Raw genomic sequence first — 57,671 nt, forward strand, 5'->3', positions numbered from 1 at the left:
ATCCTCCCGGATGCACCATCCCTTCTGTTATTCCCTTCGATGTTTAGTTCTTAATCACTCTCGTAGTTATCACTTCTCAATCAGCGACAAAAACCCCCTTTTACGATAAAGTAATGCTTTGTTAATCGTTTAGCGAGAGCACGATGTACGCACAGTATGACGGTTTGATCTTCGACATGGATGGCACCATCCTGGATACTGAACCCACGCATCGTCAAGCCTGGACCGAGGTCCTTGGCCGCTACGGCATGCGTTTCGACCTTCAGGCGATGATTGCCCTCAACGGATCCCCAACCTGGCGTATTGCGCAGGCCGTGATTGAACTGAATCAGGCCGATCTCGACCCACACCTTCTCGCGCGTGAAAAAACCGATGCGGTAAAAGCCATGCTTTTAGATACCGTACGCCCTCTGCCACTGATTGATGTGGTAAAAGAGTGGCACGGGCGTCGCCCGATGTCTGTCGGGACGGGCAGCGAGAGCGCGATAGCAGAAGCGTTGCTCAACCATCTTGGCCTGCGCCACTATTTTTCTGCCGTGGTGGCCGCCGATCATGTTAAAAATCACAAGCCCGCGCCGGACACCTTCCTGCTTTGCGCAGAATTAATGGGCGTACCGGCGGCAAAATGCGTCGTGTTTGAAGATGCCGACTTCGGTATTCAGGCCGCGCGTGATGCCGGAATGGCGGCGGTGGATGTGCGCTTACTGTGAGTGACGCGCTGTCACTTGCCTCATTATTCGCCAGCAGTTTTCTAAGCGCCACGCTGTTACCGGGAAATTCGGAAGTGGTACTGGTGGCGATGCTGTTGTCCGGCGTGAGTCAGCCCTGGCTGCTTGTATTAATAGCAACAATGGGTAATAGCCTTGGAGGGCTGACTAACGTTATTCTTGGGCGTTTCTTTCCGCTGCGCGAAAAATCGCGCTGGCAGGAAAAGGCAGTCGGCTGGCTAAAACGCTATGGCGCTGCCACGCTGTTATTAAGCTGGATGCCTGTAATAGGCGATTTACTGTGTCTGCTGGCGGGATGGATGCGCATCTCCTGGGGACCGGTGCTCTTTTTTTTGTGCCTTGGCAAGGCGTTGCGCTATGTTCTCGTGGCGTGGGCAACACTACAGGGTATGACGTGGTGGCACTAATTGGTGGAATGAATACGCGACCTTCAATCGTCAACCATTACAATTATGCTGAGTAACATTACTTTGACAGGCGGGAGGTCAATTTGATCCCGGACGTATCTCAGGCGCTGGCCTGGCTGGAAAACCACCCTCAGGCTCTGAAGGGTATTCAGCGTGGTCTTGAGCGTGAAACGCTGCGCGTTAACGCGGACGGTAGCTTAGCGACGACGGGTCACCCGAAGGCGTTAGGCTCGGCGCTGACACATAAATGGATCACAACCGATTTCGCTGAAGCGCTGCTGGAGTTCATTACGCCGGTGGACGGCGATATTGATCATATGCTGACGATCCTGCGCGACATCCATCGCTACACCGCGCGCAATCTCGGCGATGAGCGTATGTGGCCGCTCAGCATGCCGTGCTATATCGAGCAGGGCCAGGAGATTGAGCTGGCGCAGTACGGCACGTCAAACATTGGTCGGCTGAAAACGCTCTATCGCGAAGGTCTTAAAAATCGCTACGGCGCGCTGATGCAGACGATCTCTGGCGTGCACTACAATTTCTCTTTGCCGATGGCGTTCTGGCAGGCGAAGGGGGGAGAAACGGATAAAGAAGCGATCTCCGCCGGTTATTTCCGTCTGATCCGCAACTATTACCGTTTTGGCTGGGTGATTCCGTATCTGTTTGGCGCGTCGCCTGCCATTTGTTCATCGTTCCTGCAGGGGAAACCGACCACGCTGCCGTTCGAAAAAACCGAGTGCGGCATGTACTATCTCCCGTACGCGACTTCTCTGCGCATGAGCGATCTGGGCTATACCAATAAATCGCAAAGCAATCTCGGTATTACGTTTAACGAATTGCACGAATATGTGGCAGGATTGAAGCGGGCGATTAAAACTCCGTCGGAAGAGTACGCGAAAATCGGCCTTGAAAAAGACGGAAAGCGCCTGCAAATCAACAGTAACGTATTGCAGATTGAAAACGAACTGTATGCGCCAATTCGTCCGAAGCGCGTGACGCGCAGCGGTGAAACGCCGTCGGATGCGCTGCAGCGCGGCGGCATTGAATACATTGAAGTGCGCTCGCTGGACATCAACCCGTTCTCACCGATTGGCGTTGACGAGCAGCAGGTTCGCTTCCTGGATCTGTTTATGGTCTGGTGCGCGCTGGCGGATGCGCCGGAAATGAGTTCAGACGAACTGCTTTGTACGCGCACGAACTGGAACCGCGTGATTCTGGAAGGCCGTAAACCGGGTCTGACGCTGGGTATTGGCTGCGAAACAGCGCAGTTCCCGCTGGCTAAGGTTGGTAAGGATCTGTTCCGTGACCTGAAGCGTGTTGCCCGCACCCTGGACAGCATCGACGGCGGCGACGCGTATCAACAGATTTGCGACCAGCTGGTGGAATGCTTTGATAACCCGGAACTGACGTTCTCTGCGCGCATATTGCGCACCATGATCGAGCAGGGGATTGGCGGCACGGGGCGTTCACTCTCAGCGGAGTACCGTGAGATGCTGATGCAGGAGCCGTTAGAGATCCTGAGCGAAGCGGATTTTGTCGCGGAGCGCGACGCGTCCCTGGTGCGTCAGAAAGAGGTTGAAGCGGCGGATACGGAGTCGTTTGAGGCGTTTCTGGCGAAGCAGGCTTAAGCAGAAAAGAAAAAGGCCACATCGCTGTGGCCAAAATATACATCTCTGAATTCAGGGATGATGATAACAAATGCGCGTCTTTCATATACTCAGACGTGCATTCTGTAGAAGAGTTCAGTTTATTTTAAAAAAAATCACTATCGGAGGTGACGTATGCCGTTATTAGATAGCTTTACTGTCGACCATACCCGTATGGAAGCACCTGCAGTCCGCGTGGCGAAGACCATGCACACCCCGCACGGCGACACGATCACCGTCTTCGATCTGCGCTTCTGCGTGCCGAATAAAGAAGTGATGCCGGAGAAAGGCATTCACACCCTGGAACACCTGTTCGCCGGTTTCATGCGTGACCACCTGAACGGCAACGGCGTTGAGATCATCGACATCTCTCCGATGGGTTGCCGTACCGGCTTCTACATGAGCCTGATTGGTCAGCCTGAAGAGAAACGCGTCGCCGATGCGTGGAAAGCGGCGATGGAAGACGTGCTGAAAGTGAAAGAGCAGAACCAGATCCCTGAGCTGAACGTTTACCAGTGCGGCACTTACCAGATGCACTCTCTGGAAGAAGCCCAGGAAATTGCCCGTCACATCATCGAGCGTGACGTTCGCGTAAACAGCAATGAAGAGCTGGCCCTGCCAAAAGAAAAACTGCAGGAGCTGCACATCTAGTATTGTGCCTGTGGATGCCCGGTGGCGCTTCGCTGGCCGGGCCTAAAATCCTCATGACGACAACCACCACCTTCTCCTTTACCCATCGCCCGCTTGTGCCGTTTTCGCATGATTATGCTCATGGCGATAGCGAGCCGTGGCATGAACACGACTGCGCGCAGCTGCTGCACAGCCTGACGGGCGTCGTGCGGGTCGATACCGCATCCGGCTGCTGGGTAGTGCCGCCCGGGCGCGGCGTCTGGCTACCGGCGGGGACACAGCACTCGCTTCGCATCACCGGCAACGTTGCAGCCCGCACGCTGTTTATCGATCCGCTGGCGCGAGCCGATCTCCCGGCGACCTGTCAGATCGTGCAGATCTCCCCGCTGCTGCGCGAGCTGATCCTCACCTCCCTGACGCTACCGGAGTCGTACTCGCCGGGAAGCCGTGACGAGCGCGTGTATGAGCTCATTCTGGATGAAATTCGCATCATGCCGGTGCTGCCGTTTCACCTGCCGGAACCGGAAAGTGAAGCGTTACGCCAGCTGTGTCGGCAGGTCCGTCAGTTACCAGGTGAAAGCTGGAGCGGTCAACAGAGCGCGAGCTTGCTCGGCATGAGCGAGCGTACGCTGAACCGCCATTTTCAGCAGCAGACCGGGCTAAGCTACGGCGAGTGGGTGAGAAGGGCGCGCCTGCTGGAAGCCTTAGTGCGGCTGGCGCAGGGCCAGCCGGTGCTGCGCGTGGCGCTGGATCTGGGATACGGCAGCCACAGCGCCTTTACGGCGATGTTCCGCCGGACGATGGGTATCTCACCCAGCGATTACTTTAAGAACGACTGACCGCGTTAAACAGCGCCTGAAGCGACGCGCGCGCCACGTCGCTGTCAATGCCCACGCCCCAGCTGCTGGTGCCGTCCTGGAACAGGCAGCGGATATAGGCCACCGAACGGCTGTCGCTGCGTTCGCCCAGCGTATGTTCGTGATAATCCTTAATCACAAACGGCGCGTTGACCCAGCGGCTCAGGCCCTGCGCGGCAGCGGAGAGCAGACCATTGCCCTGACCCTCCAGCTGGCGCGTTCCCCCCTGCGTGACGACGCTTGCCGTCAGCCGCAGCTGGCCGTCCTGCTGGCCGTCGCTGCGGTAGGATTGCAGCGCCAGCTGCGGCGTCGTTACCAGCCCGTAGCGGGTGCGGAAAAGCTGCCACAGCGCGTTCTGCGTCATTTCTTTCCCGTGGCGATCCGTTTCCTGCTGCACGTGCTGGCTAAAATCCTGCTGCAGGGCGCGGGGCAGCTTCAGGCCGTGGTTTTGCTCAATAAGCCAGGCGCTGCCGCTTTTTCCTGACTGGCTGTTCACGCGGATCACCGCTTCGTAGGTGCGGCCGATGTCCTGCGGATCGACGGGCAGATAGGGCATCTCCCAGCGATCGCCAGGCCTGCGGGTATCAAAGCCTTTCTTGATGGCGTCCTGATGCGAGCCGGAGAAGGCGGTATAGGCCAGCCGTCCTGCCCACGGATGGCGCGGATGGACAGGCAACTGGTTGCAGGTCTCTACCGTTTCGACCACCCGATTCATATCGCTAAAGTCCAGATTGGGACTAATGCCCTGGCTGTAGAGGTTCATCGCCAGCGTTACCAGGCAAACGTTGCCCGTGCGTTCGCCGTTGCCAAAAAGGCAGCCCTCTACGCGGTCGGCCCCGGCCATCACCGCCAGCTCCGCGCTGGCGACGCCCGTTCCGCGGTCGTTATGCGGATGCACGCTGATGCACACGTCGCGGCGGCGGCTGAAGTGGCGGCAGAAATACTCGATCTGATCGGCATAGACGTTCGGCGTACTGACCTCGACGGTAGCGGGTAAGTTGATCACCATTGGCCGTTCATCGCACGGCTGCCAGATCTCCGCCACGGCTTCACAAATCTCCAGCGCAAACTCCGGCTCGGTAAAGCAGAAGGTTTCCGGGGAGTACTCGTACTGCCAGCGGGTTTCAGGGTTCTCTTCACAAAGCTGGCGGATAAGCCGCGTGGCGCGGGTGGCCAGCTCGACGATCTGCGCTTTCTCCATACCGAACACCAGGCGGCGGAACAGCGGGGCGGTGGCGTTATACAGGTGGACGGTGGCCTGCTTCGCGCCGCGCAGGGATTCAAAAGTACGATGGATGAGATCTTCCCGCGCCTGTGTTACCACCTGAATCGTGACGTCATCCGGAATGCGGTTCTCTTCGATAAGCTGGCGGACAAAGTTGAAGTCGGTCTGCGAGGCGGACGGGAAGGCGACCTCAATCTCTTTAAATCCGCAGCCCAGCAGCAAATCCCAGAACTGCAGCTTGCGCGCGCTGTCCATCGGCTCGGCAAGCGCCTGGTTGCCGTCGCGTAAGTCTGTCGAGAGCCAGCGCGGCGCGCGGGTGATGGTCTGCTCCGGCCAGCGGCGGTCGGGCAATGAAACGGTGGGATAAGGCTGGTATTTGTCGGCGGGTGTGTTCAGCATGATGCGCTCCTGTTGTCTTTTCACTATCGTGAATTGATTTCAGGAGCGCTGCTTTATCGAAACTGACAATCGCTGTCGCGTTCTGGACAACGCGAATTAGTGCGCCCCTCCGCCGCCGCCACCGGCGCCAAACGGCGGTCTGGCAAACCACACCAGCCCCAGCAGGACGATGAAGATCCCCGCCGATATCCAGAAAATCTCGTTTGCCGAGATAATCAGCCCCTGGTTGGTGATCTGCTGGGCAATCCAGCCGGATGCCTGCTGCTCCGTCATCCCCATGCCCTGAAGCTGACTGTACATCTGCTGGGCATTCGGATTGTACGGGTTCACCGCTTCGGTCAGCTGGGCGTGGTGCATCGATTCACGGTTGGTCCACAGGGTGGTGGTGATCGACGTCCCGATGGAACCCGCTAGCGTACGGGTGAAGTTCGACAGGCTTGATGCCGCCGCCAGACGCTCAGGCGGCAGGCCAGAGAGCGTAATGGTGGTCAGCGGCATAAAGAAGCACGCCACCGCAAAGCCCTGAATGAACTGCGGCCACGCCGAGGCGCCAAAGTCCATTCCCGGCTCAAAGGTATACGCGCGCCAGTAGAAGCACACGGCGTACATAATGAAGCTGAACGTCACCAGCCGACGCATGTCGAGCTTGTGGGCGAAGCGGCCAATAATCGGCGACAGCAGAACCGGGATCACCCCAACGGGCGCTGAGGCCAGCCCCGCCCAGGTCGCGGTATAGCCATACACCTCCTGCAACAGCTGCGGCAGCAGAACAATCGCGCCGAAGTAGAGCATATAGGCGAGGCTGATACACAGGCAGCCGATGGTGAAGTTTCGCGATTTGAAGAGCGAGAGATCGACAATTGGGTTGTCGTCCGTCAGCTCCCAGACAATCAGGAAGCTTATCGACACCACCGCGACAATGGTCAGGATGATGATCTCCTGCGAGTTGAACCAGTCGAGCTCTTTACCGCGGTCGAGCATGATCTGCAGACTGCCGATACCCAGGATCAGCAGCGCCAGCCCGATGCTGTCGATACGGCGCTGTTCGGTACGCGTCTCTCGTCCCCGCAGCGACTGCAGCGTCATCAATACCACGACGGCGCCAATCGGTACGTTGATAAAGAAGATCCAGCCCCAGTGGTAGTTATCGCTGATGTACCCGCCCAGAATCGGTCCGCAGATAGGCGCGACGATAACGGTCATTGACCACAGCGCCAGCGCGACCGAACGTTTTGCTGGGGGGTAGTTGCTCAGCAACAAACTCTGCGACAGCGGGATCAGCGGCCCGGCGACAATCCCCTGAATGACGCGGAAGAAAATCAACATCGTCAGGCTGCTGGACATGCCGCACGCCCAGGAGGCAAGAACAAACGCTACCGTGGACCAGAGGAACAGCTTCACCTCACCGACGCGCTTCGCCAGCCAGCCGGTGATAGGGATGGAGATGGCGTTTGCCACCCCAAACGAAGTAATGACCCAGGTCCCCTGGCTCAGCGACGAGCCAAGGTTGCCGGCGATGGTTGGGATCGCCACGTTTGCGATGGTGGAGTCCAGCACCTGCATGAATGTCGCCAGCGACAGCGCAATGGTCATAATGACCAGCTGCGCGCCTTCCAGCGGTTTTTGCGGCTTTTGCTGTTGCATAACGCTCACCTTCGGATTAACCGGCGTTTGCCTTCACGATGTCATCGATCAGTTTGTTGACCGGATCGAGGCTAATTTCACGGGCGTTACTTTCATAAACCGGGCTGCTACGCACCTGGCTTGCCAGGATCTGACCGTCGCGGTTGGCGGTATCGACCGTCACAAGCGTTGAGAGGCCGATACGCAGCGGGTGATCCGCCAGCTGTTTGGCATCCAGCTCGATACGCACGGGCAGACGCTGAACCACTTTGATCCAGTTGCCGGTGGCGTTTTGCGCAGGCAGCAGGGAGAAAGCGCTGCCGGTCCCCATATCCAGACCCACCACTTTCCCGGTGTACTTCACGTCATCGCCATAGATATCGCTGACCACGGTTGCGGTCTGGCCGATACGCATATGGGCGAGCTGCGTCTCTTTAAAGTTGGCGTCTACCCACAGGTTGTCTGCCGGCACGACCGCCATCAGCGGCGTGGTCGGGCTAATCTGCGCCCCTGGCTGGACGGAACGGCGGGAGACATAGCCGGTCATCGGGCTGACGATTTTGGTACGCTGCAGGGCAAGCCATGCGTTGCGTACTTCAGTCGCCGCCTGTTGTACGGCGGGCTGGTTTTCGAGGCTGGTGCCGAGCACCATCGCCTGGTTGGCGTTGTACTGTTGAATCGCCACGTCCAGCTGTGCCTGGGCACTGGCAACCGCGTCGCGCGCGTGCTGCAGCTCTTCACGGCCAATCAGGTTAGCGGTGCCGAGCGGTACACGGCGGTTCAGGTCGCTCTGCGCCTGCGCGAGTGCGGTTTTCTGCACGTCGATATTGGCCTGCAGCTGTTTACTGTTGATCATCAGCTGGCGGGTCTGACGGACGCTGGAGGCCAGCGCGGTCTGGGCTTTCTCAAAGGCCTGCTGGGCGTCGGTTGGATCGAGGGTCACCAACACATCGCCTTTTTGCACAAAGTCGGTATTGTCAGCCCAGACTTTCGTCACGCTGCCCGACACCTGCGCCATAATCTGTACCTGGTTCCCTGCCACGTATGCGTCGTCAGTCTCTTCTGCATGACGCAATACTAAAAACCAATAGATCCCATATGCCACGGCAATAATAATAAAGAGCAAGGTCAACAGAAGAAGGGCACTTTTACGTTTGCCTTTCTTATTGGCCGGTTGCTGCGGGGTAGTGCTCTCCGCATTTGCGCTCATTGTTGTTCTCCACGATCTTCTTATTTTCACATCGGCTGAGCCGACCTGTTGTCAGAAAGGCCAGCAGTGTGACGTGCTGGCCTGTCGGTTTTCTTATATAAATCTGGATTGTTGAGCGTGTCGTCGCGTTAGCGCAGCGCCTCAAGAACAGCGCCTTCTTCATCCATCTGGTCCAGACGGGTGAGCAGCTTGCGAGTGATATGCTCAAGCTGGTCGCGCTCGGAAGTACTGAGGGCAGACCAGAGTTTGTGCAGGCAATTGTGCTGAGGTGGCAGCACCTCACGCAGGAACTGGTGACCTTTATCGGTCAATTGCAGATGCAGGCAGCGGCGATCGTTATCGCTTTCACGGCGCTCAATCCAGCCGCGCTTTTCCAGCTCATCGGCAATACGGGTCGCATTGGTACGGGACGATCCCAGCGCGCAGCTCAGCTCAGAAGGCTGAATGCTATGGTTTTCCTGAGACTCCAGCGTAATCAACGCCATAAACAACGTCTCGTTAATCCCTTGAGCTTTCAGCATTTTATTACGATTTTCCAGCAGTTTACCCTGCATGTGCATGCACAGGCGGGTCAGCAGGATTTCCTGATACGGGAAGTCCTCATGACGACTGGCGCGGAATTTAAGCATTTGTTCAATGGGCGTAAACGAACTATCCATTTTGGGCATAACCTCATTAATTACAGCCGATATAGTAACGATGGTGACAAATAATGTAAATGAATTATTTGTGCGGTTATATCCGCCAAACGAATGCCACCATCAAAGAGCGCCGGGTAAGTCCGTGACCCGGTGAGCACAGAAAGCGTAGGGTATAAACCCGCTGAAGAGAGGATGTGGGGACGGGGGTCTGAACTATTCATGCCAATTGTAGATATGTCACCCACATTAAAATTTCTGGGATAAATGATTACGTTTACATTAACAGACTGCCGGGCCCCTTTACACCCTAAGAGGCCCAAAGCAATGTAAAACTTAATGAATTGCTTCCTGACGATGATAGCCGCGCCACCATACAACCAGGTTAAGTGCGGCGACGAGTGCCCCTATCCCGCACACACCTGACCAGCCGGCATGCTGCCACGCCGACGCTGATATTAACGAACCCGCCGCACCACCAATGAAGTAGCTGGTCATGTATCCGGCCGTGAGGCGGTTACGCGCCTCGGGCTTCACGCGGTAAATCACGGTCTGGTTGGTGATGTGAACACCCTGTACGGTGAGATCGAGCACCAGAATACCGACGATCAGCGCCAGCACCGAGACGTGCCCATACCAGATGGCCGCCCAGGAGAGCAGGAGCAAAATCAGTCCGGCTGTCGTGGTCATGTGCGATTTGCCTTTATCAGCCAGCCCGCCTGCCGGGCGAGCGCCCAATGCACCGGCGGCACCGGCCAGACCGAACAGACCAATCACCCCTTCGGAATAATTGAACGGCGGTGCTGCCAGCAGAAACGCCATTGACGTCCAGAGAATGCTGAAGTTGGCGAAGGTTAAACACCCCAGCAGAGCGCGGGTGCGCAGCAGTTTATCCTGCGTGAACAGGCTAAACACGGAGGCCAGAAGCTGCGGGTAATTCAGGTGGTTCTCCTGCTTCACCTTCGGCAGCCCGCGCCACAGCGCCAGCGCCATCACCACCATCAATACGCTCGCCACCCAGTAGACGGTGCGCCAGCCGCCGAGGCTTGCCAGCAGCCCGGCAACGGTTCGCGCCAGCAGAATGCCCAGCAGCAGGCCGCTCATGATAGTGCCGACCACTTTGCCGCGTTTTTCCGGCGAGGCGAGCGTTGCGGCGAGAGGCACCAGGATTTGCGCGACGACGGAGAAAAGCCCCGTTAGCGCGGTACCGACGATCATCATCGTCAGCGACTGGCTGCTGGCGGTGATCAGCATGCCGCCTGCCGCCAGAAGCGTCATAGAGACGATAAGCATCCGGCGCTCAAACATATCGCCCAATGGCACCAGGAACAGCAGCCCTGCCGCATAGCCGAGCTGCGCAGCGGTGACGATAAAGCCGGCGGAGCTGGCTGAAAGATCGAAGGCGCGCGCGATAGTATCAAGCAGAGGTTGTGCGTAATAGTTGCTGGCGACTGCCAGACCCGTTGCCACGGACATTAAAAGGATGAGTGCGGGGCTAAGCCCCTGAGATGTTTTTGTCATTAGTTTCAGGAATCGTGAGTTAAGTGATTAGTTTCCGGAAACATAATAACCAATGATTGTGAATGTTGGGGAATTGTTATGTGTGTGTTTGTGCGGTTAATCCCCTCACCCTAACCCTCTCCCCAGAGGGGGGGACGGGCTGGGGGGAGGGGTAAGGTTGTGTTGTGTTTTTACTTCTGCGCCGCAAGCGCTTCTTTCACCCAGCCATCAAACTGCTGCTGGTGGGCTTTGATCCAGCCATCCACGTGGCCCTTAACATCCGCCTCAGAGGATTTGCCCGCGTGCATCATCGCATTCTGGGCGTTGATGTCCGCCAGCGGCAGCTTCATCACCGAGAACAGCTTCGCCGCAGCCGGGTTTTTCTCCGCCCAGGCTTTGTTCGCCACGATGTGCATAGTGTTCACCGGGAAGCCATAGTTCATGCCGTTCGGCAGTTTGGTGTCGATATCTTTCTGCTCGCCCGGCAGGGAGGAGAAGGGCACCTGTAACCACACCACGTCTTTGCCCGGCTTCAGCACGTCGCTCACCCAGTACGGCGTCCAGGTGTAGTAGATCACCGGCTTGCCTTCCTTAAAGCGGGCAATGGTGTCGGCCATCATCGCGGAGTAGTTGCCGTGGCTCACGTCGACGGTTTTCGCCAGATCGAACGCTTTGTTCTGGTGGTTAATCACCGCTTCGCAGCCCCAGCCCGGCGAGCAGCCCATCATGTCGGCCTTTCCGTCACCGTTGGTGTCGAACAGTCTGGCGATCTTCGGATCTTTCAGCTGCTCAATATTGGTGATGTGGTACTTATCAGCGGTTTTCTTGTCGATCAGATAACCCTGCGCCGCGCCGGTCACGAAGGTACCTTCGCGATAGAATTTCTTATCGCCACCTGCGGCGGCATACATGTCGTCGTGCAGCGGCTGCCAGTTCACGGCGGTAAAGGTGGCATCACCGGAAGCAATCGAGGTGTAGCCCACGTTGTAATCCACTTCGCTCGGCGTGTTGACCGTATAGCCCAGCTTCTCCAGCGCGCGGCTGACGATCAGGGTCTGGAAGCTCTCTTCCGAAATGGTGCTCTGCACCGGCTGCACGGTAATGCCTTTGCCCGGCAGGTCAGCGGCAAACGCGCTGGTGGAGACAAGGGTGGCAAACGCTGTGGCAAAAAGTACGTTATGTCGCATCGTTGTTCCTTATTTTGTAAATGGGCGGGTCAGTAACCCGACAGGGCCGGTGGTGTACCAGCGACGGTTGCCGCGACTGCGTGAATCACGACCGACAGCCTGGGTCAGGCGGTCAAGGATAATGGCGAGGATCACAATCCCGACGCCGCCGACGGTCGCCAGCCCCATATCAAGACGGCCAATACCGCGCAGCACCATCTGGCCGAGACCGCCAACGGCGATCATCGAGGCGATCACCACCATGGACAGCGCCAGCATCAGCGTCTGGTTAACGCCCGCCATAATGGTCGGCATCGCCAGCGGAAGCTGAACCTTAAACAGCATCTGACGCGGGCTGGCGCCGAACGAGCGCGAGGCCTCAATCAGATCCGCCGGCACCTGGTTAATGCCCAGGATCGTCAGGCGAATAATCGGCGGCAGGGCGAAGATAATGGTCACCACCACGCCCGGCACGTTACCGATGCCGAACAGCATCACGATAGGCACCAGATAGACGAACGCCGGGGTGGTCTGCATCGCATCCAGCAGGGGACGAATAATCTTCGCCGCCCGCGGGCTGCGCGCCAGCCAGATCCCCATCGGCAGGCCGATGACAATGCAGAAGAGCAGGGCGGTCAGCACCAGCGCCAGGGTAATCATCGCCTGAGACCACGCGCCAATCGCGCCGATGGCGATCAGGGAGATCAGCGTGGCGACGCCCATACCCGCGCTACCGAACTGCCATGCGATCAGCGAGAACAGGATTATCGCCACGGGCGCCGGCATGCCCAGCATCAGCTGCTGGAAGCCGTTCAGGATGTAATCCACCGGGATGCGGATCCCCTGGAACACCGGGCGGAAATGGGTAACGACCCAGTCGATCCCCTCTGTCACCCAGCTGTCCAGCGGGATCAGCGTCTTGTGGAACGGATCCATAATATTGAAATGCTCTGGCGCAGGTGCGGGTGCGCTGTTGAGCCAGTCCGCCGCGCCGCCGCCGTCGGCAGGTGCGGGCGTGGAACCCCACGCATCGGCAGATTGCGCCGCGCTGTCCGCAGCTTCAGTGGTACCCCATGGGTTTGATTGATCAGCCATTGTTTGCCCCCTCGCGATCTAAAGCCTGTAGCAGCATCCGTTTTGAGATGATGCCAACGTACTGTTGTTCTTCACCGACAACCGGCACGGCGCAAGGCGCCTGACCCACGTGAGAGAGCAACTCGCTAAGCGGCGTTTCGGCATCCACGGCAAGTGGAGCATCAATCAACGCCGCATCGATTCCCTGGTTTTCGCTCAGGGCGTTTTTCAGAGAGTCGATGGAGACAACGCCGACAAATTTATTGCCGCGTTCAACCAGATAACCGTATTCACGGTCTTCATCCTGCAACAGCTTCAGCGCGGAGCGCGGGCCGAAGCCTGGCGTTTTTCGAATAATGCCGTTTGGCGTTCGGCGGGCAATATCTTTCGCGCTAAATACCTGGCTAATATCCACGCCGCGGAAGAAGGTGCGCACGTAATCATTCGCCGGATTATTCAGAATTTCATCCGGCGTACCGACCTGCACCACTTCGCCATTTTGCATAATGGCAATGCGGTCGCCAATACGCATGGCTTCATCGAGATCGTGAGAAATAAAGACAATGGTGCGCTGGTGTTTGGCCTGTAATTTTACCAGCTCATCCTGCATCTCGGTGCGAATTAAAGGATCGAGAGCGGAGAAGGCTTCATCCATTAATAATATGTCTGGATTAATGGCTAACGCGCGGGCTAATCCGACGCGCTGACGCATCCCGCCCGAAAGCTCGTCCGGGTAGGCATGAGCGTAATTTTCCAGCCCAACCTGACGCAAAGCATCCAGGGCTTTTTCCTGACGTTCCTGAGCAGGCGTGCCGGCTAATTCCATACCGAAGGCGGTATTATCGAGCACCGTCATATGCGGCATCAGCGCGAATGACTGAAACACCATTGCGATCTTCTTTCTGCGCACCTCGCGGAGTTCTGCGTCTGAGATTCTGGCGATATCCACGCCGTCAATCAGCACCTGTCCGCGGGTGGGTTCAATCAGGCGATTGAGAAGGCGAACCATAGTGGATTTACCCGAACCGGATAACCCCATGATGACAAAAATCTCGCCTTCTTCAATGGCCAGACTGGCGTCTTTAACGCCAAGCGACAGCCCGGTTTTTTCCAGAATTTGCTCTTTCGAAAGGCCTTTCTCAATATATTTGAATGCGCGCTGCGGGTGCTCGCCAAATATTTTATAAAGATTTTTCACTTCTAATTTAATTGCCATGCAATAGAGAGTGTCCTGTTATTTGTTTATGTCGATATGATTACCATGGTAAATTGTTAACGGGCATAACCCTAACATACTGAGAATCTGAGACAACCCTGAGTTGGCCTGACGCCGGAATTTTGCTGCAAGCGAAACGGCTGAATTTCCCATGAATAAAGGGCTGAGGGCGGTTTGAATTTTTCTCAATTTTTTGCTGCTGCGTCGGGAAATTCGCCTGAATCGGTGTGAATCAGGCGAATATGACGGGGAAATTACAGTGTAGTGCCTGGTGAAATAGTGGTGTGGAAATAATGAGATTTATATTTAATTAATGAACGTTAATTCATACATTAAAAATCCCAGTCCTCATCTTCTGTCTCCACCGCTTTACCCATCACGTACGACGATCCGGACCCGGAGAAGAAATCGTGGTTTTCGTCCGCATTGGGCGACAGCGCCGCGAGGATCGCCGGGTTTACCTCCGCCATCTCCGGCGGGAAAAGCGCGTCGTAGCCCAGGTTCATCAGCGCTTTGTTCGCGTTGTAGCAGAGAAACGCCTTCACGTCCTCTTCCCAGCCCGTTCCGGCGTACAGCTCTTCGGTATAGCTCAACTCATTGTCATACAGATCCATCAGCAAATCGAGGGCGAACCCTTTGAGTTCCTCGCGTTTTTCCGGGCTGACATTCTCAAGCCCTTTCTGATACTTATAGCCGATGTAATACCCGTGCACCGCCTCGTCACGGATAATGAGGCGAATCAAATCGGCGGTGTTGGTGAGCTTGCCCCGGCTCGACCAGTACATGGGCAGCCAGAAGCCGGAATAGAAGAGGAAGGATTCCAGGAACACGCTGGCGATCTTCTTCTTCAGCGGCTCGTCGGCGCGGTAATACTCCAGCACCAGTTCAGCCTTGCGCTGCAATGACGCGCTCTCTTCACTCCAGGCGTAGGCCGCGTCCACGTCTTTGGTCTGGCACAGCGTCGAGAAAATCGAGCTGTAGGAGCGGGCATGTACCGCCTCCATAAAGCTGATGTTCGACATCACCGCCTCTTCGTGCGGCGTCAGCGCGTCGCTCATCAGCGCGGGCGCACCGACGGTATTCTGAATGGTGTCCAGCAGCGTCAGGCCGGTAAAGACGCGGATTGTCAGCTGCTGTTCGGCGTGGCTCAGCGTCTGCCAGGCTGGAATATCATTGGAGAGCGGCACCTTTTCCGGCAGCCAGAAGTTGCTGGTCAGGCGGTTCCACACCTCCAGGTCTTTATCGTCCTGAATCTTGTTCCAGTTAACGGCACTCACGCGTGACAGTTTCATCCTTTCTCCTTACAGCGCGCAGGATACGCAGCCTTCGATTTCGGTGCCTTCCAGCGCAAGCTGGCGCAGGCGAATGTAGTACAGCGTTTTGATGCCTTTCTTCCAGGCGTAAATCTGCGCTTTGTTGATATCCCGCGTGGTGGCGGTGTCCGGGAAGAAGAGCGTCAGCGACAACCCCTGGTCCACGTGCTTCGTGGCCTCGGCGTAGGTATCAATGATTTTTTCCGGGCCGATCTCGTACGCGTCCTGGTACAGCGCCAGGTTCTCATTGGTCATAAACGGGGCAGGGTAGTAGACGCGTCCGGTTTTGCCTTCCTTACGAATCTCAATCTTCGACACGATCGGGTGAATGCTCGACGTGGCGTGGTTGATGTAGGAAATCGAACCGGTCGGCGGTACCGCCTGCAGGTTCTGGTTATAAATGCCGTAGCGCATCACGTCGTCGCGCAGCTGCTGCCACATCTCGCGCGTCGGCAGGGTAATGCCGGCGCGGTCAAACAGCGCGCGCACTTTTTCGGTTTTCGGCTGCCAGTCGCCTTCCAGATACTGGCTGAAATACGCCCCGCTGGCGTAGCGCGACTGCTCAAAGCCTGCGAACCGCTGGTTGCGCTCGCGCGCCAGCATCATTGAGGTATGCAGCGCATGCCAGGTGACGGTGTAGAAATAGAGATTCGTGAAATCCAGCCCTTCCGGGCTGCCGTAGGCGATGCCTTCCCGTGCCAGATAGCCGTGCAGGTTCATCTGTCCCAGGCCGATGGCGTGCGACGCGGCGTTGCCCGCCTCGATGGACGGCACGCTGCGGATGTGGCTCATGTCCGATACCGCCGTCAGCCCGCGAACGGCGGTCTCCACCGTGCGGCCAAAATCCGGCGAATCCATGGTGTGGGCAATATTCAGCGACCCGAGGTTGCAGGAGATATCTTTGCCGATCTCCGCGTAGTCCAGGTTTTCGTCGTAAGCGGAGGCGCTGTTGACCTGCAAAATTTCCGAGCACAGGTTGCTCATGTTAATGCGCCCGGCAATCGGATTGGCGCGGTTTACCGTATCCTCGTACATGATGTACGGATAGCCGGATTCAAACTGAATTTCCGCAAGCGTCTGGAAGAAATCGCGGGCGTTGATGTATTTCTTGCGGATGCGATCGTCTGCAACCAGCTCGTCATAAAGCTCGCTTATCGCCACGTCGCCAAACGCTTTGCCGTAGATACGCTCCACGTCATACGGCGAGAAGAGCGCCATGTCGGCATTCTCTTTGGCCAGCTTAAACGTGATATCCGGGATCGTCACGCCGAGCGACAGGGTTTTGATGCGGATTTTTTCGTCGGCGTTTTCGCGCTTGGTATCGAGAAAACGCAGGATGTCCGGGTGGTGCGCGTGCAGGTAAACCGCCCCCGCCCCCTGGCGTGCGCCAAGCTGGTTGGCGTAGGAGAAGGCATCTTCCAGCATCTTCATCACCGGGATCACGCCCGAGGACTGGTTTTCGATGCGCTTGATCGGCGCGCCCGCTTCCCGCAGGTTCGAGAGCAGAAACGCCACGCCGCCGCCGCGTTTGGAAAGCTGCAGCGCCGAGTTCACCGCACGGCCAATCGACTCCATATTGTCTTCGATGCGCAGCAGGAAGCAGGAGACCAGCTCGCCGCGCTGGGCTTTACCACAGTTGAGAAACGTCGGCGTGGCGGGCTGGAAGCGGCCGGAGAGGATCTCCTCCGTCAGCCGTTCAGCCAGCGCTTCATCGCCCTGGGCCAGCGTCAGGGCCACCATCACGGTGCGATCTTCAAAGCTTTCTAAATAGCGTTTGCCGTCGAAGGTTTTCAGGGTGTAGCTGGTGTAATACTTCCATGCGCCAAGAAACGTCTGGAAGCGAAAACCGCTGGCGTGCGCACGTTCAAACAGTCTTACCACGAAGGGACGATCGTAGCGGGCCAGGACGCGCTCCTCGTAGTAGCCCTCGTTAACCAGATAGTCGAGACGTTCATTCTGGCTTGCAAACGTCACGCTGTTGGGCCGCACGTGGGCGGCGAAAAAAGCTTCTACCGCCTCGCGATCTTTGCCAAACTGAATGCGCCCCTCACGGTCATAGAGGTTAAGCATCGCGTTTAATGCGTGGTAGTCCGGCGTCGCCTGAATTACCCGTTCTGCGGTTGTCGTTGCCAAAATTCGTTCACTCCTTTACGCACGTTTTCTACGTCCTGCTGTGTCCCCATCAGTTCAAAACGATAGAGATACGGCACGCCGCATTTTTGAGAGATGACATCCCCGGCGCGGCCAAAGGCATCGCCAAAATTACGATTGCCCGCCGCGATCACGCCCCGAATCAGTACCCGGTTATGAGGATCGTTCAGAAAGCGGATCACCTGGCGGGGTACTGCTCCTGCCGTACCGCCGCCGCCATAGCTGGGCACCACCAGAATGTAAGGTTCGTCTACCTGAATGCGCTCCCGCTCGTTGAGCGGAATACGCACCGCAGACAGCCCGAGGCGCTCAATAAAGCGGAGCGTGTTTTCTGAGCTGCTGGAGAAGAAGACCAGCCCACTCATGCACGCGTGGCCTGAGCGCTCAGGCGGTTAATCATGTCCGGGCGAAAGCCAGACCAGCTGGTATCACCGGCAACCACCACCGGAAGCTGACGAAATCCCTGTTCGCGCAGGGTATCCGCGGCATCGGGCACCAGGTCGATATTTACCATCTCAAACGCCACGCCGCGGCTCTCCATCGCCCGTTTGGTGGCGTGGCACTGAACACAATCGTTACGAGTGTAAATAATAATGCTCATGATTCGTATTTCCATTTAGAATGAGAAAACGGCGCGAGTTAACGCGTCATAGAGTGTGTGTCTTTCTAAAGGGAATACTAGATGTAGTTGATAAAAGATTCAACCATACAAGATATGGGAAATTAAGATTAATATTGCCCTGATGATGAGCACAGCGGGGCAGGGCGGGCTGTACGGGTTTTTCAGGCTTACAGGCATAAAAAAGCCCCGGCGCCTGAGGCTACCGGGGTTGAGAATGCGGGCTTACTTACGCAGGCTGAGCAGGGCTCCGACAAAAATGCCGACCGCCGCGACGGTTCCCAGCGTACACAGTGGTTTTTCACGTACGAAGGTCGTAGCACAGCTTGCCATGTCGCAGGCCGCCTGCGTAGCGCGTGAACGTCCGTTCATACGGGCGCGGGTTTCACGGAGCAGAGACTGAGCCTTACGTTTCGCAGCATCTGCTTCATCCTTCGCATCCGATCCCCAGGATTTCAGCACTTCCTCAAGCGTGTCCGCTAATTGGCTGACATCATTACGAATATCCTGCGCGTCGTCGTTAATATCGTTTCGGTTCGGTCTGTTAAACATACGATCCTCCGTAATTTTGTGTTCCCGTTTAGTTTAGTTCAGAAATTTAATATCTGAAGCGCGTCACGCGTTATCCGCCAGTTTATGGACTATTCTGAAAGCCCTGCTAATGCTGATTACTGTAAGGTTGCCGGGCAGGAAAAGATAACGAGGAAAAGATATGTATTTACGACCTGACGAGGTGGCACGCGTTCTTGAAAAAGAGGGATTCACCATGGATGAGGTGACGCCAAAAGCGTATGGATATCGCCGCGGCGAGAATTATGTTTATGTTAATCGTGAAGCCAGGATGGGACGTACCGCTCTCATTATTCACCCGACGCTGAAAGACAGAAGTCTGTCATTTGCTGAGCCTGCCTCGGATATTAAAACCTGCGATCACTATCAGCAATTTCCGCTCTATTTAGGCGGTGAACGGCATGAGCATTATGGTATTCCGCACGGTTTCAGTTCGCGTATGGCGCTGGAGCGGTTTCTGAAGGGACTGTTTGGCGACGTACAGTAAATCTGCGACTGGCTTTCGCCAGTCGCTTCACATTACGCTTTTACCTGGCCGTACTGGCTGACCTTAAACAGGCGGCGGCAGTAGTCGAGGAAATAGCCGTATACCGCACCCATCAGCATTGATACCACGATATTCGAACTGACCGCTGCGGCGATCTGGTGCCAGTCCGCGCCCACTGTCAGGAGAATAGCCACGTAGACCGGCGACTGGAACGTGACGTACGCCAGCACGTCGGCAAGATTTTTCATCCAGCCCGCCGGGCTGATGCGGCGCGCGAAACGCATAACGGCATCGCGGTATAGCCCGTAAGGCCATGCGATAATAATATTGACCGGGATCGCCACCAGACGAGAAGAAAGTGACTGCTCGAAGGTCATTCCGGAGAGGAATATTTCAATCAGCATGTTCACAACGGAACAGTAGACAACCATCGCGAAAGTATCCGCCACCGCGTGGCGCAGGCGAGATTGCGGCGAGAACATGTCTGAACTCCTTGAGAAGAACGCAGTGGAATCGGTTTTCCTTCAGCGGCTAGTGCTTTAGGTTGGTTTGTTTGAGGTGTATAGCGTATATCTCTATGTTTGAACTAACAACTAGTGATTAATTTTTATTTACTCGCCTTTTGTCCACAATATTCTCTAAAATTGGTTGTTTTTTATCCGGTTCGTTATAATCTGTCTCATCAAATGTTTTACTTATATAAATCAGTGGCTTAGATGTTTTGCTTTTGACGCAGAAATCCACTCCCCTGATGATAGCGCAGTATGCTGTGATTTGGATTAAAGTTGACCATTTATATTGATTCGGTGATTAGATCCACGTGTTTCCCGCCAATGCTATGCGCTATTATTAACGGCGATATTTAAATATATTTACATTTATGCCCGTTTGGACCTTTGGGTAGATATTTCAACTGAAATGAATTATTCTTGGGGCGATTTATCTATTTACCCCAAAGAAAAGGTTTTCAATAATATGTCTTTGACGTTACAGAATCTTAATAATATCCGAACCCTGCGCGCGATGGCGCGAGAATTAACCCTGGACGTTCTTGAGGAAATGCTGGAAAAGGTCAGGGTCGTTACTGAAGAAAAACGCAATGAGCTGGCGGAATTAGAGCAGCAGCGCGCTGAACAGCAGGAAAAAATTAATACCCTGCTGGAACTGATGAAAGCCGATGGTATTTCTCCGACTGACCTGCTGGGTTCAGAACTGGCGCAGGCGGGTAAACCGACTAAAAAGCGTAAACCGCGTGAAGCGAAATATCGCTTTATTGACCAGAACGGTGAAGAAAAAACGTGGACCGGCCAGGGTCGCACGCCGAAGCCTATTGCCAGCGCGCTGGCAGAGGGTAAATCACTGGATGATTTTCTGATCTAATACGTGGACCGGGCGGAACAAGCCGCCCGGTTGTCTGTTCAGCAGACGCCGAAATCACCTTCTTCGGTATACGGCGCCAAATCGGCCGCTTTCAGCGTATATTTCTCGCCTTGTTCATTGCTGGCCTGTACCGCCACCACGTTTTCACCGTTCACTTCGAGCACTTTCAGCTTTGGGCCGCCTTTTAGCGGTTGCACATAATCACCGACAGAAAACATATAACCTCCTCATCGTTTTAGCGATCTTCACCTTAGCCGACGTCTGATGCCGGGTACAGCGTAATTCATTGATTACTGCTTATGAGGTATGACGGTTCCACGGCATCACTTTCAGCAACCGTGCCATACCGCAAAAACCTGTCACACCGGCGAAAAGCAGCCCGGCACCGACGAAACCGCTCAGCAGGAAAAAGCCGCTGGAGACGCTATAACCCAGCACCACGCCGCAGAGGATCAGCAGCCCGGCGGCAATTTGTACCTGCCGCATCAGCGGGAGCGGCTGGGATTTATCTTCAACGGTCAGCAGCCCGGCCTGCTTCCAGCCCTGAATGCCCCCCTCAACCACGAAGGCCTGAGCCGGCAACGCTGCCTGCGCAAGTCGCGCAGCATTGTTTGATGTCCGTGTCCCGGACTGACAGTGGAAAATCACCGTTTCACCAGGGGCAGCGTTGAGCCCGCCGGGTAAAGAATCCAGCGGTATGGAGCGTGCTGCCGGAATATGCTCGCGGGCATACTCATCGGGATCGCGAATATCAATCAGTTTTGCGCCTTCTTTAATAAGCGCGTTCGCCTGCTGTGGCGAAATAAGAGAAAGAGACATGGTGTTTCCTTACGGTCAATTTATGAGAAGTAGAACATTTAAGGAAGGGCTTAAGCCAGTGTAAAGAGGGTAAAGGCAGGTAAAAGCGCGAGAGACGAATGGCAGTAACCCGTAAACTGGCTATGCTTAGAGAAATGTCTCTTTTTAATTTTCAATTGGTTAGCTTGCACGGAGTGATTATGGGTTTTTGGCGCGTTGTTTTTACGATTATTCTCCCGCCGCTGGGCGTGCTGCTTGGCAAGGGACTGGGCTGGGCGTTTATTCTGAACATCCTTCTGACCATCCTGGGTTACTTCCCGGGCCTTATCCACGCGTTTTGGGTGCAGACGAAAAACTAAGCACGCCACAGTAAATCACTGTATATACCGGTTAACACGCCTTCCGGGCCAAACTGCTGTTTGATCCAACGCGTCACCTGGCCGGTCGCCGCATGCTGCGTGGCGAGCAGCATGCGCGAGTCCTGACGCGGATTGTTAATACGCCGCGTGATGAGCAGACCGTCTTCCATCGCTTCTCTTGCCATGTATTCCGGCAAAAAGCCAATCCCTTCCCCCAGAATCTGGCACTGGCACTTGGTGTTGAAATCCGGCACCAGAATTGCCTCCTGCCCGTGCAGCAGCCAGCCGACCTTCTTGTTGATAGTATGCGCGGTATCTTCCACCATGATGTTGGGGTACAGGCGCAACTGGCTCTCCGCAATCGGTTCGGGAACAAAGGCGAGGGGATGTTCCGGCGCGATGGCAAACACCCAGCGAATGGCGCCAATTTCGGTGTAATCAATCCCGCCGCCGTCCAGCAGCGTATCCGGCGCGCCAATCGCGATGTTGGCCTGATTGTTGATGATCGAATCCCATACGCCGTTATACACCTCGGTCGTCACCGTGATCTGGCAGGTGGGAAACTGCTTTTTCAGCACCTGCAGCAAACGCGCGGTATGGCGCGGCGTATACAAGAGCTGATTAATGCAGATGCGCACTCGCGCCTCGATGCCCTGCGAAATGGTATCAATCCCGCGCTTGATGGCGTGGAAGTCGTTCAGCAGGTCGGTGGCCTTACGGTAAAAATAAAACCCGGACTCCGTCAGCTCGATGCTGCGCGTGTTGCGCACAAACAGCACCACGTCCAGCCCGGTCTCCATGCGCTTAATGGTGTAGCTAATGGCGGAGGTCGTCACACCCAGCTCGGCGGCGGCTTTGCTGAAGCTGCCGAAGCGTGCCGCGGTGGTGAAGGCCAGCAGGTTCTCTTCGGTAAAGATGGAATTCATATCACAGCATCCTCAGCCATCAGTTTTGAACATATTTTAACAGCGCCGTTACATCATATTTGAAGTCTGTCACAGTTCTGACTATTTACGCGGAGCCGCGTCCTGCAAGGCTTTTACAACCATAAGGATAATGCTGCCTGAGGCGCTAAAAAACGGTAAACCATAAGAAAAAGGTTGCACAGACGCACGTTTTAGCCTGACTGTTGAATTTAACTCAACAATGAATTGCGTGTCGATGAATCATTTTTAAGCGGATTCTTTTGTGACCAGGCTGTTGCTATTCTCAGGTCATCAGAAGTGAAACATTGGGAGACTGAATATGTCTGCAAACGCACTCGTTACGGAATTTCTGCTGGCGGCAGAAGAGGGCAACATCGACGCGCTAAAAGCCTGCCTGGATAACGGCGTGGATATTAACGCCACCAACCGCCAGAAAAGAACCGCCATTATTATTGCCAGCCTGAAAAAGCATTATGCCTGCGTGGAATTTTTAATTGCCGCCGGCGCGGATATTGATAAACAGGACCAGACCTGTTTTAACCCCTTCCTGATAAGCTGCCTGACTAATGATTTAACCCTGCTGCGCATCGTTCTTCCGGCGAATCCGGATCTCGACCGTCTGACGCGCTTCGGCGGCGTGGGCATTACCCCTGCCAGTGAAAAAGGCCACGTTGAAATCGTGCGCGAGCTGCTGGAAAAAACCGATATTAACGTCAACCACACTAACTTTGTCGGCTGGACGCCGCTGCTGGAAGCCATCGTGCTGAATGACGGCGGCGCAAAGCAGCAGGAAATTGTGAAGCTGCTGCTGGATCACGGCGCGAATCCGCATATGACCGATAAATACGGCAAAACCCCGCTCGAACTGGCGCGGGAAAAAGGCTTCGATGCAATAGCCGACCTGCTGCTGGCGGCGGGCGCATAACGCATTCGGCCAGCCACGTCCGGCTGGCCGTTAATTCAAACAGTATTTTTACCGACGTGCATTCTGCGCGACGGCGGCCCCCTTTTATCCGTATTCAGGAGAAAACAATGCCAACCAAAATCGTCATAAAAAAGAACACGTATTTCGATTCGGTTTCCTTAATGTCGGTTTCCACCAAAGCCAATAAATTGCCGGGTGTCGAACAGGCGTTTGTGGCAATGGCGACGGAAATGAATAAAGGCGTTCTGAAAAATCTCGGGCTGCTCACGCCGGAATTAGCGGAAGCCAAAAATGGCGACCTGATGATCGTGATTAAAGGCGACGCGGCGAACGATGAAACGCTGGCGGAAATAGAGGCTTTATTTACCCATAAAGCGAGCAGCGGCACCCATGAAGCACACTACGCGACGATTGCCAGCGCCAAAACTCATCGCCCGGACAGCAACCTGGCGGTCATTTCCGTCAACGGCACCTTTGCCGCCCGCGAAGCGCGTCAGGCGCTGGAAAACGATCTTAACGTGATGCTGTTCTCCGATAACGTGTCGCTCGACGACGAGCTGGCGCTGAAGCTGCTGGCGCATGAGAAAGGGCTGCTGATGATGGGGCCCGACTGCGGAACCGCCATCATCAACGGTGCGGGGCTGTGCTTCGCCAACGCGGTGCGTCGCGGGCCGATTGGGATTGTTGGCGCCTCCGGCACCGGCAGCCAGGAGCTGAGCGTGCGCATTCACGAGTTCGGCGGCGGCGTGTCGCAGCTGATCGGCACCGGAGGGCGCGATCTCAGCGAAAAAATCGGCGGCCTGATGATGCTCGACGCCATCGACATGCTTGAGGCGGATGAGGGCACTCAGGTGATTGCGCTCATCTCCAAGCCGCCTGCGCCAGCGGTGGCAGAAAAGGTGCTGGCCCGCGCCAGAGCCTGCCGCAAGCCGGTGGTTGTTTGCTTCCTCGGCCGCAGCGAACCGCCCGCCGATGAAGACGGCCTGCAGTTTGCGCGCGGCACCAAAGAAGCGGCGCTGAAGGCGGTGCTGCTTACCGGCATTAAAAAAGAGTCCCTGGATCTGCATCCGCTCAACTGGCCTTTGATTGAAGAGGTGCGCGCCCGCCTGACCCCGCAGCAGAAGTACATTCGCGGCCTGTTCTGCGGCGGCACCCTGTGCGACGAAGCGATGTTTGCCGCGCTGGAGAAGTTCGACGATGTCTGGAGCAATATCCAGCCCGATCCGGCTAAGCGCCTGCAGGATATTAGCGTCAGCCAGGCCCACACCTTCCTGGACTTCGGTGACGACGACTTCACCAACGGCAAACCGCACCCAATGATCGACCCGACCAACCGCATCAGCCGCCTGCTACAGGAGGCGCGCGATCCGCAGGTGGGCGTCATCGTGATGGACTTCGTGCTCGGCTTCGGCGCGCACGAGGATCCGGTGGGGGTGATGATCGACGCGATCAAAGAGGCGCAGGCGATCGCGAAGGCCGATAACCGTCCGCTGGAGATCCTCGGCTACGTGCTCGGCACCGACCAGGATCCGCAGTCGCTGGCGCAGCAGTGCCAGCGGCTGACCGACGCAGGCGTCATCTGGGCCAGCAGCAGCACCAACACCGGATTACTGGCACGTGAATTTGTCTGCAGAGGGGAGAAAGCATAATGACCACTTTATTCAACCAGCCGCTTAACGTCATTAACGTCGGCATTGCGATGTTCAGCGACGACCTCAAAAAGCAGCACGTTCCCGTGACCCAGCTCGACTGGACGCCGCCGGGGCAGGGCAACATGCAGGTGGTAGAAGCGCTCGACCAGCTGGCAGAGAAACCGCTGGCGGAGAAGATCGCCGCCGCGAACAAAATCGCCCTTGAGCGCATCATCCAGTCTCACCCGGTGCTGGTGGGCTATGACCAGGCAATTAACGTAGTGCCGGGCATGACCCGCACCACCATTCTGCACGCCGGTCCGCCCGTCGCCTGGGAAAACATGTGCGGGGCGATGAAGGGCGCGGTTACCGGTGCGCTGGTATTTGAAGGGCTGGCGACGGATCTGGAGGATGCCGCAAGGCTGGCGGCTTCAGGCGAGATCACCTTCTCGCCGTGCCACGAGCACGACTGCGTGGGCTCCATGGCAGGCGTCACCTCCGCCTCGATGTTTATGCACATCGTTGAGAACAAAACCTACGGCAACCGGGCGTTCACCAACCTCAGCGAGCAGATGGCGAAGATCCTGCGTATGGGCGCTAACGACCAGAGCGTGATCGACCGCCTGAACTGGATGCGCGACGTGCTCGGCCCGATGCTGCGCGACGCGATGAATATCATCGGCGAAATCGACCTGCGCCTGATGCTGGCCCAGGCGCTGCACATGGGCGACGAGTGCCACAACCGCAACAACGCCGGCACCACGCTGCTGATCCAGGCGCTGACGCCGGGGCTGATTCAGGCGGGCTACCCGGTGGAGCAGCAGCGCGAGGTGTTTGAGTTTGTCGCCAGCAGCGACTACTTCTCCGGCCCGACGTGGATGGCGATGTGTAAAGCCGCGCTGGATGCCGCTCACGGCATTGAATACAGCACCGTCGTGACCACCATGGCGCGCAACGGCTACGAGTTCGGCCTGCGCGTTTCCGGCCTGCCGGGGCAGTGGTTTACCGGCCCGGCGCAACAGGTGATTGGCCCGATGTTCGCGGGCTACAAGCCGGAAGACTCCGGACTGGATATTGGCGACAGCGCCATCACCGAAACCTACGGCATCGGCGGCTTTGCGATGGCGACGGCACCGGCCATCGTTGCGCTGGTGGGCGGCACGGTGGAGGAAGCCATCGACTTCTCGCGCCAGATGCGCGAAATCACCCTCGGCGAGAACCCGAACGTCACCATTCCGCTGCTGTCGTTTATGGGCATTCCAACCGCCATCGACATCACCAGAGTGGCGGGCAGCGGCATTCTGCCGGTGATCAACACCGCCATTGCCCACAAAGACGCGGGCATTGGCATGATTGGGGCGGGCATCGTTCACCCGCCGTTTAGCTGTTTTGAAAAGGCGCTGTTGACCTTCCGCGATCGCTACGTTCTATAAGGTATGCATCCATGAAAAACATGAAACTGGAGTGGAAAAGAGGTGACTGGGCGGCCTATTTCGGGTTGATGACCAACAACCTGACTAATTTGCTGACCATGATGGGGCTGCTCATTTTTGTCGTCGGCATCCCGAAGGAGATTGTTTATGGACGCATCGCGCCGGCCTTCGGGCTGGCGGTGCTGGTAGCGAGCTTATGCTACACATGGTTTGGCCTGCAAATGGCGCGCGCCACCGGACGTACGGACGTCACCGCGCTGCCGTCCGGCCCGAGCGCACCCTCGATTTTTACCGTGACCTTCCTGGTCCTGATGCCCGTCTACCAGCAAACCGGTGATGCGGATTTCGCGATTCAGATTGGCCTGGTGTGGTGCTTCGTGGAAGCGATGATCCTCGCGGGCGGCTCGTTCCTGGGTGAGACCATCCGCAAGATGATCCCGCGTACCGTGCTGCTGTCGTGCCTGTCCGGTCTTGGCCTGCTGCTGCTGGCGATGAACCCGATGTTGCAGGCGTTTGAAGCGCCCACCGTGTCGTTCATCGTTCTGCTGCTGATCTTTATTAACTGGTTCGGTAAAAAGCCGATTTTCGCCAAAATCCCGACCGGCCTGCTGCTGCTGATTGCCGGAACGGCGCTGGCGTGGATTTCCGGACTGCAAAGCCCGGATGCCATCAAGGCGTCCATGTCATCCTTCGGCTTTAACCCGCCGGAAGTGCACGTGGACAGCTTTATGCAGGGCCTGCCGCACGCGCTGCCTTATCTGGCGTCCGCCGTACCGCTGGGGCTGGCGAACTACATCTTTGACCTGGAGAACATCGAAAGCGCCCACGCGGCGGGGGATGAGTACCCGACCCGCAAGGTGATGCTGGCGAACGGCCTGGCTTCCATGCTCGGCTGCCTGATGGGCAACCCGTTCCCGGTCACGGTCTATGTGGGCCATCCCGGCTGGAAGGCGATGGGGGCGAGCATCGGTTACACGCTGGCGTCCGGCGTGACCATGTTCATCGTGCCGCTGTTCGGGCTGGGGGCCTTTATGCTCGCCATCATACCGATGACCGCTATCGTGCCGATTCTGGTGTTTATCGGCGTCGTCACCGCCAACCAGGTGGTGCGGGAAACGCCGAAAGTGGAGGTGCCCGTCATCTTTATCTGCCTGTTCCCGTGGATCGCTAACTGGGCGCTGACCATGATGAACAGCGTGATGAGCGCGGCGGGAACCAGCGCGGCGAAAATTGGCACCGACGTGCTGCACAGCAAAGGGATCTACTACGAGGGGCTGATGCACCTCGGCAACGGTGCGCCGCTCGCCAGCATGCTCTGGGGCTGTATCGCTATCTTCGCCATCATCAACAAACCGCTGCGCGGGGCCGTCGCCGCCGCAGGAGGCGCGCTGCTGGCGCTGTTTGGCGTGATCCACGCGCCAGTGGTGGGCTTTGCCGAGGGCAGTTCCCTGATGTTCGTCACGGCCTACCTGATGATGGGCGGCATGTTTGTGGTGAAGCATTTCCTCGACAGCCGCGAAGTTGCGAGCGCAGAAGTTACTGTTGCGAAGGAAAACGTATGAAAGAGCTTATGGTCGTCGCCATCGGCGGCAACAGCATTATCAAAGACAACGCCAGCCAGTCGGTTGAACATCAGGCGCAGGCGGTCAAAGCGGTGGCCGAGTCGGTGCTTGAAATGCTGGCCTCCGACTATGACATCGTCCTCACCCACGGCAACGGCCCGCAGGTGGGGCTGGATCTGCGCCGCGCCGAGATCGCCCACGAGCGGGAAGGGCTGCCGCTGACCCCGCTGGCAAACTGCGTGGCGGATACCCAGGGCGGCATCGGCTACCTGATCCAGCAGGCGCTTAACAACCGCCTGGCGGCGCGCGGGGAGCAAAAGGCGGTCACGGTCGTCACTCAGGTGGAGGTGGATAAAAACGATCCCGGCTTTACGCACCCGACAAAACCGATCGGCGCGTTCTTCAGCGAGGCACAGCGCGACGAGCTACAGCTCGCGCACCCGGACTGGCATTTTGTCGAGGATTCAGGCCGGGGCTATCGCCGCGTGGTGGCCTCGCCCCAGCCGCTGCGCATCGTCGAGGCGGATGCGATTAAGGCGCTAACGCAGAAAGGTTTTGTGGTCATCGGCGCGGGCGGCGGAGGCATTCCCGTGGTGCGCAGCGAGCAGGGGGATTATCAGAGCGTGGATGCGGTTATCGATAAAGATCTCTCCACCGCGCTGCTGGCCCGTGAGATTTGCGCCGACGTGCTGGTGATAACCACCGGCGTGGAGAAAGTCTGCGTTAACTTCGGCAAGCCAGACCAGCAGGCGCTGGACACCGTCAGCGTGGCGCTGATGACGCGCTACATGGATGAAGGACACTTTCCGGCGGGCAGCATGCTGCCCAAAATCGTCGCCTCGCTGGCATTTTTACGACACGGCGGCAGGCGCGTGATCATCACCTCGCCGGACTGCCTGCCCGCGGCGCTGCGCGGTGAAACGGGTACCCACATTGTTAATGAAGGAAGATAAGATGAGTGAAAACAAAAGCCGCCGCGAGTTTATCAGCCAGAGCGGCAAAATGGTCACCGCCTGCGCGCTGTTTGGCGCAACCGGCTCCGTCGCGTATGCTGCCGACACTGCAAAGGCAACCTGCGAGACGGGGAAACCGATGAAGATCATCGCGAAACATTACTATCTGGACAACGTGCTGCTTGAAGCCGGGTTTAATTTCGAGGGCAGCGTGGCGACGAGCACCCGCACCGAGTTGAAAACGCTGGAGATCAAAGACGGGAAAATTGTCGCCCTGCGCGACAACGGCAGCCACGCCGACGCGACCCTGCCGCACTACGACGCGGGTAAAAAGCTGATGCTTCCGGCGATGCGCGACATGCACATTCACCTGGATAAAACCTTCTACGGCGGCCCGTGGCGCTCCCTGAACCGTCCGGCGGGCACCACCATTCAGGACATGATCCGCCTGGAGCAGAAGCTGCTGCCGGAGTTACAGCCCTACACGCAAGAACGTGCCGAAAAGCTGATCGACCTGATCCAGTCGAAAGGGTCGACCATCGCCCGCAGCCACTGCAATATTGAGCCGGTTTCCGGCCTGAAAAACCTGGAAAATTTGCAGGCGGTGCTGGCGCGCCGCAGCGCAGGTTTTGACTGCGAAATCGTTGCCTTCCCGCAGCACGGCCTGCTGCTCTCCAACGCTGAAAAGCTGATGCGCGAGGCGATGCAGGCGGGGGCGCACTACGTAGGCGGGCTGGACCCAACCAGCGTTGACGGCGCGATGGAGAAATCGCTCGATACCATGTTCCAGATTGCGCTGGATTACGACAAAGGGGTGGATATTCACCTCCATGAAACCAGCCCGGCGGGCGTGGCGGCGGTGAACTACATGGTGGAAACCGTGGAGAAAACGCCGGAGCTGAAGGGGAAGCTGACCATCAGCCACGCCTTCGCGCTGGCGACGCTCAACGAGCAGCAGGTGGATGAGATTGCCACCCGCATGGCGGCGCAGCAGGTGACCATCGCCTCCACCGTGCCGATTGGCACCCTGCACATGCCGCTGAAGCAGCTGCGGGAGAAGGGCGTGTTTGTTATGACCGGCACCGACAGCGTGATCGACCACTGGTCGCCGTACGGTCTGGGGGACATGCTGGAGAAAGCCAATCTGTACGCCCAGCTCTATATTCGCCCGAACGAGCAGACGCTCTCCCGCGCGCTCGGCATCGCCACCGGCGACGTGCTGCCGCTGAACGATAAAGGTGAACGCGTATGGCCGAAAGCGCAGGACGACGCCAGCTTTGTGCTGGTGGACGCCTCCTGTTCCGCCGAGGCGGTGGCGCGCATTTCTCCGCGCACCGCGACGTTCCACAAGGGGAATCTCGTCTGGGGTGTTGTTGGCTAAAAGCGATCCGGGTGGCGCTGCGCTTACCGGGTCAACATGGGATCGTAGGTCGGGTAAGGTGAAACCGCCACCCGACAATGCAGTATACTGCTATGCACATTCTTAAAGAGGGATCTGCCATGGCACAAAACATCTACGACAACCCGGCGTTTTTTGAAGGCTACGCTCAGCTTCCGCGCTCGGTGCAGGGGCTGGACGGTGCGCCTGAGTGGCCTGCGCTCAAGGCAATGCTGCCTGATTTAACCGGCAAAGCGGTTATCGATCTCGGCTGCGGTTACGGCTGGTTCTGCCGCGCGGCGCGCGAGCTGGGCGCGTCTGACGTTACGGGCGTCGATATCTCAGAAAAAATGCTTGCCCGCGCGGCTGAACTGACGGATGACGCGGAGATTCACTATCAGCGTAGCGATCTGGAATCTCTTCAGCTTCGCGAAAACAGTCTCGATCTGGTCTACAGCTCGCTGGCGCTACACTACCTGCCGGAGCTGGACACGCTATTCGCCAACGTTCAGCGCGCGCTAAAACCGGGTGGCAGCCTGGTCTTCTCGATGGAGCACCCAATTTACACCTGCGCCACCCGTCAGGGCTGGCTGACCGACGACAGCGGCGAGCGGTTCTGGGGCGTGAACCATTATCAGGACGAAAGCCAGCGCGTCAGCAACTGGCTGGCGGATGGAGTGATTAAATACCACCGCACGCTGGGCACCACGCTTAACGCGCTGATAAAGGCCGGGTTAACGATAAGTGAAGTCAATGAGTGGGGACCAACGCAGGCGCAGATTGACGCCTGGCCTGCATTGTCCGAAGAGGCGGAGCGCCCGATGCTGGTGCTGATGTCCGCCCGTAAGGCTCAGTAACCTACCTTATACACCCGCCCGCTCTGCACCCCTTCCACGCTGCGGCGGTAGGCCTGGGCCACGGTCGCGGCGGGAACGCTTTCAAAGCCAGGGAAGAACCCGTCATACGCTTCGGCGGATTCCGTCAGTACTGTTGGGCTAATCAGGTTAATGCGGATCCCGCGCGGCAGTTCGCAGGCTGCGGCGCGGACAAACCCTTCCAGCGCCGCATTGACCGTGGTGGCATTTACGCCATGCGCAATTGGCTCGTGCGCCACAATCCCGCTTATCAGCGTAATCGAGCCGCCTTCGTTCAGATAATGCTGGCCGGTCAGCGCCAGACGCACCTGCCCGAGCAGCTTGTCCTGCAGGCCCTGGTTGAAGTCGCTGTCCTTCATGGTCGCGAGCGGGCCAAAGTAGAGACCACCGCTGGCGGAGACAATCGCATCCACCGGGCCGATTTTCTCAAACAGCGCCTGCACGCTCGCCTGCGAGGTGATATCCACCTGGTAGTCGCCCCGCGTGCGACCCACGCGGATGACCTCGTGACGACGGCTTAACTCTTCGGTTACGGCACGACCGACCGTACCGCTGGCACCAATAATGACGATTTTCATATCCGACTCCTCATGTTGTGAGCCCTCATTCTTTAATAAATTAAAAGTCAGATAAACTGGGCTAAAGTTAGATGATTACTAACCAGGGGTTTGGAATATGGATAAGCTTCGCGGCATGGAGACGTTTATCGCGGTGGTAGAGAGCGGCAGCTTCACCGGCGCGGCGGCGCGGTTGGAGATGTCGGCGGTGATGGTCGGGAAATATATTGCGCTGCTCGAATCTCAGCTCGGCACGCGGCTGCTGGAGCGCAATACCCGTCGCCAGAGCCTGACCGACGCCGGACGCGTTTATTTCGAAGAGGCCAGGCGCGTGCTGGAGCAGGTCTCGATTGCCGAAAGCGCGGTTGAACGGCTGCGCGCGACGCCCGCCGGCACCCTGCGCGTCACCGCCCCCACGTCGTTTGGCGGCTGCGCGATCGCCCCTCTGACGGCCACATTTTTGCAGCGCTACCCGGAAGTGCGTATCGAACTGGATCTCACCAACCGGATGGTCGATCTGGTGGAAGAGGGGGTCGATCTGGCCATTCGCATTGGCGATATCCGCAATGACGATCTGGTGGCGAAATATCTGTGTCCCTACAACATGGTGATCTGCGCCGCGCCGGATTATCTGGCGCGACACGGCACGCCGCAGACGCCCGCCGATCTGGTGGATCATCTGTGCCTGTCGCACACGGTGTGGACCGCGCGCAACGAGTGGCGGCTGCCGGGTGCGGAAGGGGAGGTGCGCTGGAAGCGGGATGCGATCTTAAGATGCAACGACGGATACGGCTTACGCATGGCGGCGCGAGCCGGGGCAGGGCTGCTGCTGCAACCGGAAGTGCTGGTGGCGGAAGAGCTGGCAAGCGGCAGGCTGGTGCGTGTGCTGGAGCCGTTCACGCCCGCGCCGAGGCCGGTGCATTTACTGTGGCGTCAGGATTTGCGTCCCCTCCCTAAGCTAACGGAATTTATTGCTCATATTCTGCTAAGATTGGGCACAATATAAAAAAAGAAGGTAATCAAAGAATGTCTGCAAACAAACTCGCCAGCAGCGCGCAGGGCCTGCAATCATCAGCCATCCGTGAATTATTAAAACATAGCAAAATGGCGGGCGTGATTTCGCTGGGCGGCGGTATTCCTAATCCGGACCTGTTCGATCGCGAAGGGCTTAAAATTGCCGCCGATGCCGTGTTGTCACAGAATTTTGGCGAGGCGTTCCAGTATGGCCTGACGGAAGGCGTACCGGGGCTGCGCGAAGAAATTAAACGCATCTGCGAGGGGCGCGGCATCGCCTGTAAGGCCGATGACGTGGTCATTACTTCCGGCTCTCAACAATCTCTGGACGTGCTGGCGCGTGCGTTAATTAATCCGGGCGATACGGTTGTCGTTGAACGTCCTACCTATCTCGCCGCGCTGCAGGTCTTTGGCCTGGCACAGGCGAATTTTGAATCCGTCGGCACCGACGGCGACGGCATGAAGGTCGATGAACTTGAAGCGTTGGTGGCGAAGAAAACCATCAAGGCGGTTTATATCGTTCCAACCTTTGGTAACCCTGGCGGCGTAACGCTTTCCGAGGCGCGCCGTAAACAGCTGGTTGAATTATCAAAGCGCTATGATTTCGTGATTATCGAAGACGATCCGTACAGCGAAATTAACTACACCGACGACGTGTTCCGCCCGCTGATTGCCCATGCGAAAGATATCGGCAATGAGGATAACGTGGTGTACACCTCTACTTTCTCCAAAATCCTCGCGCCGGGCACCCGCGTAGGCTGGGTGCTGGTGCCGGAATGGCTGAAGCGCGCGGTGGTGAACCTCAAGCAAACCACCGATCTGCACACCAGCACGCTGTCCCAGCTGATGACCTACGAGTACCTGAAAACCGGGCGTCTGGCGAACCAGATTAAAATGATCCGCGAGGCCTATCGCCAGAAATACCAGACGTTTGCAACGGAACTGGAAGCCGAGCTGGGCGATGTGATGTCGTTCCACAAGCCGAAGGGCGGGATGTTCCTGTGGGCAAAAATGAACAACGGCATGAATACGACGAAATGGCTGGAAAAAACCTTAAGCAACGGCGTGGTGTTTGTACCGGGCGAGTTCTTCTACTGCAACGAACCGGACCCGACAACGCTGCGCATGTCATTCGTCACCCCAACGGATGAGCAGCTTAAAGAAGCGGTTCGACGCCTGAAGATCTCCCTGTAACAGAGCGCGCATAACGGCAGTTGCCGTTGTGCGCGCAGGGTGAGCTTATTGCGTGGCGTGGGCGAGCGCGCGGTCTGAAGCATCGCCGCCGATCGTCTGCGTCACTTCATGGATACGACAGATTTTACCCTCGCGCAGTGCGGCAAACATATACACCTCTAATTCCGCCTGGCGACCATCTGGATACGTCACCGTAGCCCAGTGCCGGTCTGCTAAAAGATTCTCGTGACAGGCCAGCTCTTCTACCCTGAATGCGATCGCGCGGATCTGCGAGCGGACGTGGTTCAGGTGCTGCACAAAACCCCGATAATCAAGCGCGTGACCATCCGTGTACTGCTGGTAATCGGGCGTGAACACCTCTGCGGGATCTAATTCGCCTTTGAACAAGCGGCTTAACAGGCACGCCATTTTTTCGCGCTGTAGGGTATTGTCAGGCTGGGCTATCAGGGTTGTGATGATGCTCATGTTGGCTCCTTGTGTAGTTGAGCCACCATTATCCTTGACAGTCGACGGCGCAGTTTCTGTAATACGTCGATGAATAACGATTTTCGGCCAGGATAAGATGATCGGTACAGAGACGCTCCGCCATCCCGGCGGTTACCGCACCGCGTGGCACAGCCATCCCACCGGACAGCTCTGGCGTATTGCAACGGGGCTGCTGGTGATTGAGACCCAACAGGGGCGTTCGGTTGTACCGGCAAACCATATTGGCTGGATCCCGCCGGGCCAGCAGCACGCCGCCTTTTCTGAAAGCGCGATAGAAGGCTGCGCTATCTATCTTGACCCTGCGTGCTGTGCAATGCTTCCCGATGCCCCCGCGCTGTTCGAGCCCGACGATCTCACTCATGCACTGTTTTCCCGCTTAAGCGTTGCAGAAAACGAGTACGATCCGCGAAAGCTCACCCTGCTGCTGGATGAGCTTGCCCTGACGCCTCAGGTGCGCTTTTATCTGCCCGTACCGACGGATCCGCGTCTGAAGAACGTGGTCAGCCACTTGCTGCAGTGTGTCGATGATAATCAAACGGTCAAGAGCCATGCCTGCCATGCCGGGATGAGCGTGCGTACGTTTAACCGTCGATTTAGCGCCCAGACGGGAATGAACTTCGTCAACTGGCGGCAGCTGGCGCGCGTCATGCAGGCAATGGAGTGGCTGGCGGCGGGGAAGCCGGTGGGATGGATTGCGCTGTCCTGCGGCTACAGCAGCGTCAGCGCATTTATTGAGGTTTTCAGAATGTGGACCGGTAAAACGCCTGGGCAGTGGGGGATTAAAGGTGGCGCTGTAGAGCCGGTTTGATTCAGGCCACATCCGGCTGGCCTGATTTCCTTTTTGCCATGATTTCTGCAATCGTTTTTATACGGCTCAACTCCTCCTGAGTGCGGGAATTGGTTTGCGCTTCCCAGACGTCGACGTTTAGCTGCAGGTTCAACCAGAATTCAATAGTGGTATCAAACGCCTTGGCTAGTCTGATTGCCATATCGGCCGTCAGTTTACGATTATTATTAACGAGAGCGCTGATGGTGTTACGGTGCACGTTAAGCATTTCCGCGAGATCGCTAATTTTCAGATTGAGCGGCTCAAGATATTCATACTGCAACACATCGCCCGGCGTAGTGGGTTTGCGTAGAGCCTGTTGAAGAGTCATAGGTAATGCCTCATTTGTATGGCGTGTACTTGTGCGGAGAGAGGTAGAGATCGTCTGCTTTACCCTCTGACCACCTGAATACCAACCTGTATTGCCTGTTAACGCGAATCGCAGAGTACCCTGCAAGCGGGGGATTCAGCGATTCATACATATTGCCTGGCGGGGATCTCAGCTCCCGGTGCGAGGTGGCAGCGTTGATCATATCCAGCTTCCTCGCTAAGGCTGATTCAAGGCTTGAAGGGATCACATTGCTGGATTTCCCGTACAGAAAAAAATCCTTAAGCCATTGATCACGAAAATGATTAATCATAGCGCTTATGAGCTCCACTCCATGAAGCTATGTGAATAGTAATGCACTCTTGCACAGTGCGCAAGTGCGTTTCGATTGGCGGCTATGTTACCCTGATGCAGGCTGAAGGAAAGCGGAAGGCGTCATTAAAAGCGGTTTCTTCGAGGCGGATTCCAGAAAAGGGGGATTGTGGTGTGGGTGCGGCATGATGCCCTCTCCCACAGGGCTGAAGAATCCCCACAAATTAATGCGGGCAGCGAATCATCCCCTCGCCCCTTTGGGGAGAGGGTGAGGGGGAAGATCGTAGCCGCCGCCCGGCGAAGACTACCGCTCCCTCAGCGCCTCCTTCGCCCGGTTAAACGGCTTGATCAGATAATCCAGTACCGTTTTCTCTCCGGTCTTGATGTCCACTGTGGCAATCATCCCCGGCACGATCGAGAAATGCCTGCCCGCCTTATTCACCAGGTAATCCTGGCTGGTGCGGATAAACACGCGGTAGTAAAACACCTCCGGCTTGGCCTCGTCCTGGATAGTGTCCGGTGATATGGTCTCCACCACCCCGTGCAGCCCGCCGTAGATGGCGTAATCGTAGGCGGTGATCTTCACCAGCGCCTCCTGGTTCGGGTGGATAAAGGCGATGTCGCGCGGCGAGAGGCGGGTTTCAATCAGCAGATGATCGTCCACTGGCACAATCTCCATCAGTTCGCCGTTGGGCGGGATCACGCCGCCGATGGTGGTGACTTTGATATTTTTCACGATCCCGCGCACCGGGGATTTTACCGTCAGGCGGGTGACGGAATCCTCGCGGCCTTTGAGGATCGCCGAGACCATATCCACCTCGGCGTTGGCCTTGGATAGCGCCTCGCGCGCCTGAACGTAATACTGGGAACGCACGTCGGTGAGCTTCAGCTCCAGGTCGCTTTTCTGCCGCTGCAGGCGGAGCACTTCCACGTGGCTGGCGGCGCCGGTTTTTACCAGCCGCTGGGTGATTGCCAGCTCTTTGTTTGCGAGATCTAACGCTGAACGCAGTTCACGCTGCGTGTCCTCCAGCTGCGCGCGGCGCGAATTGTAGAGCCGCGTTTCGGCGGCGGTCAGTTCGGTCCATTTCTCCAGCGAAGGCGGGAACTTCAGCGGCAGATCGTTCACCTCGGCGTACAGACGGGCGCTGGAGGCAAGCGACGCGCGGTAGCGCGCCGCGCTTTCGCCGACGTTCGATTCGGAACGCGTTGGATCCAGACGCGCCAGCACCTGTCCGGCCTGCACCTGATCGCCTTCGTGTACGTTCAGCTCGGTGAGGATCCCCCCATCCAGCGACTGCAACACCTGCTCGCGCGAGCTGGGGATCACTTTTCCGGTTCCCGTTGAGACTTCATCCAGCATCCCAAACCACGCCCAGACGCCCAGCGCCACAAACATCAGCAGCGAGAAGATCACAATCCGCCGCGCGCCGGTATAGCCGCTTTCGGAGTCGAGCGCATTATCCAGATCGTCCATCGCCGCCACGTCACGCTGACTGATTTTCATTTTTCCACTCCCGTCCGGTTGCTGCCTGCTGCTGTTGCTGCATGCGGCTGTTGTTCAGCGCCTGCGCTTTTGGCGCGTCCATGACCAGCATCCCATCTTTCAGCACGACCACGCGCTCCACCAGCTCCAGCACCGGCACGCGGTGGGTGGCGACAACCAGCGTCCGGTTGCCGAGCCACGCCCCCAGGCGCTGGATAAATTCCCGCTCGGTGTGTTCGTCAAGGGAAGCGGTCGGCTCGTCCATCAGCACGATATTCGGATCGCGCAGCAGCATCCGCGCCAGCAGAATCGACTGCCGCTGCCCGCCGGACAATCCCACGCCGTTCTCCATAATCGGGTAGTCCAGCCCCTTTGGCAGCTTCTGCACAAAGCTGGCCGCGCCGCACATCTCCAGCACCTCGAAGATCTCTTCGTCGGTGGCGCGCGGCATGCCGAGGGTGATGTTCTCGCGCAGGGTGCCGTAAAACAGCCGCGCGTTCTGGGTCATAAAGCCGACGTTTCGCCGCACGTCGGCCACGTCCAGATGCGGCAGGCTGAGGTTGTCGAGCCGCAACTCGCCGGCCGCCAGATCCATGCCGCCCGCCATTGCCTGCAGGAGAGTGGATTTGCCCGCACCGTTACGCCCGAGGATCGCCACTTTCTCGCCCGGCCTGATCTCCAGACGGTTAATGCGCAGCGCCATGCGCGGATCTTCCGGCTGATAGCGGAACTGCGCCTGCTCGAAAAGATAGTGTCCGCGCAGCACGTCCTGGCGGATCGGCGTCTCTTCACGCTGATTTTCAGTAGGAAGCTGCATAATGCTGTCCAGCCCCTCTTTGGCGGCCTTAACCTGCTGCCAGCGGGCGAGCACGCCGCACAGCGTCGCCATCGGGGCGATCATCCGCGAGGCCAGCATTGAGGCGGCCACCACCGAGCCGGTGGTCAGCGTGCCGTCAATCACCATCGGCGCGCCAACCACGATCACGGCGGCGTAAACCAGGCTCTGAACGGTCATCCCCCAACTGATCAGGTTCTGGGTCAGCTCGCGGGTGCGCAGGCCGGATTCCGCGGTGATCTGGATATAGCTGTTCCACTGCTGCAAAAAGCGGTTCTCCGCCTGCATCAGCTTGATGTCCTCCAGCCCCTGCACGCTCTCCACCAGCACCGCGTTGCGCAGGGTGGATTCATGCGCCGACTGCTTCGCCAGCTCGGCCAGCTTCTTTTGCAGCAGCAGGCCCGGCAGCACCATGATCACTGCCGCCACCGGGGCGATCCATGCCAGCTGCGGGGCGATGATCGCCAGCACCACCACAAACAGGAAGAAGAAGGGCAGATCGACAATCGTCGAGATGGTGGAGGAGGTGACCATCTCGCGGATCTGCTCCAGCTCGCGCAGCTGGGAGATAAAGCTGCCGGTGGAGCGCGGAATGGCGCTGTGGCGCAGCCGTAACGCGTGGCCGAACACGCGATCCGAGACGCGCAGATCCGAGCGTTTGCCCAGCAGATCCATAATGTGCCCGCGCGCAACGCGCAGCACAAAGCCAAACAGGGTGGCGATCAGCACTCCGATGGTCAGCACGTAGAGCGTCGGGTAGGACTGGGCGGGGATCACCCGGTCATACACCTGCATGGAAAAGACAATGCCGGAGAGGGAGAGCACGTTGATAAACAGCGCCGCCAGCATCACCCAGCTGTAGGGACGCAGGTCGCGCATCACCAGCCGGTAGAGCCAGTCCGGACGGTACTTTGAGATGTAGGCGTCCACGCGGCTGTCCTTAAGCGCGGCCAGTGGACGCAGGGCGATAACGTGGCGGATGGCGGGCAGCATTGCGATCATCGACAGGCGGTTGGTGTATGTCTTGTCGTCGAAAAAGCTGACCTCGAGCGTATCTTCTCCGTCGAAATTCTCGATCACGCCGATTTTTCCGTCGTTCAGCGCCACCACCACCGGCAGACGCCAGCTGTTGATCGACTGCTGATCGGCCGTCAGCAGCTGGAACGTCAGCCCGGCTTCACGGGCAAGCTGAGTCAGCGCGGGCACCATCGGTTTGCCTTTCAGCCACGGCGCGCCCGCGACGAGCGAGCCTGGCGAACAGGCAACGCGGTAGCGCGTGGCGACAAAGCCAAACGCCTGAGCCCACTGCTCCAGCGCCTCATCCGTCATCGTTTCCCCCTGCGGGATGTCGCGTTGCTTCATGGCTGGATCTCCACGGTTTGGATGGTGCGGTTATCAAGATCGAACGCATGACGCAATTGCCCGGTGTTATAGAGGCAGTTGAGCTGCAGCTGATGCAGCTGACCGAGGGTCTGCTGCTGGGTAAAGCGCGCCTGATAGACCTCCTGCTCGGCGTTGAGCACGTCCAGCAGCGGGCGTGAGCCGAGATCAAGATACTGCTGCTGGTAGAGCTCGCGGGTGCGGGCGCTGAGCGCCTCCTGGCGGCCCTGAATTTGCAGCGTGCTTTGCAGGCTCATGACCTGGCTGCGGGCCTCCAGCAGCTTCTGGCGGACATCGAGGCGCGTGCGCTGAATGGTCGACTGCGCCGCTTCCACCGCGTGACCGGCGGCGTTGCGTCGGGCGGTGAGCCCGCCGCCCTGATAGAGCGGCATCTGGACTTTCACCCAGGCGGAATATTGGGTGCGGTCCCGCGTTTCGTTACCCGCGTAGCGATCGTTCAGATAGTGACGGACTTCCGGCTCCAGCGAGACGGTTGGCGTCATCTGCGCGTCGGCGTAGTCAAGGTTAGCCTGAGCGACGTTCGCCTGTGCCCAGGCAGCGAGGACCGCAGGCACCAGACGATCGTCCGGCTCGGCGATATCGCAGCTGCGGGCCAGCTTCTGCGGAAAGTCATTGCTGATATCGTTCAGGCTGTTCCAGCCGAGAAAGCTCATCAGCGTGGCGCGGGCGCTGTCGAGGCTGGCCTGATACTGCATCAGCTGGGCGCGCGCCCCTTCAATGCGCGCGTCGGTCTGCACCACGTCAGACAGGGAAGTGGCCCCTTCGTCGTTACGCTGGCGGGTCAGGGTGCCTATTGATGAGAGGGCGTCAAGCTGCTCTTTGGCGGTGTCGACCATCTGCTGCCAGGTTTGCACCTGCACCATGGCGATAGCGGTATCGTGGGCGATGGTGTCGATACTGACCAGCACGTTGGCCTGCTGCTGGGCGACCCCGGCGTTTTCGGCCCGCACCTGGCTTGCCACTTTGCCGAAGTCGTAGAGCATCTGTGAAAGAGAGAGCACCAGCGACGGCGTAAAGCCGTTCTGGTCGCCGTCGTGGGAATACCCGTTGTCCATGCCGGCGTTGATTTGCGGATAGTATTTCGATTTGGCGACGTCGACCTCTTCGTTCTGTTCGTAGAGTTTGCCCACGGCTTCAGCGATCGCCGGGTGCCAGGTGACGGCGCGATTAACGGCCTCGCCAAGCTGTAGTGAACCGGGAGCGGCTTTGCCTGCCACCGGGGCGACGCGGCCATTCAGTGAGGGGAGTTCCTGCGTTTCGCGGAGCTGTCCGGTATTGATGGTTGCCGCCGGGTTTGCCGCGATGGCGGGTACAGATATCAGGCAGCACGAGAGCCACCAGTAAGGCATCTTTATTCCCATGTCTTGTCCCTAATAAATAAGTACAGCTTTATTATTTATGCCCGGGCGCTGTGCGCCCGGGTCATGTCCTGCAGGTGCTATCAGGTAATGATGTGTTGCTGGTTTACAAGCTCGTCGTACGTGGTCTGCACGTTATCAAGCGTAACGAGTGCAGTATTAGTGTAGGTGCTCCCTGCGCCGTCACGGTCGATGGAGATCACAGTGTTGCTACCGCTTTGCGTGACATTGATATAATTCCCCAGCGAGGCGGTATTACCGTCCCAGCCCACCAGCAGATCGCCAATGTCGATCTTGTCTCCCTGCGCCAGGGAGAAGTTCGTCCAGTGGTCGCCGCCAGCGCTGGTGATGTTGCCCCCCGTCGCGTTGCCCGCCGTGCTGTTCAGCACCTGATAAATCAGCGTGTCGCCGTAGGCCGTACCGCTAATCACATCGTTATGCTCCGAACTGATAAATTTCGGCGCCATGTTGATGGTCAGCGACGCGGTGTCCGTGGTGCCGTTGGCATCGGTCAGGGTGTAGTTAAAGACCTCCTTCGTGGTAATGGTAGAGAGCGATATCCCCGGGTTGAGCGTATAGGTGTAACTGCCGTCTGCGGCAATCGCCAGCGTGCCGTAGTGACCCGTGATGCTCGACTGCGTGCTGCCGGTGTAGGGATCCAGCGTAGTGGTAACGCCGTCGTAGCCGGTAATGCTCACGCGGGTATCCACCGAGTGCAGCTGGTCCATCGTCCCTGCGGAACCAGTGCCGTCGAAAATGTTGCCGTCAACGGTGTGGGTGCCCGTGGCGTCGAACTGCGACAGCGAGTAGCTTGTGCCGGTGACGCTTGGGGTGATGGTGATATTTCCTACTCCCAGCGGCCCCATTCTGCCGGTATAGCTCAGGGTGTAGGTCCCTGCCTCCAGGTCGAGACCCGTCAGGTTGACCGTTGCCGTGCCGCCCAGCAGCAGCCCGCCGTTGAACGAGCCGGTTCTGACGGTGGTGGCGCCGTTGGTCAGCGTCCAGTCAACCGTCAACCCTGTAAGCGTCAGCAACGAGGCGACGTTAAACGACAGCACCACGTTGTGCAGCGCGGTATTGGCATCCACCACGAAGGTGCCGGAGCCGGAGCCCTGTGTTGAAGCGAGCAGCGCGGCGTTCCAGCTCGCCGACCCGACGGTTGTATCCGAGTACGCGGCGGTGTGGTGTACCGACGTCACGTCCATCGCGGTGCTGACATCATTCACCGCATTCATCGGCTGCGCGGTTGGGGTGATGTTCAGCGAAGCCGTGTCTTTCGTGCCGTCCGGTGCGGTAATGGTATAGACGAAGGTATCCGGGGTGCTGATGTGGTCAACGCCGACGCCGCTATTCAGGGTGTAGGTGTACTCCCCGGCCGCGTTGATGCTCAGCGTACCGTACTCGCCGGTAATGTTCGTCAGACCGCTGCTGTTCACCGCTACGCCGTTAACCTCCGTCACCAGCGTGCCGACTGGCGCAATATCATCCGACAGAACGTCCCCGGTAGTGCTCGCGCTGACGCTCGCCACGCTGTAGACATGATCCTGCAGCACGTTCAGCGTGTAGGCCGTCAGGGCGGTGATCCCTGCAGCCGTATTCAGCAGGAACAGGTACTCACCGGCCGGCAGTTGCAGCGTCAGCTGAGGCGAGGTGCCGCCCAACAGCGGCGCGCGCAGCCAGCCTGGTTCAACGCGCATCTGCTCGAAGGTCTGGGTCGCGTTGTTGAACTTATAGACGTACAGATCAAACACCGACGCCAGCGCCACGCCGCCCACGGAGGCCTGGATGGTCATGGTGCGGGTAGTGCCTTCCTCCACGTTATAGATGATGGGATTGGTCATATCGTCCAGCAGGTTCAGCCCCAGCGTGTTGCCGAGATTGATTCCCACCAGGGTAAAGCCGCCCTGGGACGACGTACCGTTGTTAATCGCGTTGACGGTGGTATCGAAGGTCAGCGAGTTCGTATCGTCAACCGCGACAATACCGCTGGTGGCGGTACCGGTGCCCAGCGACAGCACCAGATTCGCCGACGCGCTGACGCCGTTATGCGTGATGGTGTAGCTGAAGCTCTCCGTCCGGCCAATCACCGATGCGCTGGTGTTGGTCAGATCGTAGGTGTAACTGCCGTCGCGGTTAATGGTCAGCGTACCGTACTGACCCTGGATCACCGTGCCGTCGGCAGTGACGCTGGTGGTGACACCCTGGGCGTTGGTGACGGCCGTGACCGTTGCCCCTGCCGGAGCGTTGTCGCTGCCTGCGGTTGGGTCAACGTCGGTGATCACGTTACCGCCGAGGCTGGTATCGCCCGTAACGGTGCCCGGCCCGGTCTCTTTCACCGCCACGTCGAGGCTGGTGTAGGAGCCGGTTGCCAGCAGGTTGGTGTTATAGCTCAGCACGCGGTAGTTGCCGTCCGCCAGCCCGGTCAGGTTCAGCGACACGCCGGTTGCGCCGAGGGTCAGCAGGTCGGCAAACTGCGGCTGTCCGGTATCGACTACGGTAGTCCAGGTGTTGTTAACGGTGTCAAAGCGCTGTACCACCAGCTCAAGGGTGTTGAGCAGAGAGAGCACCGCGCCCGTGGCGTTGGCGTTCACGACGATATCCGCGCTGCCGCCGCTGCCCACGGTGAAGTTGACCTGAGCGGTGTCATTACCGAGCAGCGTCAGGACGTTGCCCACGGCGCCGACCAGCAGGAAGCCGTAGTCGCTGTACTGGCTGTTGGTAACGGTGGCCGTGGTGCTGAGATCCAGCTCTTCGACATTATTGCTGGCGGAGAGCGGCACCACTGGCGCAAGCGCCGAGCCGGGCTGCGAGATATTGCCCGCCGCGTCGGTGGCGGTGATTTGCAGCGTCTGGCCTTCAGTCTGTTTGTTAACGAAGGTGTAGCTGTACGTGCCGTTGCTGCCCGCTGTGGTCGTGACCGTCGAGCCGTCCGTGAGTCGGATGGTGACGGTACTGCCTGCTTCAGCATTCCCGGTTAATACGCTACCGTCGGCGTTGAAGGTTCCGGTTGGGGCAGTTGGCGCGGTCAGATCGACGATAATCGTCGTCACGGCCGATGCCGGGCTGGTGTTGCCTGCGGCATCGGTGGCCGTGGCGGTGAAGTTGTGGGTGCCCTGCGTCAGCGTGGTGGTTTCCGGCAGCGTCCAGTTGCCATTGCCGTCGGCGGTGACGGTGCCCACCAGCGTGATGCCATCGTAGATCCGTACCGTTGCATTCGCTTCGGCGGTCCCGCTCAGGGCCGGACGCGTGTCGTTGGTCGGGTTGGTGCCGGTTACCGGACCGATGACGCTGCCGACATCATCAATTACCGAGCTGATGACCGGCGCTGCCGGGGCAAGAGTATCGACGTTAATCGTGTACCCGGCGGTTGGCGCGCTGGCATTGCCCGTCGCATCGGTGGCGGTAAAGGTCAACGTGTGCGGGCCGTTGCCCAGCGCCGGAGAAGGCGTATAGCTCCACGCCCCGCCGGTGGCGATCACGCTGCCGATCTGCACGCCGTTATCGAAGATTTTCACCGTAGAACCCGCTTCCGCCGTACCGCTGAGGGTTGGCTGCGCGTCGTTGGTTATTCCTCCGTTCGCGACTGGCGTTGCCGCATTGCCGACGTCATCCAGAATGCTGGTGAGCACCGGCAGCGCTGGCGGTGCGGTGTCAATCGTCAGACTGAAGCTTGCGGACGACGCGCTGGTGTTGCCTGCGGCATCCGTAGCCTGCGCGGTGAAGCTGTGCGCCCCCTCTGTCAGCGTGGTATTGAGTAAGATACTCCAGCTGCCGCTGCCGTCTGCGGTGCCCGTCCCGACCAGCGTGGTTCCCTCATAGATATTCACGGTGGCAAACGGTTCGCTGGTTCCGACCAGCCGCGGTACGGTGTCGTCGGTCGTCTGCCCGGACGTGATTGGCCCGGTAATGCTCCCTACATCGTCAATCGCCTGGCTGATAACCGGCGCGGTGGGTGCCGTGCTATCGACAACCAGCGTAAAGCCTGGCGAGGCGGGGCTGATGTTCCCTGCGGCATCGGTGACCGTGGCGGTCCAGGTGTGGCTGCCAGCCGCCAGCGGCGTGGACGGCGTAAAGCTCCATGCACCGGTACCGTCTGCCAGCGCGGTGCCGACAGGCTGCCCGTTTTCATAGATAGTGACCGTGGCGTTGGCCGTCGCGGTGCCGCTCAGCGTTGGCGTGGTGTCGTCGGTGCTTTGCCCGGAAGTGAGCGGGGTTTGAATACTGCCCACGTTATCTGCCGCGGCTGAAATGACCGGCGCAGACGGCACGCCCGTATCCACCGTCAGGTTAAACGGTGCCGTTGCAGTACCCACGTTGCCCGCCGCGTCGGTGGCGTTGAAGGTAATGGCATGCGGTCCGTCGATCAGATCGGTACCCGGCGTGAAGGTCCAGCTGCCCTGGGCATTGACCACGGCGGTGCCAATTTCGTTGCCATCAACAATCACGTGCACCGTAGAACCCACGTCGCCCGTACCGTTGAAGGTCGGACGCGCGTCGTTAGTGCTGTTACCCGACGTGAGCGTCCCCGTGATCGGTGCGACATCGTCAATCACGCTGGTCACCACCGGCACGCCGGGGCCTGCGGTATCGACGGTGAAGGCGAAGACCGACGAGTTCGCCGAGGCGTTGCCCGCGGCATCCGTTGCGTACGCGCGCAGGGAGTAGCTGCCGTCGTCCAGCGGCGTGGTCGGGGTGAAGGACCAGTTACCGTTTACGTCGACGGTCGTCGTACCCAACTGCGTACCGTTATTCATGATGTAGATGGTGCTGCCTGCCTGTCCGGTGCCGCTAATCGTTGGGGTGTTGTCGTTGGTCGCCTGCCCGCTGGTGAGGTTGCCCGTGACGCCGCCAGGGACGTTATCACTTACTGTATCCAGCGTTGGAACCGTCGGCGCCGTGAGGTCAACCACCACGCTCCACGGGGCTGAGACCAGGCTCAGGTTACCCTGCGGATCGGTTGCCTGAACCGTGAACGCGTGTGGCCCTTCGACAAGCGCGGTCTCTGGCGTAAAGCTCCACGCGCCGGTGCCATCAGCCGTAACCACGGCAATCTGGGTAGCGCCATCGAAAATGGTCACGATGCTGTTTGCGTCCGCTGTCCCCGAAAGGGTTGGCGTGGCGTCGTTCGTTTCGCTGCCGCTGGCTACCGGGGTGGCGGTATTGCCCACATTATCCGTTACGCTGGTGATGACCGGCGTGGTGGAAATGGAATCCACCACGATGGTGAAGTCCGCCGAAGGACCGCTCTGATTTCCCGCCGGATCGGTCTCGCGGATGGTCAGAACATTACTGCCTTCTGGCAGGGCGGGCGTGGTGTAGCTCCAGGTGCCGGTATTACCAACCACCACGCTGTCCAGCAGCACGCCGTTGTTGTAGATGGAGATGGTATCACCCACCGCGCCAGTGCCGGTGAGGGTTGGCTGGCTGTCGTTGGTGGTCTGGCCGCTGGTCAGCGGACCGGTGACAGGACCCACGTCGTCAATGACCGAGCCAATGGTTGGCGTGCCAGGCGCGGTCAGATCGACGGTTACGCTGGCCGCCGGAGAGCGGCCGCTGGTGGCACCGTTGAGGGTCGCAGTCACCTCAAAGGTGTGCAGCCCCTCGCCAAGCGCGGCCGGCGTATAGCTCCAGTTGCCGCTGCCGTCGGCGGTCACCGTTGTCAATGGCGTCGTGCTACCGTCCTGATAGATAGTAATCACGCTGCCCGCTTCGGCCGTACCGGTAAGCGTTGGCGTGGTGTCGTTGGTGGTTTTGCCTTTCACATCGCCGGTGACCGGGTCCACGTCATCAACGATGGCCGTAATAACGGGAACCTGCGGCAGCTCAAGCGGCGAGTCGGTAACGATAAAAGGCACGTCAGCGCTGGCATTTCCTGCTGCGTCCGTGGCGGTCACGGTCAGCGTGGTTGGATCCAGCTGCGCCGGGCTTAGCGCAATGGAGAAGCTGCCGTCGCTGCCGACAACGCCGGTACCAATGACCGTGCCACCGCTGTCTTTCACGGTAATGGTGCTTCCCTCTTCGCCGGTACCGGTCAGCGGTGTCCCTTCATCAGCCAGGAGCATGTTGCCCGGATCGGCCGGGTCGACGGTATCGACCGTCACGCTCAGCGGTGCTGAACTGCCAGAGAGGTTACCCGCCGGATCGCTGGAAGAGACGGTGAAGGTATATGTAGCATCCGGCAGCGTCGCGTCGGCAGTCCAGCTCCAGGTGCCATCCGGCTGCACCGTTACCGTCACGGCAGATGGCGTGCCGTTTACGGAAACGATCACGGTAGTTCCCGGCTCACCGGTCCCGGTAAGGGTTGGCGTGCCGTCCTGCGTATACAGCTGGTTGTTGGAGAGCTGGCTGTCAGCAACGGCGCTAATGACGGGGATTTCCGGCGCAAGGGTATCGAGCGTGACGGAAACGACCGGGCTCGGCGCGCTGACGTTACCTGCGGCATCGACTCCCGCAACGGTGATGTTCAGCAGGCCGTCCTGCTGTGGTGGCAGGACAAAGCTCCATTCTCCGTTAACGACATCGACACGTCCTACCTCAACGCCGTTGTTGTAAACGATGACCGTGTCGCCAGTCGTGCCGGTACCTCCGACGGTTGGCGTCGCATCGGTGATTAAGCCCCCATTCGGCTGGCCCCCGACGGCGTCAAATACCGGGACATCCGGTGCTACGGTATCCACGGTAATCGTAATCGCTGGCGACGGGTCAGAGACGTTGCCCGCCTCATCGGTGGCGGTGGCGGTATAGACGTGGCTGCCTTCCCCAATATTACTGTCAGGACGCCAGCTCCAGTTGCCGTTGCTGTCTACCGTCACGGTGCCCACGATGGTCGGTGTGCCGTTAACGGTATCAGTGATGTTGATAACGTCATTCGCCGTACCGGTGCCGCTCAGGACCGGGCGCGGATCGTTGGTGGTTCCGCCATCGGGAACGGGGCCGGTTATCTGGCTGACGCTGTCGGTGATCACCGGTGCTGCTGGTGCTGTTGGCGCATCGGTATCAATGGTGATGGTAACCGGCTGCGACGGGGCGCTTTCGTTGCCCGTGCCGTCCATATTGGTGACGGTCAGGGTAATGTCATAGGTGCCGTTAGGCAGCGGGGTAGCTGGCGTCCAGGTCCAGTTGCCGGTGCCGTCCACGAGCACATCATCAAGCTTGACCCCACCGTTGTAGATGGTCACGGTATCGCCCGGATTGCCGGTGCCGCTCAGGGTCGGCGTGGTGTCGCGGGTGGTTTCTCCCGGGTTCAGCGGCGTTTCTGTACCGTCAGGATTGACGGTGATTGCCGGGATATCCGGCGTGGCCGGCGGAACGGTATCTACCGTCAGTTCAAACGGCGTTGAGATGGTGGTATTGCCCGCGGCATCCGTGGCATGCACCGTCAGCGTATGCGGGCCGTCGGTGAGCGGGATAACGGGGGTAAAGCTCCAGCCGCCGCTGCCGTCGAGGGTCGCGGTGCCGAGCAGGGTGGTACCGTCATAGACGGTGATTACCGTATCTGCCGGCGCGGTGCCCTGCAGCAGCGGCTGGGTGTCGTCGGTGGTGTCGCCGCTGGTAAGCGGCCCGTTAACGCCGCCGACGTCATCGGTTACGGTGGCGATAGTGGCCGCCGCTGGCGGCGTGGTATCGACGGTCAGGGTAAAGCCGCCTGACGGCTGGCTGGTATTACCCGCTCCATCGGTGGTGACGGCGGTAAAGGTATAGGTGCCGTTAACAAGCGGTGTGGTTGGGGTATAGGTCCACGTGCCGCTGCTGTCGATCACAATTGTAGTGAGATCGACGCCGTCCTGGCGGATGGTGACGGTTGAGCCCGGCTCCGCGGTGCCGTTGAGCGTCGGCGTGGTGTCATTGGTGCTGTCGCCAGAGTTGAGCGCGCCGAGGCGCTCTGGCACGTCATCCACCACCTGGGTAATGACCGGCGCATCCGGGGCAACGCTGTCAATGATGATGCCCCAGCTGTTGGAAACGTCGCTAATGTTGCCCGCTGCGTCAGTTGCGACGGCGGTCAGGGTATGTTGACCCTCAGCGATCGGGGTGTCCGGAGTAAAGCTCCACGCGCCGAGGCCATCGGCGACGGTGGTTCCAATATCAACCCCATCCACGCGGATGGTGACCGTGGCGTTGGCCTCGGCGGTACCGCTGAGCGTCGGGGTTGAATCATTGGTGGTCTCATTGAGGTCGAGCGAGCCGGTTCGTTCAGGCACATCGTCAACGACCTGCGTAATCACCGGGGCGGCCGGTGCCGTCCCGTCGACAATAATGGTCCACGCGTTCGATTGTCCGCTCGGGTTACCGGCGGCATCCGTTGCCGTTGCCGTCAGCACATACGTGCCATCGGCCAGCGGAGAGGGCGGCGTAAAGCTCCACAGGCCGGATGAGGGGACGGCCACCGTGCCGATGATATCGCTGCCGTTGAAAATCGTGATGGTCGAACCGGGTTCGCCCGTGCCGTTCAGGGTCGGCGCCCGGTCGTTGGTCAGCCCATTCTGGTCCACGGGACCGGTTGTGTTCAGCACGTCGTCAATCACCGACACGATAACCGGGGCCTGCGGTGGGCTGATATCCGGCGCTGCTGCGGAGGTTGCTGGCCCCGTGTTGCCCGCAGCGTCGGTGGCGTCTGCGGTCAGGATTTCGCCGTTGAGCTTAGGCGGGGTCAGCGTCAGGCTAAAGTTGCCTTCGCTGTCGGCCACCGGGGTGCCAAGGATAGCGTCGCCTTCACGGATGGTTACCGTGCTGCCAGGCTCCGCGGTGCCGGTGATGGTGCCGCCATCATTCGATACGACGAGGTCGCCGGGGGCCAGCGGCGGCGTGGTGTCCACGGTGAAGATGATTGGCTCTGAGGCCGCACTCTGGTTTCCGGCTGCATCGGTTTCAACGACGGTTATCGTGTGCGTCCCGTCCGGGAGCGGGCCGTCTGGCGTGACGCTCCAGGTGCCGTTCGGCAGCACCGTTGTGGTTCCAACCGCGACGCCGTTATCGTAGATAGTGATTGTGCCACCGGGCTCGCCCGTTCCCGCCAGGATCGGCTTTGACGCATCGGTAGGCGTGCCTGCGGTTATGGTCCCTCTGATCGCACCCGTGTCGTCGGTCAGCACAATCGCGGTTGGCGCGGTCGGCGGGGTAAGATCCACGGTGAGGGTAAATACCGGTGAGGCCGGTCCGAGGTTGCCGGCGGCGTCGGTTGCCCGCACGGTAATCTGGTGGGTGCTTTCAGTCAGATCGGTTGACGGGGTAAATGTCCAGGTGCCGTTGCTGGCGACGAGCGCCGTGCCAATGGCGACTCCGCCATCATAGATGGTTACGGTGGAGCCCGCCTCCGCGGTGCCGCTGAGCTGCGGGCGTGGATCGTTGGTGCTGCCGCCGTTTGTGACCGACCCCGTTTGAGGATCAATATCGTCCGTCACGCTGCCGATCGTTGGGGCATCGGGTGCGGTGAGATCCGGCGCCGTAATCGTTGTGCCCTGGCTGGTATTCCCGGCCGCATCCGTCGCGGTGGCGGTCACCTGTTCGCCGTTGGTCAGCGGAGTGCCGAGAGACACGGTAAAGTTGCCGTCACTGCCGGTTTTTCCGGTGCCAAGGACGTTGCCGTTCGCGTCTTTCAGCGTGATGGTACTGCCGGGCTCGGCGGTACCGGTGACGCTTTTACCGTCCGACGAGAACTGAAGGCTGGAGGGTGCATTCGGCGGTGTTGTATCCGGGTTGGTGGGATCGACTGGCGTACTGGGGTTAGGGTTAGGATTGTTGTTATTCCCATCATCGTCATCCCCGCCGCCGCCGCCGCTGGAGCTTGCCACCGCCGCGATGGCGCCAGCTGCGACAATGCCGCCCAGCGCCCACGGCCAGATGGCGGCACCACCTGCATCACTCCCGGATGCGGCCAGCAAGGCGTCCGTGGACGCGATGGATTCGTACGTGGCGGCCCCGGTGGGATCTTCAATCCACCATAACGCACCGTCACTCTCCTGGAGCACCAGCTGGCTCACGCCCTGTGCGTCGGTGACATAGAAATTTTTAAGGGTGATCACTTCCCCGGAGTGCAGTGTCACCACCAGATCGTTACCACTTCGCGCGAAGTGGGAGACATCGGCTCGCTCTACATGAAGCTCAACGATAGAGGAATGGCTCAGCGTAACCTGTGTGCCTTCCGTAGTCGTTTCCACGCCAGTGAGTTTTGATATAACAGAGATTTGGCTCATTTAGGTATTACTCCAGCAGAGTTATCGTGAACGACGAGCAAGACGAGCCATCTCTGGAGAAGGTAAAGGGCGCCCCCGGCGGAGTTACTGTTTTTTAAACAGCACTCACCGTCTTTTTTAGAGCGAACGATGCCCGCCAGGATTCAGAGTGGCAACATCAGAGCGAATGTAATTACTTACGAGACAGAATGTTTGTTATGCGTATTTTGTGCCTTATAAAACCCTGTAATTAATAGAGGATTTGGTTTTGAGAATATAAAAATGATATAGCCAGAAAACGGTGAATGTGCAAATTAAGCTTTCGTAAATAAAGAGGTAGGTCGTAAAGAGGCCATTAATTTATTGATGAGGTTTATGTATTTGTTTTATTAATAGATTGTTTTTGTTGGATATTTTCTGATTTCAGTATACTTTTTTATTTATGTTTTAGATGTGGTTTAATAATTGGTAGTGTCGTTTTTGAATGCAATTAAAAATGTTATTATTTAAAGCTGCTTAATCATGGTTTAAGTTAGGATAACATTCTTGATGTAGGATATATTATATTAATAGGGATTTAAAATATATTCTTATGTGGTGTTGGAATTATGCTACTGCGAGCAGGAAATATAATAACCTGCTGTATTTTCAATACGGTCATTCATTAACCTGATACTGAGGGCGAAAAAATGACCACAGGGATGGGCATCCGGACATTTGCATCAATCCTATCTGTCGTCATAAGGCGGCGAACAAAAAGGGGCAGATATACACGACGTATCGCTTTTATTCGAAGCAATAAAAAAGGCCGCTAACGCGGCCCTGAGGTGAGTATGTCGGTTATTCAGTGACTTTCTTTTCCAGCTCGCTGGCACCTTCTTTGGTTTTGTTCCAGCCTTTCTCTGCGCCTTCTTTAGTGGCATCCCACCCCTTCTCGGTGCCTTCTTTGGTTTTATGCCAGGCTTTCTGGGAATCTTCGCTGACTTTGCTGCCAAAGCTTTCGCTCTTACCTTCCGCAGCATGCTGCTGTTTCAGCTTCAGCTCTTCGCCTTTGTTCTGCTCTTCGTGCAGTTTTTGCTTCGCTTCGTTGGCATTTGCGTTCGCCGCAGCGACGGTATCGTCAGTTGCATGTGTGGTCGCAGCAAATACTGGGGAAGCCAGCAGAACGGCAGATAATGCGATAATTGTTTTTTTCATAATATCCTCATTTAACGTTATCGGTTATGAGCGTGATTCAGCATGGCACAGACGAAGCGGGGTGGCTTTAGGAAAAAACTGTAATGAGATCAAAGTACCCAGGCAAGCGCCCCCTTGCTTGAGGATCACCCGAAGGATAAAAAACCTATTTCTATGAGGGCTGCAAGGGTCAGCAGAATAAAGAAAATAACGACCATGGGTCTGTACATTTTAAGGCTCCATCCTTGTGTGATGTCTTGTCCAGCGTACGGGATACATCGTTAAGCCATCCCCGGCACGACATATCCCCTGAGTGAATTGTGTCCGTTTTTACTTTTCCATGGTAGGAGGGCGGTGTCGTTGATGTTTATCAAAGGGCAGCAGCAGGGTAAGGAAAATCTGCATGAAAGTTACTGGCCTTGTTAGCGTTGTACGCTTTACGTTGCCGCTGGCTGTCGCCACTGGCGGACGTGCTCGATCAGGGTTCTCAGCTTGGGCGCCATATTGTGACGCTGGGGGAAATAGAGATAAAAGCCTGGAAAAGACGGAAGAAACGTATCCAGCAGGGCAACAAGCTGCCCCGTTTCAATATACGGAGTGAATGTATCCTCCGTGGCTAAGGTTATGCCGCCGCCGGCCAGTGCCAGGCTGAGCATAAGGCGCAGATCGTTTGTGGTGATCTGCGGTTCAATCGCCACATCGAAAGGAACGCCCGCCTCCTCAAATTCCCAGCGATAGGGGGCAACGTCCGGGGCTGGGCGCCAGCCGATACACCGGTGAGCCATCAGCTCGCGGGGGTGCTCAGGTACGCCGTGAGTCGCCAGATAGGACGGTGAAGCCACCACCCTCTCACGCTGCTGACCCGTAAGGGGAACGGCGATCATGTCTTTTTCAATAACTTCACCCAGCCTTACCCCGGCGTCATAGCCCGCCGCCACGATATCGAACTCCTCGTCCGACACGAAGATATCAAGCGATACCGCAGGATGCGCAGCCGCAAACGAAGCGAGCAGCGGGCCAGAGAGAAACGCTTCCGCGATTGAGGTGACCGCGATTCTGAGCTGGCCGCGCGGTGTGCTGTCCGACGCTACGTCTTCAAATGCCGCTTCAATATTGGCGATGGGGGCCTGCAACGATTTACGCAGCCGTTCACCTGCTTCAGTGAGGCTTACCGAGCGCGTGGTGCGCATCACCAGCAGGGTTTGAAAACCATCTTCAAGACGCCTAATCCCCTGGCTGACAGCGGAGCGGGTTATGCCCAGCCGCGCGGCGGCAGCGCTAAAGCTGCGCTCCTCGGCGACCGCCAGAAAAACAGGTAACAGATTGAGATCGATTTTCATTGTTTAACATTGCTAACCAGTGAGTCCAGTAAATGCAGGATACAAGAAACAATGGTGAGTATCTATTATCACGTTGAACTCAACGTAAGGAGCAAAACATGAACAAAGTTATCTTAATTACCGGTGCATCAAGCGGTATCGGAGAAGGTATTGCCAGAGAGTTAGGCAAGGCAGGCGCGAACGTTTTCCTGGGCGCTCGCAGGCTGGATCGCATCAACGCCCTGGCTGCTGAAATCCGCAGTGCAGGGGGGGAAGCAGAGGCCGCAGTCTTAGACGTTACCAGCCGCCAGTCGATGGCTGACTTCGTACAGGCAGCGCGTGAAAAGTGGGGCCGCATTGACGTGCTGATTAACAACGCGGGCATCATGCCTCTTTCTCCGCTTTCGGCAGGCAAGCAGGATGAGTGGGAGCGCACCATTGACGTGAATATCAAGGGCGTGCTGTGGGGGATAGGCGCCGTGCTGCCGATTATGGAAGCCCAGGGCTCGGGACAAATCATTAATATCGGCTCGATTGGTGCCTTGTCCGTGGTGCCCACGGCTGCTGTCTACTGTGCCACCAAATTCGCCGTACGGGCGATTTCGGATGGTTTACGTCAGGAAAGTTCGAACATCCGCGTGACCTGCGTTAACCCTGGGGTAGTGGAAAGCGAACTGGCCTCGACCATTACGCACCCGGAAACCATGGCGGCGATGGACGCGTACCGTGCTATTGCCCTCAAACCTGCTGATATCGCCCGCGCTGTGCGCCACATCATCGAGGCGCCTGAGAGTGTCGATACAACAGAAATTACGATCAGACCGACGGCATCTGCGAACTAACGTTGCGGATGAAAAAATGCAGGTTAGCGCAGCTGGTTTATAACAGATCTGACTGGTCTGCGAATCCAGACTACGCTTGCTAAAAAATGGTCGTCTGAATTTCGGTTGTGACGTTCATACTGAATGCTTAGATTCATTTTCAATCTATTGAGAGGAAATGAATATGAATTTTGCAGAACTCCACAACCAGGATCAGCCCCTGCTTATCGCTAACGTTTGGGACGCCGCCAGTGCTGTCGCAGCGCAAGAAGCAGGCTATCAGGCACTGGGAACGTCCAGTGCAGCAATAGCGTCCATGCTGGGATATGAAGACGGGCAGGGAATGCCGTTTGATGCGTTATTTTATGTGGTCACCCGTATCCGGGCTGTCAGCAGCCTGCCATTGAGCGTTGACATGGAAGCAGGATATGGTGATTCAGCCGAAGAGATAGTCGCTAATCTCAGGCGCCTTGCTCAGACAGGCGTAGCAGGCGTTAACCTTGAAGACTGCAGAGTCATTAATGGTAAGCGTCAGCTTGACGATATCTCTGATTTTTCACGTAATCTGAGAACAGTATGCAATGCGCTGAGAAGCGAAAACTGTAGCCTGTTTCTGAACATTCGGACTGACACTTACCTGCTCGGGCATGAAGACGCATTGCAGGAGACGATATTACGGGGTCAGAGCTATAAAGCTGCAGGTGCTGATGGCCTTTTTGTTCCCTGTCTTACGTCAGAGAAAGACATCAGCCTCATTGCAGAGGCAACGGGTCTGCCTCTGAACGTCATGTGTATGCCCGATCTTCCGTCGTTCGACAGGCTGAAGCTGGCCGGGGTAAACCGCATTTCAATGGGCAATTTTGTTCATTCAGCCATGCAGTCAACGCTGAGTGATGTAATGCATGCGATTCGAACTCGTCAGTCATTTGCAGGACTTTTTAGCGATGAAAATAACCGATAAGAATTTGTGTGATATCTGGTATCAGGCATTACTCGAACGAGATTCAGAATATACCGGCGTATTTTTTGTTGGCGTCAAAACTACTGGCGTATTCTGCATTTCGGTATGCCGGGCGCGAAAGCCCAGGCGCGAAAATGTTGAATTTTATAAAGATGCCAAATCTGCCCTGGCGGACGGCTTCCGTCCCTGTAAGGTCTGCAGACCCGCTGAAAATGCGCACAGCGCGCCATTATTTGTTGAACAGGCGCTTGCGCTTGTCAGGCGCGATATTAAATCCCGTGTGGCTGACGCGCAGCTTCGCCAGCACGGAATCAGTCCGGAGCGGGTAAGACGTTGGTTCCTGCAACATCACGGCATCACTTTCCAGGCTTTCCAGCGAATGCAGCGGGTGAACGTTGCCTTGCAGGAGCTTAAAAGCGGAAGAGCGGCTACTGACGTTGCGCTGGACAATGGCTATGAATCCCTGAGCGGGTTTGGTTACATCTACAAGCGGCTTACTGGCGCAGCGCCGACTCAGGCAACCGAGGTGATTGTCATTCATCGGTTTACCACTACGCTTGGGCCTATGTTTGTCTGCGCGACTGAGCGGGGAGTGTGTCTGCTGGAGTTTACCGATCGCCGGATGTTAGAAACGGAATTCCGCGATATCCAGCGTTTATTTAACGCCAGAATTGTCACCGGAGAAAACAGCCATACCCGGCAGACAGTAAAAGAAATCAGCGAGTATTTTGCCGGAACTCGTCGACAGTTTGAGCTCTCTGTGGATGCCCCGGGCAGCGATTTTCAGCAATCCGTCTGGCATGAGTTGCGTGCAGTTCCCTATGGACAGACTTCGCATTATCAGGCCATTTCGCTAGGGATGAATAAGCCCAATGCTGTGCGCGCCGTCGCTGCAGCTAATGGTGCAAACCGGATTGCGATTGTGATCCCTTGTCACAGGATAATTGGCAAAGATGGAAAGATGACGGGTTACGGCGGTGGTATTTCGCGCAAAGAATGGCTCATTGAGCATGAGCGAAACAATGTTTGATGGCGTAATGTTCCATTTTTGCCGGAATATTTTACGAACTTCGCGGGATAAAATGCAGACACAAAAAAGCCCGCAGGGCTTGCGCCGTGCGGGCTCTTAGGACTTCATCGGATGACTCTGGTAATCACCGATGGAGAATTTTGGTGGAGCTGGCGGGAGTTGAACCCGCGTCCGAAATTTCTACATCCTCGGTACTACATGCTTAGTTTGTCTTTACATTCGCACGCCAGCTGCGGACAGACACGCCACTAACGAACTAGCCTGATTAGTTTTAACGCTTCAACCCCAGGCAGGGCTTCCACGCGATCTCTTTTGGGTTTGACCTCTCTTTGATCCCCGTCTTAAGAGCGGAAGCTAGGGAGAGAGGGCTCAGAGCAGGTTATTAAGCTGCTAAAGCGTAGTTTTCGTCGTTTGCGACTATTTTTTTGCGGCTTTTAACGAGGCAAACCGCCCCTCGGCATGCACCTTGGGTTTCGCAAATCCCGTCGAATCCAGAATCAGCCCCAATAGTGTTGAACTAAGTATACCAGATTTCACTTCCTGGATACCAGCCCGGAACGCTAACTTATTGAATAGTACAATAAGTGTGCAGAATCAACGCCCTGCGTTTTTCATAATGCGCGCTTTATCCAACTGCCACTCGCGTTCTTTCAGGTCAGTACGTTTGTCGTGCTGTTTTTTACCTTTCGCGACACCAACTTTCACTTTGCACCAGGCAT

The 57,671-nt window shown here is 57.7% G+C and carries 49 protein-coding genes and 1 other RNA gene (1 of these 50 only partly in view); 21 read left to right on the forward strand and 29 right to left on the reverse strand.

Annotation, left to right across the window (positions count from 1 at the left end; genetic code table 11):
• The first annotated feature begins 143 nt into the window (after positions 1-143).
• From yqaB to IM265_RS09785, 5 genes are all read left to right on the forward strand, one after another.
• The gene (gene yqaB / locus IM265_RS09765; protein WP_028014186.1) at positions 144-710 is read left to right on the forward strand and encodes a fructose-1-phosphate/6-phosphogluconate phosphatase; all 567 of its coding nucleotides are present in this window, start codon (positions 144-146) and stop codon (positions 708-710) included.
• Positions 707-1,135 carry a YqaA family protein gene (locus IM265_RS09770; RefSeq protein ID WP_008499541.1) on the forward strand — a complete coding sequence of 143 codons (429 nt, stop codon included), beginning with the start codon at positions 707-709 and terminating at the stop codon, positions 1,133-1,135. Before yqaB ends, IM265_RS09770 begins: the two co-directional genes overlap by 4 nt.
• An 83-nt stretch (positions 1,136-1,218) precedes the next feature.
• Positions 1,219-2,763, forward strand: a complete 1,545-nt coding sequence (gshA, locus tag IM265_RS09775) for a glutamate--cysteine ligase (protein ID WP_041908520.1) — start codon at positions 1,219-1,221, stop codon at positions 2,761-2,763.
• 153 nt (positions 2,764-2,916) lie between these two features.
• Positions 2,917-3,432, forward strand: coding sequence for an S-ribosylhomocysteine lyase (luxS, locus tag IM265_RS09780; RefSeq protein ID WP_008499539.1), 516 nt, complete (start codon positions 2,917-2,919; stop codon positions 3,430-3,432).
• Positions 3,433-3,485: 53 nt separating this feature from the next.
• Positions 3,486-4,250: a helix-turn-helix domain-containing protein gene (locus IM265_RS09785; RefSeq protein WP_028014184.1), complete on the forward strand. Its 765-nt coding sequence runs from the start codon at positions 3,486-3,488 to the stop codon at positions 4,248-4,250.
• On the opposite strand, the gene leuA is transcribed toward IM265_RS09785, so the two are convergent.
• From leuA to IM265_RS09850, 13 genes are all read right to left on the reverse strand, one after another.
• Positions 4,237-5,892, reverse strand: coding sequence for a 2-isopropylmalate synthase (leuA, locus tag IM265_RS09790; protein WP_193031113.1), 1,656 nt, complete (start codon positions 5,890-5,892; stop codon positions 4,237-4,239). The two genes, IM265_RS09785 and leuA, sit on opposite strands and share 14 nt — an antisense overlap.
• A 96-nt stretch (positions 5,893-5,988) precedes the next feature.
• Entirely contained in the window at positions 5,989-7,536 is a 1,548-nt protein-coding gene (gene emrB / locus IM265_RS09795) for a multidrug efflux MFS transporter permease subunit EmrB (RefSeq protein WP_028014182.1), read from the reverse strand.
• Between the two features lie 16 nt (positions 7,537-7,552).
• Positions 7,553-8,725, reverse strand: a complete 1,173-nt coding sequence (gene emrA / locus IM265_RS09800) for a multidrug efflux MFS transporter periplasmic adaptor subunit EmrA (protein WP_021241959.1) — start codon at positions 8,723-8,725, stop codon at positions 7,553-7,555.
• A gap of 128 nt (positions 8,726-8,853) precedes the next feature.
• The gene (gene mprA, locus IM265_RS09805) at positions 8,854-9,384 is read right to left on the reverse strand and encodes a transcriptional repressor MprA (protein ID WP_041911975.1); all 531 of its coding nucleotides are present in this window, start codon (positions 9,382-9,384) and stop codon (positions 8,854-8,856) included.
• A gap of 315 nt (positions 9,385-9,699) precedes the next feature.
• Positions 9,700-10,884 carry an MFS transporter gene (locus IM265_RS09810; RefSeq protein WP_028014180.1) on the reverse strand — a complete coding sequence of 395 codons (1,185 nt, stop codon included), beginning with the start codon at positions 10,882-10,884 and terminating at the stop codon, positions 9,700-9,702.
• A 170-nt stretch (positions 10,885-11,054) separates the two neighbouring features.
• On the reverse strand, positions 11,055-12,050 hold the full coding sequence (gene proX, locus IM265_RS09815) for a glycine betaine/L-proline ABC transporter substrate-binding protein ProX (protein WP_045260894.1): 996 nt from the start codon (positions 12,048-12,050) through the stop codon (positions 11,055-11,057).
• A 9-nt stretch (positions 12,051-12,059) separates the two neighbouring features.
• Positions 12,060-13,124, reverse strand: a complete 1,065-nt coding sequence (gene proW, locus IM265_RS09820; RefSeq protein ID WP_028014178.1) for a glycine betaine/L-proline ABC transporter permease ProW — start codon at positions 13,122-13,124, stop codon at positions 12,060-12,062.
• A complete protein-coding gene (gene proV / locus IM265_RS09825) occupies positions 13,117-14,319 on the reverse strand; it encodes a glycine betaine/L-proline ABC transporter ATP-binding protein ProV (protein WP_028014177.1) in 1,203 nt (400 codons plus the stop codon). Before proV ends, proW begins: the two co-directional genes overlap by 8 nt.
• 332 nt (positions 14,320-14,651) lie before the next feature.
• On the reverse strand, positions 14,652-15,611 hold the full coding sequence (gene nrdF / locus IM265_RS09830; RefSeq protein WP_126344975.1) for a class 1b ribonucleoside-diphosphate reductase subunit beta: 960 nt from the start codon (positions 15,609-15,611) through the stop codon (positions 14,652-14,654).
• Positions 15,612-15,620: 9 nt separating this feature from the next.
• Positions 15,621-17,765, reverse strand: a complete 2,145-nt coding sequence (gene nrdE / locus IM265_RS09835; protein ID WP_150144955.1) for a class 1b ribonucleoside-diphosphate reductase subunit alpha — start codon at positions 17,763-17,765, stop codon at positions 15,621-15,623.
• Complete coding sequence (gene nrdI / locus IM265_RS09840) at positions 17,738-18,148, reverse strand: class Ib ribonucleoside-diphosphate reductase assembly flavoprotein NrdI (RefSeq protein WP_192971704.1); 411 nt, start codon at positions 18,146-18,148, stop codon at positions 17,738-17,740. Before nrdI ends, nrdE begins: the two co-directional genes overlap by 28 nt.
• Positions 18,145-18,384: a glutaredoxin-like protein NrdH gene (gene nrdH, locus IM265_RS09845; RefSeq protein ID WP_041908533.1), complete on the reverse strand. Its 240-nt coding sequence runs from the start codon at positions 18,382-18,384 to the stop codon at positions 18,145-18,147. The genes nrdI and nrdH overlap by 4 nt, the downstream gene beginning before the upstream one ends.
• Positions 18,385-18,627: 243 nt before the next feature.
• Positions 18,628-18,954: a DUF883 domain-containing protein gene (locus tag IM265_RS09850; RefSeq protein ID WP_023308924.1), complete on the reverse strand. Its 327-nt coding sequence runs from the start codon at positions 18,952-18,954 to the stop codon at positions 18,628-18,630.
• A gap of 160 nt (positions 18,955-19,114) precedes the next feature.
• Between IM265_RS09850 and IM265_RS09855 the strand changes: the two genes are divergently transcribed.
• Positions 19,115-19,459 (forward strand): DUF2002 family protein, encoded by a 345-nt coding sequence (locus IM265_RS09855; RefSeq protein WP_023308923.1) that lies wholly within the window; start codon positions 19,115-19,117, stop codon positions 19,457-19,459.
• Between the two features lie 32 nt (positions 19,460-19,491).
• On the opposite strand, the gene alaE is transcribed toward IM265_RS09855, so the two are convergent.
• Complete coding sequence (gene alaE / locus IM265_RS09860; protein WP_028014172.1) at positions 19,492-19,941, reverse strand: L-alanine exporter AlaE; 450 nt, start codon at positions 19,939-19,941, stop codon at positions 19,492-19,494.
• A gap of 493 nt (positions 19,942-20,434) precedes the next feature.
• Here alaE and stpA point away from each other — a divergent pair, with 493 nt between their 5' ends.
• Positions 20,435-20,839, forward strand: a complete 405-nt coding sequence (gene stpA, locus IM265_RS09865; RefSeq protein WP_041908535.1) for a DNA-binding protein StpA — start codon at positions 20,435-20,437, stop codon at positions 20,837-20,839.
• Between the two features lie 38 nt (positions 20,840-20,877).
• Here stpA and IM265_RS09870 read toward each other — a convergent pair whose 3' ends face one another.
• Both IM265_RS09870 and IM265_RS09875 read right to left on the reverse strand, forming a co-directional pair.
• Positions 20,878-21,057, reverse strand: a complete 180-nt coding sequence (locus IM265_RS09870) for a hypothetical protein (RefSeq protein WP_028014170.1) — start codon at positions 21,055-21,057, stop codon at positions 20,878-20,880.
• Between the two features lie 79 nt (positions 21,058-21,136).
• Positions 21,137-21,658, reverse strand: a complete 522-nt coding sequence (locus IM265_RS09875; RefSeq protein WP_028014169.1) for a rhodanese family protein — start codon at positions 21,656-21,658, stop codon at positions 21,137-21,139.
• A 179-nt stretch (positions 21,659-21,837) separates the two neighbouring features.
• On the opposite strand from IM265_RS09875, the gene IM265_RS09880 reads away from it, so the two are divergent.
• The gene (locus tag IM265_RS09880) at positions 21,838-21,996 is read left to right on the forward strand and encodes a YqaE/Pmp3 family membrane protein (protein ID WP_032644909.1); all 159 of its coding nucleotides are present in this window, start codon (positions 21,838-21,840) and stop codon (positions 21,994-21,996) included.
• On the opposite strand, the gene IM265_RS09885 is transcribed toward IM265_RS09880, so the two are convergent.
• On the reverse strand, positions 21,993-22,922 hold the full coding sequence (locus IM265_RS09885) for a LysR substrate-binding domain-containing protein (RefSeq protein ID WP_028014168.1): 930 nt from the start codon (positions 22,920-22,922) through the stop codon (positions 21,993-21,995). The two genes, IM265_RS09880 and IM265_RS09885, sit on opposite strands and share 4 nt — an antisense overlap.
• Positions 22,923-23,241: 319 nt before the next feature.
• Here IM265_RS09885 and IM265_RS09890 point away from each other — a divergent pair, with 319 nt between their 5' ends.
• The 7 genes from IM265_RS09890 (at position 23,242) to IM265_RS09920 (ending at position 31,661) form a co-directional block, all read left to right on the forward strand.
• Positions 23,242-23,847 (forward strand): ankyrin repeat domain-containing protein, encoded by a 606-nt coding sequence (locus IM265_RS09890; RefSeq protein WP_041908539.1) that lies wholly within the window; start codon positions 23,242-23,244, stop codon positions 23,845-23,847.
• A 107-nt stretch (positions 23,848-23,954) separates the two neighbouring features.
• On the forward strand, positions 23,955-25,496 hold the full coding sequence (gene fdrA / locus IM265_RS09895) for an acyl-CoA synthetase FdrA (protein WP_193031115.1): 1,542 nt from the start codon (positions 23,955-23,957) through the stop codon (positions 25,494-25,496).
• Positions 25,496-26,911, forward strand: coding sequence for a DUF1116 domain-containing protein (locus IM265_RS09900; protein WP_048959576.1), 1,416 nt, complete (start codon positions 25,496-25,498; stop codon positions 26,909-26,911). Before fdrA ends, IM265_RS09900 begins: the two co-directional genes overlap by 1 nt.
• A gap of 11 nt (positions 26,912-26,922) precedes the next feature.
• Complete coding sequence (locus IM265_RS09905; protein ID WP_045260886.1) at positions 26,923-28,473, forward strand: hypothetical protein; 1,551 nt, start codon at positions 26,923-26,925, stop codon at positions 28,471-28,473.
• Positions 28,470-29,426 (forward strand): carbamate kinase family protein, encoded by a 957-nt coding sequence (locus IM265_RS09910; RefSeq protein WP_136485154.1) that lies wholly within the window; start codon positions 28,470-28,472, stop codon positions 29,424-29,426. The genes IM265_RS09905 and IM265_RS09910 overlap by 4 nt, the downstream gene beginning before the upstream one ends.
• A 1-nt stretch (position 29,427) precedes the next feature.
• Positions 29,428-30,807 carry an amidohydrolase family protein gene (locus IM265_RS09915; RefSeq protein WP_193031117.1) on the forward strand — a complete coding sequence of 460 codons (1,380 nt, stop codon included), beginning with the start codon at positions 29,428-29,430 and terminating at the stop codon, positions 30,805-30,807.
• Positions 30,808-30,926: 119 nt separating this feature from the next.
• Positions 30,927-31,661, forward strand: coding sequence for a bifunctional 2-polyprenyl-6-hydroxyphenol methylase/3-demethylubiquinol 3-O-methyltransferase UbiG (locus IM265_RS09920; protein ID WP_193031119.1), 735 nt, complete (start codon positions 30,927-30,929; stop codon positions 31,659-31,661).
• Here the strand turns inward: IM265_RS09920 and IM265_RS09925 are convergent.
• Complete coding sequence (locus IM265_RS09925; RefSeq protein WP_193031121.1) at positions 31,655-32,257, reverse strand: short chain dehydrogenase; 603 nt, start codon at positions 32,255-32,257, stop codon at positions 31,655-31,657. The genes IM265_RS09920 and IM265_RS09925 overlap by 7 nt on opposite strands.
• Positions 32,258-32,354: 97 nt before the next feature.
• Here IM265_RS09925 and IM265_RS09930 point away from each other — a divergent pair, with 97 nt between their 5' ends.
• Both IM265_RS09930 and IM265_RS09935 read left to right on the forward strand, forming a co-directional pair.
• On the forward strand, positions 32,355-33,242 hold the full coding sequence (locus IM265_RS09930) for a LysR family transcriptional regulator (RefSeq protein WP_063437854.1): 888 nt from the start codon (positions 32,355-32,357) through the stop codon (positions 33,240-33,242).
• Positions 33,243-33,262: 20 nt separating this feature from the next.
• Positions 33,263-34,444 (forward strand): PLP-dependent aminotransferase family protein, encoded by a 1,182-nt coding sequence (locus tag IM265_RS09935; RefSeq protein WP_047367525.1) that lies wholly within the window; start codon positions 33,263-33,265, stop codon positions 34,442-34,444.
• Positions 34,445-34,489: 45 nt separating this feature from the next.
• On the opposite strand, the gene IM265_RS09940 is transcribed toward IM265_RS09935, so the two are convergent.
• On the reverse strand, positions 34,490-34,909 hold the full coding sequence (locus tag IM265_RS09940) for a nuclear transport factor 2 family protein (RefSeq protein ID WP_023619020.1): 420 nt from the start codon (positions 34,907-34,909) through the stop codon (positions 34,490-34,492).
• Between the two features lie 97 nt (positions 34,910-35,006).
• Here IM265_RS09940 and IM265_RS09945 point away from each other — a divergent pair, with 97 nt between their 5' ends.
• Positions 35,007-35,738: a helix-turn-helix domain-containing protein gene (locus tag IM265_RS09945; protein ID WP_193031123.1), complete on the forward strand. Its 732-nt coding sequence runs from the start codon at positions 35,007-35,009 to the stop codon at positions 35,736-35,738.
• 1 nt (position 35,739) lies between these two features.
• Here IM265_RS09945 and IM265_RS09950 read toward each other — a convergent pair whose 3' ends face one another.
• From IM265_RS09950 to IM265_RS09985, 8 genes are all read right to left on the reverse strand, one after another.
• Positions 35,740-36,087, reverse strand: a complete 348-nt coding sequence (locus IM265_RS09950; protein WP_047367527.1) for a HigA family addiction module antitoxin — start codon at positions 36,085-36,087, stop codon at positions 35,740-35,742.
• Between the two features lie 10 nt (positions 36,088-36,097).
• Positions 36,098-36,397: a type II toxin-antitoxin system RelE/ParE family toxin gene (locus IM265_RS09955; RefSeq protein WP_048957972.1), complete on the reverse strand. Its 300-nt coding sequence runs from the start codon at positions 36,395-36,397 to the stop codon at positions 36,098-36,100.
• Between the two features lie 303 nt (positions 36,398-36,700).
• Positions 36,701-37,870, reverse strand: a complete 1,170-nt coding sequence (locus IM265_RS09960; protein WP_088204896.1) for an HlyD family efflux transporter periplasmic adaptor subunit — start codon at positions 37,868-37,870, stop codon at positions 36,701-36,703.
• Between the two features lie 10 nt (positions 37,871-37,880).
• Positions 37,881-40,076, reverse strand: a complete 2,196-nt coding sequence (locus tag IM265_RS09965; protein ID WP_193031124.1) for a type I secretion system permease/ATPase — start codon at positions 40,074-40,076, stop codon at positions 37,881-37,883.
• Positions 40,073-41,476, reverse strand: coding sequence for a TolC family outer membrane protein (locus IM265_RS09970; RefSeq protein WP_041908566.1), 1,404 nt, complete (start codon positions 41,474-41,476; stop codon positions 40,073-40,075). Before IM265_RS09970 ends, IM265_RS09965 begins: the two co-directional genes overlap by 4 nt.
• A gap of 80 nt (positions 41,477-41,556) precedes the next feature.
• Positions 41,557-51,666 carry a BapA/Bap/LapF family large adhesin gene (locus IM265_RS09975; protein WP_193031126.1) on the reverse strand — a complete coding sequence of 3,370 codons (10,110 nt, stop codon included), beginning with the start codon at positions 51,664-51,666 and terminating at the stop codon, positions 41,557-41,559.
• 819 nt (positions 51,667-52,485) lie between these two features.
• Complete coding sequence (locus tag IM265_RS09980; RefSeq protein WP_028014145.1) at positions 52,486-52,842, reverse strand: hypothetical protein; 357 nt, start codon at positions 52,840-52,842, stop codon at positions 52,486-52,488.
• A gap of 416 nt (positions 52,843-53,258) precedes the next feature.
• Positions 53,259-54,161 carry a LysR family transcriptional regulator gene (locus IM265_RS09985; RefSeq protein WP_136485168.1) on the reverse strand — a complete coding sequence of 301 codons (903 nt, stop codon included), beginning with the start codon at positions 54,159-54,161 and terminating at the stop codon, positions 53,259-53,261.
• A 98-nt stretch (positions 54,162-54,259) separates the two neighbouring features.
• Between IM265_RS09985 and IM265_RS09990 the strand changes: the two genes are divergently transcribed.
• The 3 genes from IM265_RS09990 to IM265_RS10000 all read left to right on the forward strand — a co-directional run bounded on the left by IM265_RS09990 (position 54,260) and on the right by IM265_RS10000 (position 56,952).
• Entirely contained in the window at positions 54,260-54,982 is a 723-nt protein-coding gene (locus IM265_RS09990) for an SDR family oxidoreductase (protein WP_047367534.1), read from the forward strand.
• A gap of 163 nt (positions 54,983-55,145) precedes the next feature.
• A complete protein-coding gene (locus IM265_RS09995) occupies positions 55,146-55,922 on the forward strand; it encodes an isocitrate lyase/phosphoenolpyruvate mutase family protein (protein WP_193031128.1) in 777 nt (258 codons plus the stop codon).
• Entirely contained in the window at positions 55,906-56,952 is a 1,047-nt protein-coding gene (locus IM265_RS10000; RefSeq protein ID WP_045631577.1) for a bifunctional transcriptional activator/DNA repair enzyme AdaA, read from the forward strand. Before IM265_RS09995 ends, IM265_RS10000 begins: the two co-directional genes overlap by 17 nt.
• 141 nt (positions 56,953-57,093) lie before the next feature.
• Here the strand turns inward: IM265_RS10000 and ssrA are convergent.
• Both ssrA and smpB read right to left on the reverse strand, forming a co-directional pair.
• Positions 57,094-57,457: a transfer-messenger RNA gene (gene ssrA, locus IM265_RS10005) on the reverse strand.
• A gap of 89 nt (positions 57,458-57,546) precedes the next feature.
• A protein-coding gene (smpB, locus tag IM265_RS10010) for an SsrA-binding protein SmpB (protein WP_008502505.1) crosses the window boundary here: on the reverse strand, positions 57,547-57,671 show its 3' portion. It continues 358 nt past the right edge of the window; 125 of the gene's 483 nt are visible here — the last part of the coding sequence; its start codon lies beyond the right edge, outside the window — the gene reads right to left on this strand; it ends in the stop codon at positions 57,547-57,549.

It is taken from the genome of Enterobacter cloacae complex sp. P17RS (assembly GCF_014895885.1).
Lineage (GTDB): Bacteria > Pseudomonadota > Gammaproteobacteria > Enterobacterales > Enterobacteriaceae > Enterobacter > Enterobacter bugandensis.

Excerpts from the sequence above, each read along its gene's own strand:
- yqaB (WP_028014186.1), top strand. The coding sequence starts at position 144 with ATGTACGCACAGTATGACGGTTTGATCTTCGACATGGATGGCACCATC.
- luxS (WP_008499539.1), top strand. The coding sequence starts at position 2,917 with ATGCCGTTATTAGATAGCTTTACTGTCGACCATACCCGTATGGAAGCA.
- IM265_RS09785 (WP_028014184.1), top strand. The coding sequence starts at position 3,486 with ATGACGACAACCACCACCTTCTCCTTTACCCATCGCCCGCTTGTGCCG.
- leuA (WP_193031113.1), bottom strand. The coding sequence starts at position 5,892 with ATGCTGAACACACCCGCCGACAAATACCAGCCTTATCCCACCGTTTCA.
- emrB (WP_028014182.1), bottom strand. The coding sequence starts at position 7,536 with ATGCAACAGCAAAAGCCGCAAAAACCGCTGGAAGGCGCGCAGCTGGTC.
- emrA (WP_021241959.1), bottom strand. The coding sequence starts at position 8,725 with ATGAGCGCAAATGCGGAGAGCACTACCCCGCAGCAACCGGCCAATAAG.
- mprA (WP_041911975.1), bottom strand. The coding sequence starts at position 9,384 with ATGGATAGTTCGTTTACGCCCATTGAACAAATGCTTAAATTCCGCGCC.
- IM265_RS09810 (WP_028014180.1), bottom strand. The coding sequence starts at position 10,884 with ATGACAAAAACATCTCAGGGGCTTAGCCCCGCACTCATCCTTTTAATG.
- proX (WP_045260894.1), bottom strand. The coding sequence starts at position 12,050 with ATGCGACATAACGTACTTTTTGCCACAGCGTTTGCCACCCTTGTCTCC.
- proW (WP_028014178.1), bottom strand. The coding sequence starts at position 13,124 with ATGGCTGATCAATCAAACCCATGGGGTACCACTGAAGCTGCGGACAGC.
- proV (WP_028014177.1), bottom strand. The coding sequence starts at position 14,319 with ATGGCAATTAAATTAGAAGTGAAAAATCTTTATAAAATATTTGGCGAG.
- nrdF (WP_126344975.1), bottom strand. The coding sequence starts at position 15,611 with ATGAAACTGTCACGCGTGAGTGCCGTTAACTGGAACAAGATTCAGGAC.
- nrdI (WP_192971704.1), bottom strand. The coding sequence starts at position 18,148 with ATGAGTGGGCTGGTCTTCTTCTCCAGCAGCTCAGAAAACACGCTCCGC.
- nrdH (WP_041908533.1), bottom strand. The coding sequence starts at position 18,384 with ATGAGCATTATTATTTACACTCGTAACGATTGTGTTCAGTGCCACGCC.
- IM265_RS09850 (WP_023308924.1), bottom strand. The coding sequence starts at position 18,954 with ATGTTTAACAGACCGAACCGAAACGATATTAACGACGACGCGCAGGAT.
- IM265_RS09855 (WP_023308923.1), top strand. The coding sequence starts at position 19,115 with ATGTATTTACGACCTGACGAGGTGGCACGCGTTCTTGAAAAAGAGGGA.
- alaE (WP_028014172.1), bottom strand. The coding sequence starts at position 19,941 with ATGTTCTCGCCGCAATCTCGCCTGCGCCACGCGGTGGCGGATACTTTC.
- stpA (WP_041908535.1), top strand. The coding sequence starts at position 20,435 with ATGTCTTTGACGTTACAGAATCTTAATAATATCCGAACCCTGCGCGCG.
- IM265_RS09870 (WP_028014170.1), bottom strand. The coding sequence starts at position 21,057 with ATGTTTTCTGTCGGTGATTATGTGCAACCGCTAAAAGGCGGCCCAAAG.
- IM265_RS09875 (WP_028014169.1), bottom strand. The coding sequence starts at position 21,658 with ATGTCTCTTTCTCTTATTTCGCCACAGCAGGCGAACGCGCTTATTAAA.
- IM265_RS09880 (WP_032644909.1), top strand. The coding sequence starts at position 21,838 with ATGGGTTTTTGGCGCGTTGTTTTTACGATTATTCTCCCGCCGCTGGGC.
- IM265_RS09885 (WP_028014168.1), bottom strand. The coding sequence starts at position 22,922 with ATGAATTCCATCTTTACCGAAGAGAACCTGCTGGCCTTCACCACCGCG.
- IM265_RS09890 (WP_041908539.1), top strand. The coding sequence starts at position 23,242 with ATGTCTGCAAACGCACTCGTTACGGAATTTCTGCTGGCGGCAGAAGAG.
- fdrA (WP_193031115.1), top strand. The coding sequence starts at position 23,955 with ATGCCAACCAAAATCGTCATAAAAAAGAACACGTATTTCGATTCGGTT.
- IM265_RS09900 (WP_048959576.1), top strand. The coding sequence starts at position 25,496 with ATGACCACTTTATTCAACCAGCCGCTTAACGTCATTAACGTCGGCATT.
- IM265_RS09905 (WP_045260886.1), top strand. The coding sequence starts at position 26,923 with ATGAAAAACATGAAACTGGAGTGGAAAAGAGGTGACTGGGCGGCCTAT.
- IM265_RS09910 (WP_136485154.1), top strand. The coding sequence starts at position 28,470 with ATGAAAGAGCTTATGGTCGTCGCCATCGGCGGCAACAGCATTATCAAA.
- IM265_RS09915 (WP_193031117.1), top strand. The coding sequence starts at position 29,428 with ATGAGTGAAAACAAAAGCCGCCGCGAGTTTATCAGCCAGAGCGGCAAA.
- IM265_RS09920 (WP_193031119.1), top strand. The coding sequence starts at position 30,927 with ATGGCACAAAACATCTACGACAACCCGGCGTTTTTTGAAGGCTACGCT.
- IM265_RS09925 (WP_193031121.1), bottom strand. The coding sequence starts at position 32,257 with ATGAAAATCGTCATTATTGGTGCCAGCGGTACGGTCGGTCGTGCCGTA.
- IM265_RS09930 (WP_063437854.1), top strand. The coding sequence starts at position 32,355 with ATGGATAAGCTTCGCGGCATGGAGACGTTTATCGCGGTGGTAGAGAGC.
- IM265_RS09935 (WP_047367525.1), top strand. The coding sequence starts at position 33,263 with ATGTCTGCAAACAAACTCGCCAGCAGCGCGCAGGGCCTGCAATCATCA.
- IM265_RS09940 (WP_023619020.1), bottom strand. The coding sequence starts at position 34,909 with ATGAGCATCATCACAACCCTGATAGCCCAGCCTGACAATACCCTACAG.
- IM265_RS09945 (WP_193031123.1), top strand. The coding sequence starts at position 35,007 with ATGATCGGTACAGAGACGCTCCGCCATCCCGGCGGTTACCGCACCGCG.
- IM265_RS09950 (WP_047367527.1), bottom strand. The coding sequence starts at position 36,087 with ATGACTCTTCAACAGGCTCTACGCAAACCCACTACGCCGGGCGATGTG.
- IM265_RS09955 (WP_048957972.1), bottom strand. The coding sequence starts at position 36,397 with ATGATTAATCATTTTCGTGATCAATGGCTTAAGGATTTTTTTCTGTAC.
- IM265_RS09960 (WP_088204896.1), bottom strand. The coding sequence starts at position 37,870 with ATGGACGATCTGGATAATGCGCTCGACTCCGAAAGCGGCTATACCGGC.
- IM265_RS09965 (WP_193031124.1), bottom strand. The coding sequence starts at position 40,076 with ATGAAGCAACGCGACATCCCGCAGGGGGAAACGATGACGGATGAGGCG.
- IM265_RS09970 (WP_041908566.1), bottom strand. The coding sequence starts at position 41,476 with ATGGGAATAAAGATGCCTTACTGGTGGCTCTCGTGCTGCCTGATATCT.
- IM265_RS09975 (WP_193031126.1), bottom strand. The coding sequence starts at position 51,666 with ATGAGCCAAATCTCTGTTATATCAAAACTCACTGGCGTGGAAACGACT.
- IM265_RS09980 (WP_028014145.1), bottom strand. The coding sequence starts at position 52,842 with ATGAAAAAAACAATTATCGCATTATCTGCCGTTCTGCTGGCTTCCCCA.
- IM265_RS09985 (WP_136485168.1), bottom strand. The coding sequence starts at position 54,161 with ATGAAAATCGATCTCAATCTGTTACCTGTTTTTCTGGCGGTCGCCGAG.
- IM265_RS09990 (WP_047367534.1), top strand. The coding sequence starts at position 54,260 with ATGAACAAAGTTATCTTAATTACCGGTGCATCAAGCGGTATCGGAGAA.
- IM265_RS09995 (WP_193031128.1), top strand. The coding sequence starts at position 55,146 with ATGAATTTTGCAGAACTCCACAACCAGGATCAGCCCCTGCTTATCGCT.
- IM265_RS10000 (WP_045631577.1), top strand. The coding sequence starts at position 55,906 with ATGAAAATAACCGATAAGAATTTGTGTGATATCTGGTATCAGGCATTA.